The 57,671-nt window shown below is 42.6% G+C and carries 50 protein-coding genes, 1 tRNA gene and 1 pseudogene; 22 read left to right on the top strand and 30 right to left on the bottom strand.

Annotated elements, in window-relative coordinates; translation table 11 throughout:
• Positions 1–113: 113 nt before the first annotated feature.
• The 3 genes from glyS to CXF61_RS03350 form a co-directional block, all read right to left on the bottom strand.
• Entirely contained in the window at positions 114–2,207 is a 2,094-nt protein-coding gene (glyS, locus tag CXF61_RS03360) for a glycine--tRNA ligase subunit beta (RefSeq protein ID WP_165597143.1), read from the bottom strand.
• 9 nt (positions 2,208–2,216) lie between these two features.
• Positions 2,217–3,218, bottom strand: a complete 1,002-nt coding sequence (gene glyQ / locus CXF61_RS03355) for a glycine--tRNA ligase subunit alpha (protein WP_160022458.1) — start codon at positions 3,216–3,218, stop codon at positions 2,217–2,219.
• A gap of 475 nt (positions 3,219–3,693) precedes the next feature.
• The gene (locus CXF61_RS03350; protein ID WP_057761485.1) at positions 3,694–3,906 is read right to left on the bottom strand and encodes a PspC domain-containing protein; all 213 of its coding nucleotides are present in this window, start codon (positions 3,904–3,906) and stop codon (positions 3,694–3,696) included.
• Positions 3,907–4,643: 737 nt separating this feature from the next.
• Between CXF61_RS03350 and nadR the strand changes: the two genes are divergently transcribed.
• The 3 genes from nadR to CXF61_RS03335 all read left to right on the top strand — a co-directional run bounded on the left by nadR (position 4,644) and on the right by CXF61_RS03335 (position 7,217).
• Positions 4,644–5,702, top strand: coding sequence for a multifunctional transcriptional regulator/nicotinamide-nucleotide adenylyltransferase/ribosylnicotinamide kinase NadR (nadR, locus tag CXF61_RS03345; RefSeq protein WP_165597142.1), 1,059 nt, complete (start codon positions 4,644–4,646; stop codon positions 5,700–5,702).
• 126 nt (positions 5,703–5,828) lie between these two features.
• The gene (gene pnuC / locus CXF61_RS03340) at positions 5,829–6,560 is read left to right on the top strand and encodes a nicotinamide riboside transporter PnuC (RefSeq protein ID WP_101205749.1); all 732 of its coding nucleotides are present in this window, start codon (positions 5,829–5,831) and stop codon (positions 6,558–6,560) included.
• A 222-nt stretch (positions 6,561–6,782) separates the two neighbouring features.
• On the top strand, positions 6,783–7,217 hold the full coding sequence (locus CXF61_RS03335) for an Mpo1 family 2-hydroxy fatty acid dioxygenase (protein WP_165597141.1): 435 nt from the start codon (positions 6,783–6,785) through the stop codon (positions 7,215–7,217).
• 174 nt (positions 7,218–7,391) lie between these two features.
• On the opposite strand, the gene CXF61_RS03330 is transcribed toward CXF61_RS03335, so the two are convergent.
• From CXF61_RS03330 to CXF61_RS03320, 3 genes are all read right to left on the bottom strand, one after another.
• Positions 7,392–8,003: a nitroreductase family protein gene (locus CXF61_RS03330; RefSeq protein ID WP_165597140.1), complete on the bottom strand. Its 612-nt coding sequence runs from the start codon at positions 8,001–8,003 to the stop codon at positions 7,392–7,394.
• Between the two features lie 105 nt (positions 8,004–8,108).
• Positions 8,109–8,822: a pirin family protein gene (locus tag CXF61_RS03325; protein ID WP_165597139.1), complete on the bottom strand. Its 714-nt coding sequence runs from the start codon at positions 8,820–8,822 to the stop codon at positions 8,109–8,111.
• Between the two features lie 349 nt (positions 8,823–9,171).
• Entirely contained in the window at positions 9,172–9,549 is a 378-nt protein-coding gene (locus CXF61_RS03320) for a DoxX family protein (RefSeq protein ID WP_165597138.1), read from the bottom strand.
• A gap of 137 nt (positions 9,550–9,686) precedes the next feature.
• Between CXF61_RS03320 and CXF61_RS03315 the strand changes: the two genes are divergently transcribed.
• A complete protein-coding gene (locus tag CXF61_RS03315) occupies positions 9,687–10,592 on the top strand; it encodes a LysR family transcriptional regulator (protein ID WP_165597137.1) in 906 nt (301 codons plus the stop codon).
• Positions 10,593–10,626: 34 nt separating this feature from the next.
• Here CXF61_RS03315 and CXF61_RS03310 read toward each other — a convergent pair whose 3' ends face one another.
• A complete protein-coding gene (locus tag CXF61_RS03310; RefSeq protein WP_165597136.1) occupies positions 10,627–12,033 on the bottom strand; it encodes a Na+/H+ antiporter NhaC family protein in 1,407 nt (468 codons plus the stop codon).
• A gap of 216 nt (positions 12,034–12,249) precedes the next feature.
• Positions 12,250–12,324, bottom strand: a tRNA-Gly gene (locus tag CXF61_RS03305).
• A gap of 529 nt (positions 12,325–12,853) precedes the next feature.
• On the opposite strand from CXF61_RS03305, the gene CXF61_RS03300 reads away from it, so the two are divergent.
• From CXF61_RS03300 to CXF61_RS03285, 4 genes are all read left to right on the top strand, one after another.
• Positions 12,854–13,666, top strand: coding sequence for a M48 family metallopeptidase (locus tag CXF61_RS03300; RefSeq protein ID WP_165597135.1), 813 nt, complete (start codon positions 12,854–12,856; stop codon positions 13,664–13,666).
• Between the two features lie 301 nt (positions 13,667–13,967).
• On the top strand, positions 13,968–14,288 hold the full coding sequence (locus tag CXF61_RS03295; RefSeq protein ID WP_165597134.1) for a BolA family protein: 321 nt from the start codon (positions 13,968–13,970) through the stop codon (positions 14,286–14,288).
• A 74-nt stretch (positions 14,289–14,362) separates the two neighbouring features.
• Positions 14,363–14,722 (top strand): SirB2 family protein, encoded by a 360-nt coding sequence (locus CXF61_RS03290; RefSeq protein WP_165597133.1) that lies wholly within the window; start codon positions 14,363–14,365, stop codon positions 14,720–14,722.
• A 186-nt stretch (positions 14,723–14,908) separates the two neighbouring features.
• The gene (locus CXF61_RS03285; RefSeq protein WP_165597132.1) at positions 14,909–15,304 is read left to right on the top strand and encodes a hypothetical protein; all 396 of its coding nucleotides are present in this window, start codon (positions 14,909–14,911) and stop codon (positions 15,302–15,304) included.
• Positions 15,305–15,494: 190 nt separating this feature from the next.
• Here the strand turns inward: CXF61_RS03285 and trxC are convergent, their stop codons facing one another.
• From trxC to CXF61_RS03270, 3 genes are all read right to left on the bottom strand, one after another.
• Positions 15,495–15,932 (bottom strand): thioredoxin TrxC, encoded by a 438-nt coding sequence (gene trxC, locus CXF61_RS03280; RefSeq protein WP_165597131.1) that lies wholly within the window; start codon positions 15,930–15,932, stop codon positions 15,495–15,497.
• Positions 15,933–16,055: 123 nt separating this feature from the next.
• Positions 16,056–16,676 (bottom strand): class I SAM-dependent methyltransferase, encoded by a 621-nt coding sequence (locus CXF61_RS03275; RefSeq protein ID WP_165597130.1) that lies wholly within the window; start codon positions 16,674–16,676, stop codon positions 16,056–16,058.
• Positions 16,677–16,835: 159 nt separating this feature from the next.
• Positions 16,836–17,708, bottom strand: a complete 873-nt coding sequence (locus tag CXF61_RS03270) for an MBL fold metallo-hydrolase (RefSeq protein WP_165597129.1) — start codon at positions 17,706–17,708, stop codon at positions 16,836–16,838.
• Positions 17,709–18,086: 378 nt separating this feature from the next.
• Here CXF61_RS03270 and CXF61_RS03265 point away from each other — a divergent pair, with 378 nt between their 5' ends.
• From CXF61_RS03265 to CXF61_RS03240, 6 genes are all read left to right on the top strand, one after another.
• A complete protein-coding gene (locus CXF61_RS03265; protein ID WP_057761516.1) occupies positions 18,087–18,374 on the top strand; it encodes an ArsR/SmtB family transcription factor in 288 nt (95 codons plus the stop codon).
• A 46-nt stretch (positions 18,375–18,420) separates the two neighbouring features.
• Positions 18,421–20,124, top strand: coding sequence for a SulP family inorganic anion transporter (locus CXF61_RS03260; protein WP_165597128.1), 1,704 nt, complete (start codon positions 18,421–18,423; stop codon positions 20,122–20,124).
• 246 nt (positions 20,125–20,370) lie between these two features.
• Positions 20,371–20,697, top strand: coding sequence for a protein tyrosine phosphatase family protein (locus tag CXF61_RS03255; protein WP_057761519.1), 327 nt, complete (start codon positions 20,371–20,373; stop codon positions 20,695–20,697).
• A gap of 66 nt (positions 20,698–20,763) precedes the next feature.
• The gene (locus CXF61_RS03250) at positions 20,764–21,096 is read left to right on the top strand and encodes a protein tyrosine phosphatase family protein (RefSeq protein WP_057761521.1); all 333 of its coding nucleotides are present in this window, start codon (positions 20,764–20,766) and stop codon (positions 21,094–21,096) included.
• A 387-nt stretch (positions 21,097–21,483) separates the two neighbouring features.
• Positions 21,484–22,341, top strand: a complete 858-nt coding sequence (locus CXF61_RS03245) for a bile acid:sodium symporter family protein (RefSeq protein ID WP_165597127.1) — start codon at positions 21,484–21,486, stop codon at positions 22,339–22,341.
• A gap of 335 nt (positions 22,342–22,676) precedes the next feature.
• Positions 22,677–23,438, top strand: coding sequence for a glutathione S-transferase family protein (locus CXF61_RS03240; protein ID WP_227526579.1), 762 nt, complete (start codon positions 22,677–22,679; stop codon positions 23,436–23,438).
• 84 nt (positions 23,439–23,522) lie between these two features.
• Here CXF61_RS03240 and CXF61_RS03235 read toward each other — a convergent pair whose 3' ends face one another.
• Together CXF61_RS03235 and ahpF are read right to left on the bottom strand one after the other, a co-directional pair.
• Positions 23,523–24,971 (bottom strand): alanine/glycine:cation symporter family protein, encoded by a 1,449-nt coding sequence (locus CXF61_RS03235; protein ID WP_165597125.1) that lies wholly within the window; start codon positions 24,969–24,971, stop codon positions 23,523–23,525.
• A 259-nt stretch (positions 24,972–25,230) separates the two neighbouring features.
• On the bottom strand, positions 25,231–26,808 hold the full coding sequence (ahpF, locus tag CXF61_RS03230) for an alkyl hydroperoxide reductase subunit F (RefSeq protein ID WP_165597124.1): 1,578 nt from the start codon (positions 26,806–26,808) through the stop codon (positions 25,231–25,233).
• Between the two features lie 439 nt (positions 26,809–27,247).
• On the opposite strand from ahpF, the gene CXF61_RS03225 reads away from it, so the two are divergent.
• On the top strand, positions 27,248–27,496 hold the full coding sequence (locus CXF61_RS03225; RefSeq protein ID WP_057761532.1) for an HP1242/YdcH family protein: 249 nt from the start codon (positions 27,248–27,250) through the stop codon (positions 27,494–27,496).
• A gap of 169 nt (positions 27,497–27,665) precedes the next feature.
• On the opposite strand, the gene ahpC is transcribed toward CXF61_RS03225, so the two are convergent.
• Positions 27,666–28,232 (bottom strand): alkyl hydroperoxide reductase subunit C, encoded by a 567-nt coding sequence (gene ahpC, locus CXF61_RS03220; RefSeq protein ID WP_165597123.1) that lies wholly within the window; start codon positions 28,230–28,232, stop codon positions 27,666–27,668.
• 268 nt (positions 28,233–28,500) lie between these two features.
• Between ahpC and CXF61_RS03215 the strand changes: the two genes are divergently transcribed.
• Both CXF61_RS03215 and CXF61_RS03210 read left to right on the top strand, forming a co-directional pair.
• The gene (locus tag CXF61_RS03215; protein WP_057761536.1) at positions 28,501–29,412 is read left to right on the top strand and encodes a hydrogen peroxide-inducible genes activator; all 912 of its coding nucleotides are present in this window, start codon (positions 28,501–28,503) and stop codon (positions 29,410–29,412) included.
• 39 nt (positions 29,413–29,451) lie between these two features.
• On the top strand, positions 29,452–30,123 hold the full coding sequence (locus CXF61_RS03210; protein ID WP_165597122.1) for an HD domain-containing protein: 672 nt from the start codon (positions 29,452–29,454) through the stop codon (positions 30,121–30,123).
• Here the strand turns inward: CXF61_RS03210 and CXF61_RS03205 are convergent.
• The 7 genes from CXF61_RS03205 to CXF61_RS03175 all read right to left on the bottom strand — a co-directional run bounded on the left by CXF61_RS03205 (position 30,101) and on the right by CXF61_RS03175 (position 38,911).
• Entirely contained in the window at positions 30,101–30,703 is a 603-nt protein-coding gene (locus CXF61_RS03205) for a methyltransferase domain-containing protein (protein WP_165597121.1), read from the bottom strand. The two genes, CXF61_RS03210 and CXF61_RS03205, sit on opposite strands and share 23 nt — an antisense overlap.
• Positions 30,704–30,915: 212 nt before the next feature.
• Positions 30,916–31,449, bottom strand: coding sequence for a M48 family metallopeptidase (locus CXF61_RS03200; protein ID WP_165597147.1), 534 nt, complete (start codon positions 31,447–31,449; stop codon positions 30,916–30,918).
• 216 nt (positions 31,450–31,665) lie between these two features.
• Positions 31,666–33,228, bottom strand: a complete 1,563-nt coding sequence (locus tag CXF61_RS03195; RefSeq protein WP_165597120.1) for a DUF1513 domain-containing protein — start codon at positions 33,226–33,228, stop codon at positions 31,666–31,668.
• Positions 33,229–33,231: 3 nt separating this feature from the next.
• The gene (locus CXF61_RS03190) at positions 33,232–34,383 is read right to left on the bottom strand and encodes an imelysin family protein (protein WP_165597119.1); all 1,152 of its coding nucleotides are present in this window, start codon (positions 34,381–34,383) and stop codon (positions 33,232–33,234) included.
• 111 nt (positions 34,384–34,494) lie between these two features.
• Positions 34,495–36,171 (bottom strand): di-heme oxidoreductase family protein, encoded by a 1,677-nt coding sequence (locus CXF61_RS03185; RefSeq protein WP_413775321.1) that lies wholly within the window; start codon positions 36,169–36,171, stop codon positions 34,495–34,497.
• A 285-nt stretch (positions 36,172–36,456) separates the two neighbouring features.
• Positions 36,457–37,917, bottom strand: a complete 1,461-nt coding sequence (locus CXF61_RS03180) for an imelysin family protein (protein WP_165597118.1) — start codon at positions 37,915–37,917, stop codon at positions 36,457–36,459.
• Positions 37,918–38,254: 337 nt separating this feature from the next.
• On the bottom strand, positions 38,255–38,911 hold the full coding sequence (locus tag CXF61_RS03175; protein WP_057761553.1) for a YiaD family glycine zipper/OmpA-like lipoprotein: 657 nt from the start codon (positions 38,909–38,911) through the stop codon (positions 38,255–38,257).
• 375 nt (positions 38,912–39,286) lie between these two features.
• Here CXF61_RS03175 and CXF61_RS03170 point away from each other — a divergent pair, with 375 nt between their 5' ends.
• The 5 genes from CXF61_RS03170 to minE all read left to right on the top strand — a co-directional run bounded on the left by CXF61_RS03170 (position 39,287) and on the right by minE (position 43,989).
• On the top strand, positions 39,287–40,249 hold the full coding sequence (locus CXF61_RS03170) for an acyltransferase (protein ID WP_165597117.1): 963 nt from the start codon (positions 39,287–39,289) through the stop codon (positions 40,247–40,249).
• 351 nt (positions 40,250–40,600) lie between these two features.
• Positions 40,601–41,698 carry a hypothetical protein gene (locus CXF61_RS03165; RefSeq protein WP_227526578.1) on the top strand — a complete coding sequence of 366 codons (1,098 nt, stop codon included), beginning with the start codon at positions 40,601–40,603 and terminating at the stop codon, positions 41,696–41,698.
• A gap of 71 nt (positions 41,699–41,769) precedes the next feature.
• Positions 41,770–42,594 carry a septum site-determining protein MinC gene (gene minC / locus CXF61_RS03160; RefSeq protein WP_165597116.1) on the top strand — a complete coding sequence of 275 codons (825 nt, stop codon included), beginning with the start codon at positions 41,770–41,772 and terminating at the stop codon, positions 42,592–42,594.
• Positions 42,595–42,883: 289 nt separating this feature from the next.
• Positions 42,884–43,696, top strand: coding sequence for a septum site-determining protein MinD (gene minD, locus CXF61_RS03155; RefSeq protein ID WP_057761560.1), 813 nt, complete (start codon positions 42,884–42,886; stop codon positions 43,694–43,696).
• Positions 43,697–43,698: 2 nt separating this feature from the next.
• Complete coding sequence (gene minE, locus CXF61_RS03150; protein WP_057762631.1) at positions 43,699–43,989, top strand: cell division topological specificity factor MinE; 291 nt, start codon at positions 43,699–43,701, stop codon at positions 43,987–43,989.
• Positions 43,990–44,074: 85 nt separating this feature from the next.
• On the opposite strand, the gene CXF61_RS03145 is transcribed toward minE, so the two are convergent.
• From CXF61_RS03145 to pilG, 9 genes and pseudogenes are all read right to left on the bottom strand, one after another.
• Positions 44,075–44,602: a cytochrome b gene (locus tag CXF61_RS03145; RefSeq protein ID WP_165597115.1), complete on the bottom strand. Its 528-nt coding sequence runs from the start codon at positions 44,600–44,602 to the stop codon at positions 44,075–44,077.
• A gap of 138 nt (positions 44,603–44,740) precedes the next feature.
• The gene (locus tag CXF61_RS03140) at positions 44,741–45,238 is read right to left on the bottom strand and encodes a hypothetical protein (protein WP_165597114.1); all 498 of its coding nucleotides are present in this window, start codon (positions 45,236–45,238) and stop codon (positions 44,741–44,743) included.
• 17 nt (positions 45,239–45,255) lie between these two features.
• Positions 45,256–46,251 carry a chemotaxis protein CheB gene (locus CXF61_RS03135; protein WP_165597113.1) on the bottom strand — a complete coding sequence of 332 codons (996 nt, stop codon included), beginning with the start codon at positions 46,249–46,251 and terminating at the stop codon, positions 45,256–45,258.
• Positions 46,241–53,116: an Hpt domain-containing protein gene (locus CXF61_RS03130; RefSeq protein WP_165597112.1), complete on the bottom strand. Its 6,876-nt coding sequence runs from the start codon at positions 53,114–53,116 to the stop codon at positions 46,241–46,243. The genes CXF61_RS03135 and CXF61_RS03130 overlap by 11 nt, the downstream gene beginning before the upstream one ends.
• Positions 53,117–53,146: 30 nt before the next feature.
• Positions 53,147–54,004 (bottom strand): CheR family methyltransferase, encoded by an 858-nt coding sequence (locus tag CXF61_RS03125; RefSeq protein WP_165597111.1) that lies wholly within the window; start codon positions 54,002–54,004, stop codon positions 53,147–53,149.
• Positions 54,005–54,189: 185 nt separating this feature from the next.
• Positions 54,190–55,476 (bottom strand): annotated as a pseudogene (locus CXF61_RS03120) (methyl-accepting chemotaxis protein); the annotation flags it as partial.
• Between the two features lie 303 nt (positions 55,477–55,779).
• On the bottom strand, positions 55,780–56,310 hold the full coding sequence (locus CXF61_RS03115) for a chemotaxis protein CheW (protein ID WP_160022438.1): 531 nt from the start codon (positions 56,308–56,310) through the stop codon (positions 55,780–55,782).
• 3 nt (positions 56,311–56,313) lie between these two features.
• Positions 56,314–56,676: a response regulator gene (locus CXF61_RS03110; protein ID WP_057761573.1), complete on the bottom strand. Its 363-nt coding sequence runs from the start codon at positions 56,674–56,676 to the stop codon at positions 56,314–56,316.
• A 179-nt stretch (positions 56,677–56,855) separates the two neighbouring features.
• The gene (gene pilG, locus CXF61_RS03105) at positions 56,856–57,233 is read right to left on the bottom strand and encodes a twitching motility response regulator PilG (RefSeq protein ID WP_057761576.1); all 378 of its coding nucleotides are present in this window, start codon (positions 57,231–57,233) and stop codon (positions 56,856–56,858) included.
• Positions 57,234–57,671 lie beyond the last annotated feature (438 nt).

Raw genomic sequence — 57,671 nt, 5'->3', positions numbered from 1 at the left:
TCAGTCAACTGCATAACAAAAAACCTGGCCATGATAAGCCAGGTTTTTTATCAGAAGTAATAGTCAATTTAAAACAACAATCAGGTTAAAGTAACTATCAGGTTTTAGCAGGGTTACAGCTGTAGCTCACTGATATCAGCTACCGTCAAGAACAAGGCACGAACCTGCTTTAGCAATGCCAAGCGATTGTTTTTAAGCGCAGCATCTTCACTGTTGACCATTACTTGATCAAAGAACTGTGTCAACGGCTCATCTAAGCTAGCCAGCGTTTGCAATACTTGCGTATAGTCCGCTTGCTCAAGCAATGGTTGTACCACTGTCTGTGCTTGCTTCACATTCGCATATAAATTTTGCTCAGCAGATTCAGACAGTAGCGCTTCATCGACTGTATCAGCCACGCTCACTTCTGACTTGGCCAATATATTAGCGACACGCTTGTTTGAGTCAGCCAACATCGACGCTTGTGACAGCTCGCTAAATGCTTGCACTGCACGGATACGCTGATCAAAATCAAGCGGCATATGCGGGTTAATCGCTTGCACTGCTTGAATCGTATCGACGCTAACGCCTTGCTCCGTATACATCGCACGGTAGCGCGAGTTTAGGAATGCCATGACTTGGGTAAAAGTATCACCCATTTTGGCAATCTTGCTACCTTCAGCATCACTATAGCCTTTAATCGCTTGCTCAACGAGCGCTACCAGATTAATCGGCAACTGCTTTTCAATCAAAATACGCAAGATACCAATAGCAGAACGACGTAAGCTAAACGGATCCTTTGAACCTGTCGGTGCTTGGTTAATCGCAAAAATACCAACCAATGTATCCAAACGATCAGCCAATGCTAGGCAAATACCAATCAGTGTTTGTGGTAATACATCACCGCTGAATTTCGGCAGATACTGCTCTTCTAAACTGGCAGCGACCGCTTCTGGCTCATTATTTAGGCGCGCATAATACGTACCTGCGATACCTTGTAATTCAGGGTATTCGCCGACGAGCGAGCTGGCCAAATCCGCTTTAGACAAAATGCCCGCACGTACGGTTTCATCAACATTGATATCGTGGCCTTGCTGCTGCATCAACGTGGCGATAAACGCAGCAAGCTTAGCAATACGCTCAGATTTCTCCCAAATCGTCCCCAATTTGTCTTGGAATACGCGATTTTTGAGACTTTCTGTGAGTGCAAATAATGGCTGCTTTTGATCTTGCAAGAAGAAAAACTCTGCATCAGCCAAACGTGGACGCACAACTTTTTCATTACCTTCGATAATCTGGTTAGGATCTTTTGATTCAATATTGGTAATAAAAATGAAATACGGCTGCAATTTGCCAGTTTTATCAGTCAAGCAGAAATACTTTTGATCCGCTTGCATGGTCGAGATAAGCGCTTCTTGCGGTACTTGTAAAAAGCGTGCTTCAAAGCTTGCTCGTAGCGCAATTGGGAAATCAACCAATGCGGTGACTTCGTCTAATAAATCTTGCGGTACGATGGCATCAGAATTGACTTCATCTGCCAAAGCTTTAACTTGGTTTTTAATCAGCATTTGACGCTTATCAAAATCTGCCACCACTTTTAAACCGTCTAGCAATTGCTCATAATCATTGGCATGAGCAATATTGTGATAGTCAGGGCTGTGGAAGCGATGACCACGCGTTTGCGTACCAGTCTGATGACCTTGGATGGTGGCATCGATGACAGTATCATCCTGCATCAATACTGCCCACTGCACTGGACGCACAAACTCGTTGCGGCTAGCACCTGAGCGCATACGTTTGGCTATCGGCAAATTATCTAGCGCGGTCTGGAAAATAGCAGGCAGTAGCTCAGTAGTCGCTTGACCACGAATAGTCTGCTCAAAACCGACATAGTCACCTTTGTCGGTATTAATCGTCGTAAGCTCGCTGGCTTCAATACCCAAACCTTTGGCAAAACCCATCGCCGCACGTGTTGGATTGCCCTCTGCATCGAACGCCGCTTTAATCGCTGGTCCGCGTTTTTGCTCAGTACGATCAGGCTGCTTATCGCTAATACCTTGAATCTGAATGGCCAAACGGCGCGGAGCAGCAAAGGCTTTGATGCTATCAAAGGTGATATCTGCTGCCGTCAATTGATCAGTGACACTGGCTTGTAGCGCATCACGTAATGGTTTTAGGCTCTTTGGAGGTAGCTCTTCACACCCCAGTTCAAATAGAATAGTACTCATGGGATGCTCCTATTTATCGTTAGTAGATTGGTTAGTGTCAGTAGTTTCTTTTGTTATGCCGTCTGCTGCTAAGCTGTCTTTTGACACGTCTTCTTTTGGCAGATACTTATCAAGCGCGGCTTGGCGATGTTCTTCATCAGCCAACGGGAAGCCCAATTTGGCACGAGCTTCGACATAACCAAAGGCAACCTTACGAGCAAGCGTACGCACACGTAGGATAAAACGCTGACGTTCAGTCACTGAAATAGCGCCACGTGCATCAAGCAAGTTAAACGCATGAGATGCTTTTAATACCATCTCATACGCTGGCAATGGCAATCCTGCATCGACCAATTTGTCGGCTTGTTGCTCATAAAAATCAAACATCTCACCCATCATTGGCACATCAGCGTGCTCAAAGTTATAGGTAGACTGCTCGACTTCGTTTTGATGAAAGACATCGCCATACGTGACACGGCCAAACTCACCGTCTGCCCAGACCAAATCATAAACGCTATCAACGCCCTGTACATACATGGCCAAGCGCTCAAGTCCGTAAGTGATTTCGCCAGTGACTGGGAAGCACTCGATACCGCCGACTTGCTGGAAGTACGTGAACTGCGTGACTTCCATACCGTTTAGCCAAATCTCCCAACCAAGTCCCCACGCACCAAGCGTTGGTGATTCCCAGTTGTCCTCTACAAAACGCACATCATGCACCAATGGATCAATACCAATGGCTCGTAGTGAGTCCAAATACAGCTCTTGGATGTTCGGTGGATTTGGCTTTAGCACGACTTGGAACTGATAATAATGCTGCAAACGGTTCGGGTTATCACCGTAGCGCCCGTCAGTGGGACGACGTGATGGCTGAACATAGGCCGCATTCCAGCGCTCAGGACCTAATGAGCGCAAAAACGTCGCGGTATGAAAAGTACCTGCACCGACTTCCATGTCGTAAGGCTGCAATACAACGCAGCCTTTATCGGCCCAATAATTTTGCAAAGTTAAGATTAAATCTTGAAAAGTCATCGGTTGAGAGTCTTTATCTTGTGTCATCGGGGTTATCGCTTGGGATGTCATAGTTTCGGTTTTCATAGTAAAGCCACTGTGAAATGAGTATTATTAAATAAATCTCTGATAGCGCACGCGCGACCTATTCGGCAACGACTCTATCTGCCTGCTCACCTTACTAAAAATTGACTATTTTATCCATATTTACATCAACTAAATTTGCATAGTGGGCACAAAACCTCAGTTGTATAGCGTATTTGCAAGCAAATCATCATAGAAGTCGCACTAATACAATAAATAAAAAAAATACCCAAATGCGCTAGCATTCGGGCAGGAGGAAAATTGTATCTTGGGCATCCTGATTGATCAGGCTTTTTATTTTTGGAGGTCTACTGTTTTTAGCAACTACGTATAACTTAAACTTGACTCTTTAACTGGTTCAAAAAACCTAATTTTAAAAAAGCTAATTTTGAAAACAATTATCAGACTTCTATTATTGATAAGACTGACTGTTTGCTTTTGGCATAATTATCCATAAGATGATATAAATTAAAATGCCTGGTACTGCTGCGCTTAACGATGAGATGATTACGAATAATACTCTCACCCATGTTGGCGACCAACCAGCATATTCTGCAATGCCACCCATCACACCTGCTATCATGCGATTGTTTGGTGAGCGATGTAATTTTGCTAACTTAGCCAAATCAAATACCTCTCTTTTTTCTATTCTTGTTTATTTTTTTATTCTATATTTTTGATTGTCTTACATATTTAGCTAAAACATTATCTTGCTTTGCTAACTTACGAATCAGTATATCAATAATTCAGGATTTATCTGTTGAAGGTATAGCAGTACTTTGTGAGTTTATGCTACTCAAGCTTACCCTAATCTGTCATAGCACCATGCAAGCCCCTGATTTTAAATAGTTATTTCAAAATGTTTCAAAATCATCTTTGTTGCTATAACCTTGCAATCTCGCTTCACGTATCTTGTTATTTTTAATTTAATCAAAGAGATAAGCTTGCTTTACAACGCTAAAATCGAGTGAAACTTTTGATAGTCTGAATAATCTTTTAGCTAACCAACTTTGCTAAGTTAAAAAATTCTCAATTAAAAAACGTGCGATTCCTTGTACGTGCGATATACCTTATTTTTACAATAACCCACCTGCAAATCATCCAAAACCTTTATACCATGCTGATAAGCAACTCAGATTTCAGATATTCTATGATGAAAGTTAGAACACTGCTCAACTGTTATTTAAAAACACCTTTACGAAGAATAGTAGAAGTAAAGAACGTGGTTGGTATTACGATTCTTAATAGGTGTCTACTTTGGATCTTGATAGATGTCTAGTTTGGCTCATTCAACTCAAACAGTATTAGTCGTAGTTTTTGAAATAGACATGGAACACTGAGATTAAAATAATAAGGATAACTATGTACGACACTGGATTGATGATTGGACATTTTGAGCCCCTGCACTTAGGGCAGATGCGCAGCATATTGGATGCAGCAGGACTGGCCAAAACCTTGCATATCGTTATTATGGCGCATCCATCGCCGCATCCAGATTTTACTATTACCTTACAAGACAAAGCGCGTTGGCTACAGATGGCCTGTGCCGATTTACCCTTTATTCATATTCATACTACCCATGAGATCGAGCTACCGCTACACGAACATCTGTATAGTGCCAGTGATGATGTCAGTATCGATGTCGCTGCTAGTAATGCCAAATTACAACGTTTGATGGATGCCTTATCACTATCAACAGAGACTGTATTGTTTATGGCGGAAAACCATCCGCTCACTCGCAATAACATACAAGAGCAGCTGCTTTTGCCAGTCGTTACTACGCCGCTACAGCCGGAATTTGACTCTTATGCCATCGCTCGTAATCCAGTTGCTCATTGGTCAGCACTTCATCCGCAAGCGCGCGTCGACTATACCAAGACTGTCGCTATCGTCGGCGGTGAAAGCTCAGGCAAGACAACGCTGGTACATAAGCTTGCCAATTATTATGGTGCCAGCTTTGCCCTAGAAATGGGGCGTCTGTATGTCGGTACAGATTTGGGTGGTAGCGAGGTTGGATTACAGTACAGTGATTATGGCCCTATTTGTCTCGACCATGCTGAGGCAATCCGTGAAGCTAAAGCCAATGCAACGGCCCCTATCACCATCGTTGATACTGACTTTGTCACTACCCAAGCATTTTGTGAAGAATACGAGGGTCGCACGCATCCTTTTGTGGCTGCTTGTATCGATGAGTTTCGTGTAGACCACACCATCATGTTAGATAACAATACGCCGTGGGTTGATGATGGTATGCGATCTTTGGGTACGCCTGAAGCGCGTGGACGCTTTGAGCAGCGTTTGATAGATATTTTTGCGCGTCACGATATTACGCCGCATATGATCGATCAGCCCGACTATGATGCTCGCTATCAGCAAGCATTATTATTGATTGATCAATATATCTATGGCAAAAAATCATAAACTGTACTGAGCATATTTATAATAATTTATTCACTAGCATATGTTATTCAACTAGCACACGTTATTTAACTAGCACATGGTAGTTAGCACTATATTGATATCAGTATTTACTTTAGGGGAAAAGCGATGCGTATTCAGCTATTGGACAACATCACCGGAAAATGGGCGATGCAATGGATTATCATTTGGTTTATTTGCGGTGTCATTGCCTTATCTGCGGGTTTTTGGCTCACGACAGACCATACCACGCTTGATTGGTTTTATTTAGCAGTCTCGTTCATTGGTTTGGTCTGCGTAGTCTCGCTATCATTCCGCAAAAACGTCATGGGCAATGGCTTTGGTATGGGGGCAACGGCAGGCGAAGTCATCGTACAGGCAACGTCTGGCGCAGTAGGTTTGATGCTTGCTCCACTATTTAACTTTTTTACCCATGTTTACGGTATCTTTTATTGGTCGAAGCATACTGACCCTGATGGCGACATGATACCCAAATCAGCAAGTAAAGCTGTTTGGTTAATCACCGCTGCATTTATTATTATTGGTCTTGCCTTGTTTCCTACAGTAAATGACTTATTAGCAAGCTATGGTTATGCGGTCGTACAGGATGATAGTAGTCTGTTTTTGGGATTTATCTCTTTCTTTTGGATTAACGTCATTGCCTTTGTGCTTTCTATTACTGCTCAGGCAGCTATGATTCTGCGTTATTCATTTAACTGGTGGTTGTGGATTATCGTCAACTTTGTCTGGCTCATTGTGAATCTGATGTCTGGCAACTATATCTTTGCTATTCAAACTATGGTGTATCAAGTAAACGCCTTTATTGGCCTCTATGAATGGCATCGTAGCGAGCAAGGATAATGCGGCTCTTGTAGAAAAACCCCCTTGGAATTTTGAATAAAATCTTGCGGATATAGTGCTAGTAATACAACAGTATCTGACTGTGCCGTCTATCAGATAACATGGTAGACAGGCGCAATTAGTGCTACAACTGATGTTAACAATCATCTTCGCATTGAGTTTAGTAGCAAGTCCATTAGCGAGTATAAGTTACTTATCTTATTTACTAACAGGGAGGTTAGTATGTCTCGTCAACCAAAAATGTCTAAACGTACGCTAGAGCAATGGCTTAGTGAGTACTCTGTCAGTCACCAAAACCTGGTCAATAAAAAAATCCATTGGCTATGTGTGCCAACCATTTTTGTCAGCCTGTTAGGCATGGGCATGTCGCTATCCGTATGGTTTACCTTAGTACTAAGCGCATTGGTATTATTATTCTACATGCGCTTATCTACGCCACTGTTTTTAGCCATGGGGATGTTTATTCTTATTTGTCTGTCAGTGATGGCATCGATGCCATGGGGCTTTAAAGCGTGGGCAGCGGTATTTATCGTTGCATGGATTGGCCAATTCATTGGGCATAAAATCGAAGGCAAAAAACCTTCTTTCTTTAAGGATCTACAGTTTTTATTAATCGGTCCAGCATGGGTGGCTAATAGTTTGATGCAACACAAATAGTTGTCAATCTCTGCGTAATCTCTGTAAGAACGTAGCTTAGCTTTAGGCTACTCAACAACCTCTACAATTCTCACCCTCAACAAAAGAATGTCACCAATAAAAAAGCGCCACTCAGCAATTACTGAGTGGCGCTTTGTTTACGTAAGCTTTTAGGACTGTATAAACTAGCTTACCTTAAGCACCAAACACTTTCATACGCTCTTCGACTGGCTTAAATGCTTTTTCGCCTGCTGGCTGCTCAATCGTTCCAAATACCAATTGTGCATTTAGCGTCCAGTCTTTGTCGATATCCCAAGCGCTAGCTACTTTTTGATCGATTACTGGATTGTAGTGCTGTAAGTTTGCGCCAACATCGATACTGGCTAGTGCCGTCCAGATAACATACTGATGGATGGCGCTGGTTTGACTTGCCCAGATTGGGAAGTTGTCAGCATATAGTGGCGCTGCTTCTTGCATGCCTCTGACGACTGCTTGATCTTCAAAAAACAATACAGTACCAGCACCGTTACGGAAACCATTGACACGCTCTTTGGTCGATTTGAACTTCTCTTCGTCACCAACGATTTCGCGTAATGTATCTTCGGTCATATCCCACAACTTACGATGATCATCACCAAACAATACAACGATACGTGTCGATTGCGAGTTAAACGACGATGGCGTGTGCAAAATAGCATGCTCAACTATTTTTACGATTTCGTCGTTAGCTACTGGCAGTTGGTTGCTTAGTGCATAGATAGAACGACGTTTCTCTGCTAGCTGCTGTAATGTTGTTAAATCTGACATAGTGTTTCTCCATGTTGTTAGTAAAATAGTTGTTAATAAAAATAATTTTTAATATGAGTGATTGTTGGTATGAACATTCTAATTGATAAAGAGCTTTGTTTTTGACTACATAAATAGCGGTACTTCCATCACTAGCACACGGCTAGCTACTGTTGTGTCCATCATAAAGCTCTGAATATCCCAAATGCAAAGGCCGTCACGAGTAGACAGGATTTGGCCATTTATCACGACTTTGCCGCTGAGGACAAATACGTAGACACCGTTGCTAGGATTATTTAACTGGTAAGTTTGCGATACACCTTCGTCAAAACCACCCATGCTAAACCAAGCATCTTGATGAATCCAAACCCCTGCATCATCAGCATTAGGTGATAGCACTTGGCTAAACTCGTTAGGTCGCATGATATCGCCCATATGCACTTGCTGATAACGCGGTGCGACATTCATTTTGTTTGGTATCACCCAAATTTGCAGAAACCTCACAGCCTTTGCATCGTCACCGTTCATTTCACTATGGGTAATGCCTGTACCCGCTGACATCACTTGAATTTCACCAGTTTCTATGATGCCCTCGTTGCCGATACTATCGCCATGAGCGAGCTTGCCGGATAGAGGAATACTAATAATTTCCATGTTACGGTGCGAGTGATTACCAAACCCTTGACCGCCAATGACGAAATCATCATTAATAACGCGTAAGGCACCAAAGCCCATGCGCTCAGGATTATGATAATTGGCAAAGCTAAAGGTATGCCTGCTTTTAAGCCAGCCATGATTGGCATCGCCACGTGAGTCTGCTGCATGATAGATTGTTTTCATAATTCATCCTTAGCTATCAATAGATTAATCCTCTATATACTTCTTATCGATTAATCTATTTAAACAATGGGCTTATTATAATTATTAATTCTACATAGATAAACAACACTAAATGCAATTAACTATTCTTTTTTATAGAACAATCAGAGCGGTTTTAACGTAATATAGATTTTTTACATATATTAGCACAGCTAACTTTATATAAATTACTTTAAGTTATGTTTATATAAAAAACTGTCTGCTGTTGAGATTTTCTGTGAAAATGTTCATGACGCTCTTTATTTGAAAGTACCCATTCATGATTGTTCTTTGTAAGCGTATAAGAGGTAACTCAGCTACTGATTGTTTATCACTTATTGTCTATTGAGTAAGCACCCGCACCATGAGCAAAAATCATCAAAAACCCACCGGCGATCGAAATATTTTTCATAAATGAGATCATCTGTGATTCGTCAGTCCAGAATTGATGAAAAATAATAGCTGACACGATGCTAAACCCGGCGAACAAAAAAGCGATTGGGCGAGCTTTATAACCTAGCAAGATAGCGATACCACCTAGTACCTCAAACGCGATTACCAATGGTAGTAACATACCAGGCACACCTACTGACTCCATATAGCCTTGAGTAGTCGCATAATCTGTGATTTTACCAATGCCTGTAAAGATGAAAATGATTGATAATAATAGACGACCGAGCGGTGCGCTAAATTGCTGTAATTTGTCCATAATGATACTCCAAAAGTGTGTTTAATCATGTCTCTAAGTAGAGAATAGCGCGATTATAGGCGTTGACTAGCATGGGATAAACAGCAATAATCACAAATATAAGTTCTTGGTGTAAGAACAATCATGAGGCATCGATAATGGGTAAATTAGAAGACATGGCGATGTTTGTACGCATTGTTGAGGCAGGTAGTATTACCAAGGCTGCTGAGCAGTTAAATATTGCAAAATCAGCCGTCAGTCGCCGACTTAAAGAATTGGAAGAGCGTTTAGGCAGTCAATTAATTAGCCGTACTACCCGCCAATCTAAATTGACGCAAGCTGGTGAGCAATATTATCAGCAAGTGAATAATATCTTGCGTGCGGTTGACGCTGTCAATGAGCATGCTACTGACGCTCCTATGCGTATTGAAGGTACGCTAAAAATGACAGCGCCGTTGTCCTTTGGACTCATGCATCTGAACGATGTGATTGATAAATACGCCAATAAACATCCCAATCTGAGATTCGATCTGGATTTTTCTGACCGACGTATCGATTTGATTGAAGAAGGCTATGAGTTGGCCATTCGAATCGGAGAGCTACAAGATTCTAGCTATCAAGCAAAAAAGTTGGCATTGATTCGTTGTGTGATTTGCGCCAGTCCCGATTATTTGGCAAGAATGGGCACGCCTGAGACGCTAGACGATTTAGACAACCATGCGCTGTTGCAATACAGTCTCGGTCAAACCAATAGTATAAACTTGGTGGATACTGAAGGCAGAAGTCATCATCGTACGATAGATGCCAAAATCAAAGCCACCAATGGTGAGTTCTTAGTGGATTTGGCAGTCAAAGGGCATGGGATTACCTTTGTGCCGACTTTTATTGCTTATAAACAACTGGCGCTGGGCGAGCTAGTACCTGTCTTCCAACACTATCAATTGCCAACCCTAACCGCTTATGCTGTTTATCCAAAGAATCGTTTTTTGTCGCAGCGTTGTCGTTACTTGATTGATTTTATTGCCGAGCAATTCGGTGATAATCCGTACTGGGATCAATATTAATCAACACTCTTATTATCTCTAACGATATCAATTGCTATTGATTTTGGGTCACCTTCCCCTCTTTAACCCGACTAATCGTCAGCCCCGTAAACCCGAATAGCAGCGTCAATAGCAATGACAAATAACAGAAGAACGCATAAGGTAGATAATCCAATACCGGTACCCCTAACGCCTGACTGATAAACACCCCGCAGACACTCCAAGGCACTAATGGATTAATCACCGTTCCCGCATCCTCAATCGTCCGCGACAGATTCTTCGGATGTAGATGTAAGCGCTCAAACGTCGAACGAAATGCCGTACCTGATAATAGAATACTCAAATACTGCTCACCGATTAGCACGTTAATGCTTAGTGCCGACATCGCTGCCGCAAATATCGCTCGTCCTGAAGTCGTCAATGTGTCCTTAATACCAGATAGCAGTGCAGGCAGAATCCCCAGTGCCGTCAATAGACCACCTAAGCTTAATGCCAGTATCACAATCGCCTGAGTAAAGAACATACTCTGTACACCGCCACGCGACAGCATACCGCCTACCTCACCTAACTCTAATGATTCAGCAGGGGCATAGCCTGCAAACAAATAACCACCTAATTGGCCAAAGCTTGGTGAACTATGGATATAAGTAATGATCAGTGCCGCGGCAATGGTACAGATAATCGTATAAATCGCATTGACCCGAAACAGTGCCAATCCGACTAATACCACAAACGGCAGTACCGAATACCCATGTACCAAACCACTGTCTATCAGCTGACCTTGCAATATAGTCACTTGACTCAGATCAGCACTGGTCGTCTGTCCTGAGAACATCCAAAACAAGATCACCGTCAATATCCATGCAGGGACTGTCGTATACATCATATTGCGAATATGCTCAAACAGATCGATACCGACTACTGAAGACGCAATCGTACAAGTATCAGACAAGGGCGACATCTTATCACCGAAGAACGCACCTGATACTACTGCCCCTGCCGCTATCGCCACATTGGCATCAAAGGCATTACTCATACCAATAAAGGCCACGCCCAAAGTCGCTGCAGTCGTCAAACTACTGCCCAAGGCAATACCAATAATAGAGGTCAAGATAAAGGCAGAAATATAATAGTACTCAGGTGATATGAGCTGAAAGCCTACATACATGAGTGTAGGAATCGCACCAGACATCATCAAAGCCGCAACCATCAGTCCAATAAAGAAGAACAAATAGATGGCACTAATACCGCGCATGACACCTGAGGCCATTTGCGCTTGCATGTCATCAAAGCTGAGACCTTTGTACATACCGATAGCCAGTAGCACACAGATAGCCAATATAAGAGACAGATGAGGCACCCAGCCAAAGCCGATCATGGTGATGCCCATGATACCGATGACGATGGCGGAGATGATAAAGGCGAGCTTGGCACTGATTAATGTGATGGGTTTTGGTGGCATTGGATGCCCTTATGTTGCTATAGGTTTAATTTTCTCAAATATTTAAGTTATGCGTCAATTCTTCAGTATTTATTATGGCTAGACTCTGTCTTGCTTATAGTTAGCTTTAGTTTTTGCTTTCTATGTTTTCGCTATTAGCTGATTTAGCACAGATTTCACACATAAAAAAAAGCCTCACTGTGAAGTGAGGCTTTTTGCGCTTTTTCAAGCCATATTTGGAGCGGGAAAAGAGATTCGAACTCTCGACCCCAACCTTGGCAAGGTTATGCTCTACCACTGAGCTATTCCCGCTTAGTATCAATCCGTAGCGTTGTTAACAACTACTCCGTCTCGATAGGCTGGCTATTTTAGCAAATATTCTGTGGGTGTCAACACCTTTTTTAGAATTTATTTCTAATATTTTTAGCTAAATGCCTTTTTTATCGGATAAACAAACATAAGCAATTGATTTAAAAACAGGAATTAATTTTAATTGAATTAAAAATATCTCACGTTAATTATAGAACTTTAAGCCTAGGCTCTACTTCCTTCAGCTTTATATTGATCATAAGACAATCGATAAAGTAAAAACTCACTATTTTTACTCTAATAAAAAGATATCGCACTTACAATCATACGCTTTATTGTTACTTTTCCTATCTTGGTTTTAGGTGGTTAACATTATTATACTTATGTCTGATTGCAGTTCAGGTAGAATTTTACCATTAGAGTAGATGAGTAAACCCTAATAAGAGGTCAATAAAGCCCCCTTTACAATCTACGACACTGCTTTACCCTTTGTTCGTTTGTAGGTTTTTCCATTTTATAGAGAGGATATTTTATGAAGAAATTATTAACCACGACAGTGATGGCCGCTTCGTTGTCAGCACTGACCTTAACTGGTTGTACCAGCACTACCAGTACTGGCGCGGTTGGTGTTGATCGTCAGCAATTGCTATTAGTGTCTAGTGAGCAAGTATTGGCACTGTCTGCCCAAAGCTATGCCAAAACAATACAAGACGCAAAATCAAAAGGTGTGCTAGATACCAATACTGCTCAGCTAAACCGCTTAAAAAATATTGCCAACCGTTTGGTTGGTCAAGTTGATGTCTACCGCGCAGATGCAGCCAAATGGCAATGGGAAGTACACACCATCAAGTCTAACGATTTAAATGCATTTGTGGTGCCGGGTGGTAAGATTATGTTTTATTCAGGCATCATCGATCGTCTGAACCTCACTGATGATGAGATTGCTGCCATTATGGGTCATGAAATCTCTCATGCATTGCGTGAGCATTCACGTGAGCGTCTATCACGCGAGTATGCAACCCAAACTGGTATCGGTCTGGCTGCCAGTATATTTGGTCTATCACAAGGACAGGCTGAGTTAGCTGGTACTGCGGGTAATTTAGGCTTAAGCCTACCCCACAGTCGCACTCAAGAAAGCGAAGCCGATCAGATCGGTCTTGAGCTGATGGCACGTGCAGGTTATAACCCTCAGGCGGCTGTTACGCTTTGGCAAAAAATGCAAAAAGCAAGCCAGGGTGAGCCACCACAATTCCTTAGCACTCACCCAACGAGCAGCAGCCGTATCGCAGAGTTACAGTCATTGATGCCAAAAGTTACGCCTCTATATCAACAGTCGCGTCGCTAATAAGTAGCTAATTAGCGACTTTTAGGTTTTAGCAGTGCGCATTTAGATATCATAGAAGCAAAGTACAGCCAAAGCGTTGTGCTTTGCTTTTTTAGTTATAGCTAGGACACTGCAGGTTTTATAATTGACAAGCATTGTAGTTGATAAGCACTGTAGTTGATAAGCACTGTAATCGGCAGGGTTTGCAATTGTTCGATTTGGCAATCGCACGCTATCCCGCTTACCGTGTCTGTTATAATGCCGATAAATATTATTTGAAGATTGTCCAATCAAATTGCACAAAATATATTGAAGGATTGTTATGAGTATCACACCTACTGCCGACGCACTTCATGCCGAACTACAGGCGCTTGCGCCGCAGCATATCGAACTGATCAATGAGTCGATGTCTCATGCTGGTTACTTTGAAGGTAAAGAAAGCCACTTTAAGCTCACTATCGTTAGCGATGCATTTGAAGGCAAACGACTGGTCGGGCGTCATCAGCTGATATACGGCTTAGTTACGCCTTTACTTACTTCACAAGGCGGCCAAGTACATGCCCTCGCTATCCATGCCTATACTCCGACAGAATGGCAAGGTCAAAGCCCTGCGAGTCCATTATGTGCTGGTCAAAACAAATAGCCGACTATGTTTGAATCGCAACTACATATTTTAGATTAGCCTATATACTGCAGTTTTAGAGGGAGCAATATTCAATGAAACACCTACATATGCTGATGGCAGCGCTGACTGTTGCGCTATTTTTATATCAAAGCTACTTAGTACTCAGCGCAGACCGCCGCGCACCACGTGTGGTCAAAATAGCCACGCATATTATCTATGCCCTGCTTATCCTGTCAGGTGCGATGATGCTAATGCAATTGATGGGTGCCAATGCTCCTGTACAGTGGGTGTTTGCCAAAATCATCTTACTTATCGCGGCTATTAGCTCAAGTATTAAAGCGTTTAAAGCTGATGCGACACCTGTACAAAGAAAAACAGGCATTCTTATCGCTGCCGTTGCCTATATCGGGATCGTGATACTTGCCTTTGCCAAACCAGCAAACTTATTTTAATAAGCGATTTTTTGTTTTAATAAGCGACTTTCTGTTTTAATAAGCAAACGTTTTAGAAAGCTGTCGATATTTTGATGACATGATGCGAAAATTTTTCATCATCGATGGATTTTGAATATCTTAATTGCGCTATTTTTGCTATCTTAAATAGATATAAATACAATCACTTAGCCTACTGGAGCCATTATGAAAACGTTTACAACAGCGACACTACTAGCTGGCATTTTTGCGCTCTCAGGCTGTGCCTCTACTGGTAACATCACCCCGCAATATGTGCCACCAAACACTTATCAAAATTACGACTGCCAAGCACTTGGCCAAGAGTACAATCGCGTCAACCGCTATGTCGAAGCGACACGCAATGAGCAATCTACCTTATCGGCATCAGGCGTCGGTGTTGGCGTCTCTGCTGGACGCTGGGGTATCTCGCCAAATATCAGCTTTGGTCTAGGCAAGAGCAACAATACCAAAGCACGCGATGCAAAATTATCGCGTCTCTACGGTGAGCGTGATGCAATTGTCCAGTCAGCACGCATTCAGCGTTGCAGTTTTGCCAATGGCATCAAGATTTATGGTGAATAAGCTTAAGCAAGTGCAAGGCTCTCTGAACGACTAAGATAGTGTATGACACCGTAAAATAGTACATGGCATAGCAAAAAAGCCAATATGCAGATCGCATATTGGCTTTTTTATAATAGCTACGGTTTTTTATAAGAAAACATGAGCGCTTGGATAGATAGCTTGGAGAAAAAGTAATCTAGCCTGACTAATACTACGATTGTAAGCTTTGCACCCACTGGATGATTTGATGACTTGGTAGCGCACCTGATTGACGTGCGACCTCTTTACCATTTCTAAAAGCAACCATCGTTGGTAAGCTGCGAATATTGTAAGGAGCAGCTGCCTGCTCGTATTTATCCGTTTGTACCTTGGCGAAGACCACCTGCGGTAATTGATTAGCAGCGCTCTTGAACTCTGGCGCCATCATGATACAAGGCTGACACCAGCTCGCCCAAAAATCCACGATAGTCAGCACATCGTTCTTTTGGATAACCTTATTGGCTGTTTGCGCATTTAGCTCATGCGGACTGGCAGTCAATAATGGCTGACCACATTTACCGCATTTTGGCGCAGCGCTTAATCGTGCAGCAGGTACACGGTTGGTTGCTTGGCAATGTGGGCATACTAGATGAAAACTTTGCTCACTCATTATTTAATTCCTATTCTAATTATTTTATTGTCTTAAATACTGTTCATGAACCATTTTATATAAAAGCTAGTTACGTTGATTGATTACATGAATAATTTTAGCATAGTTAATTGGGCTTATCCTTTATACGATTTGCTGTGCCACACCGCTATACACATAGCTCATTGGTTTTGGGCCGGGCAAATACGCTTCGCTCAATTCATCAATAGCAAATCCACCTTCTCTGATAAGCGCCGGAATATCGCGATCTAAATGACACCCACCTGCTATAGGCTTCCAAAAAGGCGTCAATCGATGCTGCCAACGCTCAACAGAGGAATCTGGCGCTACGCCATGCTCACAAAATAATAATCGACCGCTAGGTTTTAACACACGTGCCATTTCTCGAAGCGCCGCTACTGGGTCATCAATACTGCACAAGGTAAAAGTCATTACAATCGTATCAAACCGATCTGTATCAGCATGGATACCTTGTACATCGACAGCTATCACTTCAACCGGAATGCCAATGTTAGCTGCACGCTCACGAGCCAGCGACTGCATTTGAGCCACTGGATCCACACCGATAATAGAAGAGACTTTATTAGCATCATAAAACTGCAAATTCAAACCGCTGCCAATGCCAATCTCCAACACCTTACCGAGCGCTTGCGGAACAATTTTAGAGCGCGCTTTCATCACATTACCTGTACTACAGGCAATATCTATCATCTTTGGCAACACATAGCGCTCGTAAGGGTTCATTGCTCTCTCCAGTTATTGCCGCACTTAGCGCTTGCAGGTGGTCATACATAGCATCTAAAAATGGACAGTCTACAGGTTAGCATTCTTATAGATATCAATCATACGATACTTACGTAGAGCTGCATCGGGTAATGATTTTCAGTTATTAAACTGTTTAACTTATCCACCGAGGACATTGATCGGAACTTTTAGATAGCGCGTACCATTATCTTCTGGCTCGGGGAAATTTCCTGCATCGATATTGATTTGTACAGCAGGGATGATAAGGCGGGGCATATCTAAAGTCGCATCACGGCGCTCACGCATCTGCACAAACTCCGCTTCGTTTATACTGTCTTTGACATGGATATTTTCTAGTTTTTGTGCGGCTACTGTTGTCGTTGGGCAATGCTGACGACCTTTGCTCGGATAATCATGACACAGATACATGACGGTATCTTCAGGAAGTGCTAGCAGCTTCTGAATAGACTGATAAAGCGTTTTGGCATCGCCACCAGGGAAATCGCAGCGTGCTGTACCGACATCAGGCGCAAACAACGTATCCCCAACGAATACCACTGTTTTCTCATTATCAGCGGCTAGATAGGCCATATCAGCACGCGTATGACCGGGTACATACATCGCAGTGATAGTAATGTTACCAAGCTCTAAGGTCTCGCCTTCGTCTGTCAAAATATCAAACTGGCTGGCATCAGTGCGAAAACTGGTATCAAAGTTGAAAATTTGCTTAAAGATTTTTTGTACTTCGGTGATATGCTGACCGATGACTAATTGTCCGCCAAGGCTTTCTTTTACATGGATGGCCGCTGACAAATGATCTGCATGCGCATGGGTCTCGATAATATACTTGAGCGTCCAATCCTGCTCACGTACAAACTCAATCACTTCATCGACACTACTGGTATTGGTTCGGCCTGATTTAGCATCGAAGTTCAATACAGGATCGACAACGGCGCATAACTTTTGTTCAGTATCAGCAAGTACGTGGGTATAGGTTTCTGTATCGCTATCTAAAAAAGAATGAACTTGCATGGTGGCCTCTTTGATTATTTATACATAAGTTATTTATACATATTTTGGTCATAGGGATTTTTATCTTTAATTAACCCTTAAGTATGATATTCAGTCGTATATAATGCGTTCCTACGACTTATATGATGCCACCAATATAACAACCAACATACAATTTATCAATTTATATAATGTAATTAATGATAACTTGCTATGTGGCGTGATATCATTGATAATCAACTATATATTGCTCAAAAAATCATGGCATTTGTTACCCTCTAATGTAAGGAATTTGTTCTGACTACTTCTATTTCAGCCGAAGGTACACCTACTCGCAGTACTACTGACGATGGGTCATCTGATACTGCAGATTTAGTACCTGCCGATCTTGCCAAGCAAATGCAGCAAGCATCGCTACAAGCCAGCCAACTATTAAAGTCGCTATCGCACCCCGATCGCCTACTTCTTCTCTGCCAATTGACCCAAGGTGAATATTGCGTCGGTGAGCTTGAGGATTTGGTTGGAGTTGGACAGCCGAGCTTATCGCAGCAGTTGGGTATATTGCGTAAAGACGAGCTGGTCGCCACACGCCGCGAAGGTAAGCAAATTTACTATAGTATCGCAAGCGAGGATGCGCTAGCTGTACTCGATCTACTGTATCAACGTTTTTGTGCTAAAGCAGAATAACGCCGCCCTCGCCTAATTATTTGTACTATCTACTGTGGTGATTGATATGTCCTCTATCGTCGCTCGTCTGATTCCAGCTTGGCTGCGTCAATACCAGCTCTCAGCGTTGCCGACCGATCTCGTCGCAGGCATAGTGGTGGGCGTGTTGGTCATACCGCAGAGCCTCGGTTACGCCGTGCTTGCAGGACTGCCGCCTGTCTATGGCCTATATGCAGCGATCGTACCTGTCCTCGTTTATGCGTGGCTCGGCTCTAGCAACGTGCAAGCCGTAGGACCTGTTGCCATTACCGCTATCATGACCGCCAGTGGTCTACTGCCTTATGCTGAACAAGGCACTGAACAGTACGCACTGATGGCCAGCCTATTGGCACTGATGGTAGGTGCACTGCTGTGGATAGCAGGCAGGTTAAAACTTGGCTGGATCATGCAGTTTATCAGTCGCGGGGTGTCTGCAGGATTTGTCAGCGGTGCAGCGGTACTTATATTTGTCAGTCAGCTCAAATATCTGACAGATATTCCAGTCACTGGCAATAGTTTGATTGGGTATTTGACTACCATGCAACGCTATGCCAGCCAGCTGCATCCATTGACCTTAGCTATCGGTATTACCGCATTTGCGCTATTGGTTGCCAATCGCTATGCAAGTGAGTGGATATGGCAGACGTGGCTATCATCATCTTATGCCAAATGGGCAGAGCGCTTATTTCCGCTTATTTTACTTGGTGTCGCTATCGTACTCAGTATGGCACTGCATTGGAGCACACATGGTGTCGCGACTATCGGTAGTATTCCACAAGGGCTGCCGAGCTTTACGTTACCGCATATCTCAGACCTACAAGAGGCGCTGAAGCTATTGCCGACAGCAGGGTTGATGGCACTAATCGTATTTGTATCGAGCAGTTCAGTTGCCAGTACTTATGCTCGCTTGCGTGGCGAGAGCTTTGATGCCAATCGCGAGCTGACTGGACTTGGACTGGCCAATCTGTCTGGTGGACTGTTCCAAAGTTTTGCGGTTGCAGGAGGTTTTTCGCGTACAGCTATCAATGCCGACTCAGGCGCGAAGACACCACTTGCCAGTCTCGTCACCGTACTGGTGATGATTGCCGCGCTCATAGCCTTTAGCAATGCACTTGCCCCACTACCCTATGCACTACTGGGCGCAACCATCATGGCCTCCATCATTGGCCTGATAGATATTGCAACGTTGAAATCTGCATGGCAGCGCGATCGCTTAGATGGTGCTAGCTTTTTGGCCGCGTTCGTCGGTGTGCTGATATTTGGACTAAACACGGGGCTGGTCATTGGTCTCATGGTGTCATTCGCCAGTCTCATCTGGCAGTCGAGTAAGCCACACGTGGCTGTCGTTGGGCAATTGGGCGGTACAGGACATTTTCGTAATATCAATCGCCATGACGTCGTAACTTTTAGCAATTTATTGATGTTGCGTATCGATGAGAGTCTGTTCTTTGGTAATAGTGAATCTGTACATCGACGCATCCTCAATGCCATGCAGCAATATCCCGATGCCAATGAAATCATATTGATTATGGCCGCTGTCAATCACATAGATTTGACCGCTCAAGAAATGCTTTGTACCTTAAATCATGAGTTGGCGTTACAGAATAAGCGCTTACATTTTAGCTTTATCAAAGGCCCTGTGATGGACATCATCGGTCACACCCCATTGATTAGTGAGCTATCAGGGCAGGTCTATCTGAGTACTTTAGATGCTGTCGATGCGTTAAAGTAATCTATAGTTTGACCACAACAAAATCGCTGCGACAGCCATAACACTAGCTTTCACTCAACCTCAATTACTATTGTCGCCTACAACACAATATCGCTATGATAGCGCCTGTGTTATGCTAGACGTACTAAATAGGGAATCAATTAACCTAGAAATTAGCCTAAAAAATGCTGGTTTATAGTCCTTTGATATTCTTGGCCCAACCCTCAATAATAAATATACTTTAACAAATATAACTGAACCTATTTTATGACCGATGATTTAACGATTTATAAGCAAATATACCCAAGCCAGTGCGTTAAAATTGCTGAACTTGGTTATCGCTCAGTGCTTAATATTCGCCCAGATGCCGAGATTGAGACACAGCCTAATAGCTGTGATTTGGCGACTGCTACCGAACAGGCAAACCTAGCGTATCAGCATCTGCCATTTGATGATGAGCGTCTAAGTATGCTGACGGTTGAGCAGTTTGCCGATTTTTATCACTCAATGCCCAAGCCTATATTAATGTTTTGCGGTACTGGGGCACGCGCCAAGCTACTGTATCAAAGCGCGTTGATGCAAGGTCTGTTATAACAACAACCGTCGCTCGAACTCACACGTTTTATAAACCCAACAACACCAATAAAAAAAGGAGCTCTTATGAGCCATGAAGTTAGCTTTACCGGACAAATCACGCCTGACCAAGTGCCTATGATTGCCGAAAATGGTTTCAAAACCATTATCAATAACCGTCCTGATGGTGAAGAGCCAAATCAGCCAACCAGTGCCGAAATCGAAGCAGCAGCCAAAGAAGCTGGTCTTGCTTATAAAGAGATTTCTTTTGCAGGTAATGAGCTAAATCAAACTCACGTCGAAACGTTTGCAGATTTCTTTAATCAAGCTGAGCAGCCAATGCTGATTTTTTGCCGCACGGGTAACCGCTCAAACGGTATCTATGAAGCAGCCAAGCAAATGGATTTACTAGACGACTAGTGCAGCATAAGTAGACTAGAAAGTTAGCGTATTTAGCCCACAGAATCTTGTGGGCTTTTTACTGTGCGTATCATTATGCTCAAAGTGTCATTAGCCACAAACAACTCAATCACTACCTAGTCACTGCCTAATCACCTCCCGATAGCTTCCAACAACCTCGACCAACCTCAATAGTCACGACAAGTGGGTTACTATACGAGCGTAATACCGCTATTATCATTTGATAGGCTTGATCTAGCTTAGTGGTTAAGACACCTCATTAGCTAGACGATTAAATACCTAAACACATGGATTGTGAGCAGCTGCCTGATGACAAGGTTGCCCCGCTGCTATTTACTTTCAAAAAGCCATCTTGATATGGCATTTTAGTTTTACAAGGAATGTTTGATGAATAATACCGCGCTAGCATTACTGCCACTAGCCCTTGCCTACATTATGTTCACCCTCGGAGCAGGACTAAAACTTAGTGATTTCAAGGTCATTGCTAAATATCCAAAAGCGTTCTTTGTTGGCTTAATCAATCAAGTTGTGCTGGTACCGTTGGTTGCGCTAGCAGTCGTGTTAGTGACGGCTCCGCCACCAGCCATTGCTTTTGGGATTATGCTGATTAGTTTTTGTCCCGGCGGCGTCACTAGCAACATGCTAACCTACTATGCCAAAGGAAATATCGCTCTCTCTATCACGTTGACCGGTGTGGTCAGCATACTATCGGTAATTACATTGCCTATCTTAATCACCCTGGCTTTTGATCATTTTATGAAAGATCAGGCAAACTCTATTAGCGCGATAAAGATTGGCCTAGTCATGTTCTTATTGACCACATTGCCCGTATCTCTTGGTATGCTTGCTCGCCACAAATTTACTGACTTTATGGTACGTCGTAGCAGTCTTCTAAACGGCTTGGCCAGCGTGTTTTTTGTACTAATCGTCTTTGCTGCTATTGCCTCCAACTGGCAACTACTACAATCACAGTTCACTCAAATTGGTTTAGAACTTATCTTTATCATTGCTATTTTATTTGCTATTAGCATTTTGATCTCTAGAGTCCTAAAGCTCAGTTGGTTTGATACCAAAACCATCTCGATAGAAACCAGTATCCAAAATAGCACGACGGCTATTACCTTAGCCCCTATCATCATGGGTGTGAGCACACTGCCAGTTATAGCATTGCCTGCTGCTTTGTACGGTGTTCTGATGTATGTCGTTGCATTGCCCGTTATTCTTCTAATCAAAAACAAGAACTGATGATAGCGAATGTAAGAAATAAAAATAGCCCTTCTCAATAAGTGCCCGTCTAAATAAGCGCCCTTCCAAACATTGGATGGGCGTTTTTTTTGAGATATGATTTACATGATGGAAATATGGCTTGGGTTATAGACTGGTCAATACTCAATATTGAGTACATAATAAAATGCGGTGGTGTTCTAAAAAGTATGCTGGCGATAAAAGTCAATACGAAATCTATGCTAAGTTCTCTGATTCTATAAGGCTTTCAAGGCTTCAAAAATTGTTCAAATTTTAATCAGCATACTTTTTGACACACCACCTAAAATGCTACTGTTATCGCTTAATAGGACTCTATGATGCAAAAACCGCTATTAATTATTGGTAATAAAAACTACTCATCGTGGTCGCTACGAGCGTGGCTGTTGCTCAAAGCATTCAATATTGATTTTGATGAGCAGCTTGTTGAGTTGTTTCATCCATCAGCACGTCCAACGCTCGAAGCGCATTCGCCAACGGGTAAAGTGCCTATTTTAGTCTATGGGGAAAAAAATAATAAAGTAACCGTTTGGGACACCTTAGCGATTGCTATGCATGTTAATGAGTACTTTACGGATATTGATATTTGGACAGGCACTGATAAATCTAACGCTGAAAAACAAGATAATAATCAAAGTAGAATAAATAGCGCCTATTGCCAAAGCATCGTGGCTGAGATGCATTCGGGATTGACAGGCATTCGTAACGAGATGCCGATGAATATACGAGCAACGGCTAAGATACAGCCAAGTAGCGCTTGCTTAGCGGATATCGCTCGTATCGAAAACATCTTTGCCGATTGTTTAAAAGGTTGCTCAGCAGACAGTTTCTTATTCGGAGATTTCACAACAGCCGATGTGTTTTTTGCTCCAGTGGTGCTGCGATTACAGACTTATGCTGATGCATCTAATATTACTTTGCAGCCACTGACCAAGCAGTATTGCCAAACTATGCTAAATCATCCGCACATACAGGCGTGGCAACAATCAGCACTGACAGAGACTCGAATTATTGAAGAAGATGAAGCAGGAGAGATACTGTCTGTCGTTGGCGTATTGGCGAATAACCATTCATTTTAGGCATAAATAATATCTTGCATAAAAAAACCACTTCAACTCAGTTAAAGTGGTTTTTTCTTTCATGAGAAATAAAGCCTACAGGTACTACTGTTTTTGATCTAACGCTTCTTTCACTGCTTTTTTACCCCATGCGCTCAAATCGAGATCCAGTTTTTCATACTCTTGCGCATCAAATAGCGGCTCTTTAACCCCTGATTTTAACTGACTTGCAAAGTCGTCAAGTAGACGCTTAGCTCGCGGAAACAACATTATCAAGGCCAATAAGTTTGCTAGCGCTAGCACGCCCATCAACGGATCAGCGAAGAAGAACACTGCGGTTGCTGCAGGAGCCACTGCGCCCAAGAATAATACCGCAATCACAACAACTCGCAAAACCAGAGTCGCCATTTTGATATTCTTTTTGACCAAGAAATTAATGGCATTTTCACCCATATAATAGTTATACATGATAGAGCTTAGGGCAAATAGCAATATCGATATGGTCAGGATATACTGTGCCCAATCCCCAAGCTGGGTCGTGAGCGCTTGCTGTGCCAGTACAATACCATCGACTTCAGCACCTGGTTGATACACGCCGCTCAGTAAAATCATAAATGCGGTGGCACTACATACGATTATCGTATCAATAAACACAGACAGTGACTGCGAGATACCTTGACTAACAGGATGAGTGGCGTAAGCGGTGGCGGCAATATTAGGCGCAGAACCCAAACCTGCCTCATTAGAGAATAAACCACGCTTCATGCCTTGCTCAATCGCCACACCAATACCACCGCCCACGACAGACTCAATGCCAAAAGCATTTTTAACAATCATTACCATCAGTGCAGGCAATTCTGTAAAGTTAAACGCAATAATAATAAGTGCCATACTGATATAGATTAATGCCATAACCGGAATGACAACGTCGGCTACTTTGGCAATGCGCTGAATACCGCCAAAGACAATAAATCCACCCGCAATTACCAGTACTACACCCGTTATCCAGCGATCAATCCCAAAGCTTTCAAGCGCTGAGCCTGCTACCGTGTTGCCTTGGAACGCCACAAACCCGATAGAAAAAGACAGTAGTAGCGAGATCGCATAAATAACAGCAAGCCAGCGATAGTCTTTACCTAACCCATGTAAAATATAGGTCGCAGGGCCACCGCGAAAGTTACCATCATTGTCTCTACGCTTGTAAAGCTGGGCTAAGCTACATTCGACAATGCTGGTCATCATGCCAATTAAGGCCACAACCCACATCCAGAATACCGCTCCCGGCCCCCCTAAAGAGATTGCAACCGCAACACCAGCAATGTTACCGCCGCCTACACGTCCACCGATAGAAACGAGCAACGCCTGACGGGCAGAAATTCCGTCGTCTCCTACTTCATCCGTTTTGAACACACGGAACATACGTTTAAAATATCTAAACTGAGCGAACCTACCTACGATGGTAAACAATAAACCAAAGATAATTAGCATAGGCACGAGCGCCCAGCCCCACGTTAGATCCCCGATTAGGGCGAAAAAAGCTTCAATGTATTCCATGCCTATTTTCCTTATAGTTCATGACGCTATGATAGGTTTTATTGCATACATTATTGCATCAACAACACGAGTTTGTAATGCAAATGTCGAATTTGTAACGTAAATACTGATATTTTCTGAGTGAAAACGCGTTATTGGCTCACGCAAGTGGCTATTTCCTAAATATTAAGGTTTGTTCTATAGAGAAGTATTTATACGCTAACATCAAAAAGCCACCTCAACCGAGGTGGCCTTTTATACTGAAACTAAACTGAACAGCTTACTGCATGACCAAGTATTCAAAGGCTGACAATGCCGCTTTACTACCTTCACCCATCGCAATGTTAATTTGCTTAAATGGTACGGTGGTTACGTCACCACAAGCAAAGATACCTTTACGATCTGTACGGCAGCGCTCATCGATTTCGATCTCACCAAAGCGGTTTAGATCAACGAAGCCTTTGATGAACCCAGTGTTTGGTACTAAACCAATCTGTACAAACACCCCTGATAAATCACGCTCATGAGTCTCACCTGTGCTGCGATCTTGGTAGACGATAGATGATACTTTGCCATCAGTCGCTTTGATCTCTTGCGTCTCTGCACCGGTAATGAACTCGATGTTAGTTTTTTCTTTAGCTTTGTTGATCAGTACTTGGTCAGCTTTTAATTCATCAGCGAACTCGAGTACAGTAACGTGATTAACGATACCTGCCAAATCTAGTGCTGCCTCCACACCCGAGTTACCACCGCCGATCACTGAGATATCTTTACCCTTGAAGAATGGGCCGTCGCAATGCGCACAGAAAGCCACACCTTTACCAATGTTTTCTTCTTCACCTGGTACACCAAGCTTTCTCCACTGAGCACCTGTCGCTAAGATAATACTACGAGTATTAAAAGTCTCACCAGTGTTTAGGTGAATACTGTAGTTCTCTTCTTCAGTCTCGTCGATTTCTTTAACGCTCACATGCTCTTTTAATGTGATGTTGTATTCGGCCAAGTGCTTAACAAAGTTGGTCGATAAATCTGTACCATTGGTTAGCGGCACTGAAATCAAGTTCTCAATGTCTTGCGTGTCTTTTACCTGTCCACCGATACGATCAGCGACCATCGTGACTTTTAAGCCTTTACGCGCTGTATAAATGGCTGCAGCCACACCTGCAGGGCCAGCACCGATGATAGTGACGTCTTGCTGCTCTAATTGCTCAGCATCGTCTTCTACTTCTGACAGTAAATCAGGGAACTGCTCTTGCAATTTTCCAATCAATTTAGCAGTGTCGATTAGACCATTAGCAAATGGCTTACCATTCAAAAATACAGCTGGTACACCTTGAATTTTATTCGCTTCTACTTGCTCTTGGAACAATGCACCGTCGATCATCTCATTACTGATACCATCGTTTAGTAGCGCAAACTGGTTCAATGCCTGAACGACTTCTGGGCAGCTATGGCATGACAATGACACGTAGGTCTGGAACTGTAGCGGCTTATTAAAGCGCTTAACTAGCTTTTGGATACCTTCATCCAACTTTAGCGTATGACCACCCGCTTGCAGAATCGCCAAAATCAATGACGTAAACTCATGACCACCTGGGATACCGCTGAATACGATACCAGTGTCGTTTGATTCGCCATCAATGTGACTGACTACTTTAAAACTAATCGCACTAGGCAAACTATCGTCAGTTGCTTCTGCATCGAAGTTAATTTTATCTGTCGTTCCAGCAATCTTGGTCAAAAAATCTACCAATTCTGCACGTTTTGCATGCGTACCATTACCCAATACAAAAGTAATTGGACGTGTCATGTTTTCGCTATAGCTCTTAACGGCATCTAATAAATTTTGATCTATCATGTTTGTTCCTCATTATGACTGAATATGTAACGGCAACTGTCATGCTACGCGTCTAAATATGAAATAGTTGGCGTCGATAATTTTGTATAAAAGGTTATATATAGTGGGCTCTTGCCCTTTGATGTGTCTATTATCAAGCGTTTAGCCAGTTTCGGCAAGCTGAGAAACTCAAACTTTATGTTTTATAAAACTAATCGTTTATCGCTTTAAACAATTAAATACAAATACACAAACAAATGATAGTGATGGTACATGGTCTATTTTTTCGCTACAATCGAATGGTATGGATAGCAATATGCATTATCAATATCGTGAAGTAACTACCTTTATTACCATTAAACTTTCACCCCTTCCAAAAAAAGTCTCACCATCATAAGCGTCTTAACCATAACGTGCTTACGCCTATTCTAAGCTTGCACTAAATAACAAGGATGACAACATGACAATGACAGACACATGGCAAGATCACAGTGATATTATCGATGAGCTTAAGCAAAAGGACACGCATTTTGCGAGTATCTTTGACGAGCATACGACTCTAGATAGGCAAATTAATAAGCTTGAAAACGATGTGGTCAAGCATGCCAGTCGCGACGAAGAAATCGAACAGATGAAACGACGAAAGCTACAGCTTAAAGACGAGATCTATAAAACCATTGATAAAAATAAAGCACAGTCTCGCGCTTAATATTGCGTCTATACTTAGAGATATGCTGAAAAATAATACTAACAATACCTATGCTTAAGACGTAAAAAGACCCCATCAACTTATGTTAATGGGGTCTTTATTTGTAGCACTGACTTAAATCAGATGTTTAAGATACAGCGCTACTTTTATCTAAGTATAAAATAACTACTTAGATTTTACCAACTAGGTCAAGACTTGGCTTCAATGTGTCACCGCCTTGTTCCCAAGCTGCTGGGCAAACTTCGCCATCGTTTTCGCGAACATATTGTGCTGCTTTCACTTTACGTAGCATGTCTTTTGCACTACGGCCGATACCGCCAGCATGGATTTCAGCGACTTGGATCAAGCCATCAGGATCTATTAAGAATGTACCGCGCTCAGCCAAACCCGCTTCTTCAATCATGACGTTGAAGCCACGAGTGATTTTACCAGTAGGATCGCCGATCATTGGGTATTGTACTTTACCGATAGCTTCTGAAGAATCATGCCATGCTTTGTGCGTGAAATGCGTGTCAGTAGATACTGAGTACACTTCAACACCAAGGCCTTTTAGCTCGTCATAATGAGCGGCCATGTCTTCTAGCTCAGTTGGGCAAACAAACGTGAAATCAGCTGGGTAAAATAGGAAAATCGCCCAGTTGCCTTTTACGTCTTCTGAAGTGATGGTTTTGAACTCACCGTTTACGTATGCATCTGCTGAAAATTCTGGGATTTCTTGATTGATGATAGACGCCATGGTTGGCTCCTCTATAGTTAAGTAAATTGGAAATTAATTATATGGTTTTTTCAATTAGCCCTCTAGCTCTCTGGGCTACCTGACAAACTATACGCGAATTCTATGGTTAATCCAGTTAAAAGTTTTTAATGTGATGTTTTGTTTTATTAAACTTGTTAAACTATTATCTCTACATTTTATCATTGGTGCTCAATTGGTAATTTGCTACCTCATAAAGGTTGACCAAACATAATAAATTGCATTAAAAACCCACTAAAAGAGAGGTTTTATGATTACTTTACGACAACTTGAGTTTGCCCTAGCCGTCGCCAAACATCGTCATTTTAAACGTGCTGCTGAAGATTGCAATATCTCGCAGTCTGCACTAAGTTTGGGTATCGCAGAATTAGAAAAACAGCTAGATACTCAGATTTTTGAGCGCAACAATAAACAGGTATTGATTACCCCTATCGGTCAAGACATCCTCACACGGGCGCAGCGAGTGTTTTCTGAGGTCAGCGATTTGACCACGCGTGCTCATAGCCATCAGACGCCGCTTGCCTATCCCATGACTGTCGGTATCATTCCGACGATTGCACCTTACTTGCTGCCAAAAGTACTACCAGCGCTGCGTGCTCAATATCCAGAGTTCCGTATGACCATCGTCGAACAACAGACAGAGCGGTTGCTTGAGCAAGTACGCTACGGTCATATCGACACCGCTATTATTGCGCTGCCGTATGCGGTAGATGGGCTACACAGTTTTGAGTTCTGGAGTGAAGACTTTTTTGCTGTATTTCCAAAAGATGACATACATGCCAAGCTTGATACCATCAATGCTGATGAACTGGCGACTGCCAATCTCATGTTACTTGGTGAAGGACATTGTCTAACTGACCAGACGCTGTCTGTCTGTCATTTCGACCGTGCACAAATGAAGTCAAGCTTTTCAGATGCCAGTTTAAATACTTTGATTCAAATGGCACTTGCCAATATGGGCACAACGCTAGTGCCTGAAATGGCGCTCGATCAGCTACACCTGCAGAATCAAAATGCCGTCGCCATACCATTGGCTGAAGACGGGCCGCATCGCCATATTGCCTTTGTCACCCGTTTGAACTATGCGCGTGTCGATGATGTTAGCTTGCTTGGCGATGTATTCAATAAAGCATTTAAAGACGCAGTAGCTAATAAAGAATAATCAAACCATTTTTACCACGGTCATAGTGAAAAATGACATATGAAAACTGTCTCAAATAAGCACGATGAGCTTGGCAAGTGCTTTGCACAGCAGTTGTCAGCTATGACCAGCGATATCTCGCCAAAGCAAATAGATAGGCTTTGGCAAGATATCGTGACGCGCTATGGTGAACCACAACGTGCCTATCATACGCTCAATCATATTGAGCAGCTCTTGGTACAGTTTGAGAATATTAAGCACCATCTGTCTGAGCCGCATATCATTGCATTGGCACTGTACTATCATGATGTGGTATACGATCCAAAACGCTCCGACAATGAGTTTCAAAGTGCAGAATTTGCGACAGATGCTTTGAGCCCTTATCTAAACACAGAGCAATGCCAACACATTCACGCTCTCATTATGATGACGGCTAATCATCAGCTAGATACGTTGGTAGACATTGACAAATATAACGATGCGGCATATCTGTTAGATATGGATTTGAGTATCTTGGGTATGCCTTGGCCTACCTACAAGCAGTATGCAAAGGCGATACGTCAAGAATATAAGCATGTCGCCGATGACAGCTACCGTGATGGACGCACTGCAGTATTACAAGGATTACTAGCACATCCCAAACTCTATCTGACTGACCATTATTATAGTCAGTTAGAAACGCAAGCTCGAGATAATATCAAGCACGAGCTTACTTTGCTCGCAGCTTTATAAATAGCTCACTACCCTGCCGCGCTGGATATGAATTATAGCTAGGCTCCATAATCTCGATATCAAAATAACTTTGAAAACGCTGCTGGTACTCTTCCTTGCTGGCGCCGAATGGTGGCCCTTTGCGTCCAAAATCCGTGTCAAATAACAACCCAACCAACTTACCTTGTGGCTTTAATAGCTTTGCCATCTGCTGCACGTATTCATCACGGCGCAATGGATTAATCGCACAAAAAAACGTCTGCTCAAGTATCCAATCAAATTGATACTGCTCAGCTGACAAACTAAAAAAGTCCGCACAGATCAGATGTTCAGAGGGGAAATTAGGATAGCGCTCTGCAAACGTCTCAATCGGTGCAGAGGCAAAGTCAACCAGCGTGACATTGGTAAAGCCTTGCTCATATAAGTAACCCACTTCATAGGCATTGCCTGCACCTGGCACTAGTACCGCCTGATTTTTTGCACTCTCAGGTAACTGGTCGATATAAGCTTTGAGCGGTGGCGATACCTGCCCCATATCCCAACCGATGCTGTTCTTCTCATAACGCTGCTGCCAAAACTCCGCTTGGTTGACGTTTTCCATATGACATCCCTGTATATAAAACCATTGTTTAAACGACACGATTTGTACCGTTATTCCTTATCATATCAGGCTTATTCAGGTGTGTCCCTATTTTAAAAATGATGATAAAAATAGGACTTAATGCTCTGCATAATGAAAGTTACACAGATGATATCGAGGTGCTTACGAGAACTATTTAGCTGATTAGATGGTTAAATAGTTAGATGATACGTTTAGTCCAGCTGTCCTGTCTTGCCCGCTAGGATATTATGCCATTGCTGGTAATCTGGCATCGCTGTCGCAACCGTTTGCCAAAACACACGGCTATGGTTGGCATGATGCAAGTGGCACAGCTCATGAACGATTACGTATTCGGTGCATTCGATAGGATAGGCAGGAAGATAAACCGATAGCCAAATTCGTTTTGCGCGCGTGTTGCAGCTGCCCCAACGTGTGTGCATTTTTTTTAACCGTATTTCATTGGCGTAAGCGCCAACGATTGGCTGCCACTTTTCAAATAGTGCAGGTGCGACTTCGGAGAGTTGTTGCCGATAGTAGGTGATTTTTTCATCAGGACTGAGCGTAAATGATTGCTCTGTACCCCATAACAACACTGAATTATTAGCAGTTGAAGGGTCAGACGGCGTATTTTGTCTACGTCTATATTGTTCTAATACCTGCGGGTGATTTGCAATAGCCCACGGCACCCGCTTAGCAACAGCATGCAACATTTGTAATGCGCTGACATGCATCGGTGCAGAGACCATCAACGTATGAGGCTTTAAGCGAAAATTGATATTTTTAACACGCTTTTTACTGATGTGTAGCTCGATGCCTACCTGTGCAAGCTGCTGTCTGATTGTATCTAAATTGGTATCTAAGCTAATGCTCTACCTCCTTGGCTGACTATTACTGCTATTCTAGTAATAGTCGTTATTAATAGTCATGCCTGTGCGTCTGTCGCTCTTGTTGAACGTTATGGGTCACAATGCTTGCAAATGGTTGTCAAACGACATCATATGCAGTTGACTGTCTTTGATAATCCGCTCATGAGGTTCAACATCGTCTACGTTCAATTTTACTTCTAGTAAAACAGTTACTTTTAGCGCTGTTAACTGCCCTTGACCATCACTGACGATAAATCCTGTTGACTCGGCATGTTTATCAATTTTACTCATTGAAGCACTAGAATTAACTAACACCGAAGCCCCTGCACAATCTGGCAGACTCACGTCATCAATCAGCTCGCGAGTATGCAAATCATAAATCGCCGCACAGCCACCAATCGGTGTGGTCACACACAGTAAGTTACGCTCACTATCCACCGCCACGCTAGCGATATATTGGTGAAAACGTTGCCATTGATTATTTGGCATAGTGAGTGGTGTAAAGCTGGCATCACCACGTTTATGAGTCAGCACTAACGGTACATTGATATGTTTTTCACCTTGGAACTGAATACCAATCATCACTGTGCCGTCATCGTGCATGGCTAAGTGGCGCACACTCATCTGATTATGCTCGGGAGTCACTTGCTCAAGCAGTGTGCCATCATGACGATTCAGATAAACTAGTGATGGTCGCATGGTATCTAGATTTAGCTCTTCGCGTGAGGCCTGCTCGGTTTTGATACCACCATTTGCAATGACGAGCGTTTCGCTATCAGGATGCATAATTAGCTCATGCGGGCCGATACCATATGAGTCAAACTCTGCTACTTTTTTATAAGCATTATTAGCATCATAGATACCAATTTTACCTGCCAAACTCACCGTGTCGTTCTCAGTTACATAGAGCAAGCTGCCATCTAAGCTATAGCAAGCATGACCATAAAAGTGACGGTTTACATCAGCTGTAATCGCATGTTGAACTTGCCCATTTGATGTATTAAGCACCCAGAATCTTTCGCTTGGACGACGACCCATGACGACGACATCACGTCTTTGATCGACACTACTATGCTGAGTTTGAGCTTCAGATACATTGACAGATACAGGCTGAACAACGATGTCGTGGACACGCTCAGGCATAGTTGTCTGCCAAACGATTTGTCTGTCAGCATCAATACCTACCACGCCAAAGTCATGCTCATTTTGGCTTGATGTAGCCTGACCTTTTGGCATGGATGCGACGCCACTGACCCAACTGACTGGTCGTGCCAGCATCGTTGTTGTATGCATGACAGCAAAGTCAGGCGTTTTACTTTTATCATCACTTACAGCATGATAAGCCTGCTTCCAGGTTGCTGCTGCTTGCTCACAAGCATAGCGCAAGCGCAAAAGCTTCGGCGTTAAATCAGGACTAGCTCGTAATACCTGCAACTGCGTACGAATACCATTTACATAATCTTGTAGACTGGCATCTGGATGCTGCTGCTTACGATAACGATGGTGAATACCGACCAGCGCTGCCGTACCAACTGCTGTCAGCACTGAAGTCGTCAAAAGCTCATGAGCTGACGAAGTTCTCCCAGACCGATTAGATCTGTTCATCTGATCATGAGTCTGAACTGCTGACACTGCTGTACTCGCTTCGATAGTAGACATTGTCTAATCGCCATCAGTGCTGTTAAAGCCCACACGGATACCAAGTGCTGGGATTAACTGGCGCTTAATCAGACGAGTGACATCAGTCAGATGATCGTACAACGCTTGTTGATCGTCCTTATTCGCTTCTGATAAATCTTCTGGCATTTGTGCTAATAATGCAGTCGTATCAGCCAATGCGGTCGATAAATTATCCGAAACTTTGTTTTCGTCATTGCTGCCAAGAATAGCCGTCAATACAGGGTCAGTCATGGCTTTATTAATCGTATCTAACTTAGCATTGATGATAGCGCGGCTTTGACCAGCAGTAGCAGCAGGCAGATGACCTTTTGCCTTACCTGTCAGACCGAGTGGCTGATCAATGGCATTAGACTTCATGGTCTCAATCAATGACAGTAGAGAGTTAATCCACTGATTTAGACCTCTATCGCTCTCTGCTGTTTTGTCTATCGCCAATAAATCAGTCGCGTTTTGCTGCCAGTTTTTCTCGATGTCTTTTAGACGCGTACTCAACGCACTACTGGCACTAATCACGTAAGCACACTGACCAACGTCTAAACTGTCATTGGCAAACAAAGCCTCTTCCAACCCTGGCACACCTTGTACGATCGCGCTCTCGCCAGCAAGCTGCTCTGGCGTTAGTTTTGGATTGGCAGCAATCAAATCAGCCACGCCACTATGTACGAGTCCGCGCTCGTCAGGGTAGTAGTTAATGTATAGATTGCTCATGCTAGCAGTCGCAGGACCAAAGTTGACCATCTCAGCACTTGACCATGCTTGTGCCAATACTAGCCACTGTGCACGTAATGCTTGTAGCTCATCGCCACTTACGGGTGCTTGGGTACAGTGCTTCTGCGCCAATTCGTTCAACAGATCGCTTTGCTTGGCTGCATCAGCATACGCGGGAATCACGATATCGTCTGCCACATGCGTCAAATACGTTTTTGCAGTCTCAGGGCTGATATCTACTGCAACGACTTGCTCAGTACTTTCTTTGCTGTTCTCTACTGAGCTGTCAGTAGCTGCACTGTCTTGCACAACTTTTTGGCTGTCTACATCTGCAGCTTTGTTGTCATCGGCAGGTTTGACACAACTGATCAGCAGTCCAGCACTCAATGCAGATAGCGCCATTGCCAAAGCGTGGTTTATTTTCATAGGTTTCTCGGTAATGTTATAGGTAGTAATTTATAGCGTTTTTATACTGATTTTATAATAGCGACTTTATTACAGTGATTTTATTATAGCGACTTTATTACAGTGATTTTATTATAGCGACTTTAGGAACGCATTAAGCTCTGCGCGACCTTGTTTGTCTAACTTTAATACTTGTTGCTTTTGCTTTTCGGCTTCTCCGCCATGCCATAAAACAGCTTCCATCAATGTACGGGCACGGCCATCATGTAAAAACGTCGCTTGAGGATCAACTGTCTGCGCAAGTCCTACGCCCCAAAGTGCTGGCGTACGCCATTCATAAGAGTTGGCTAAAAACTCAACTTGGGCATCTTTTGGTGGTAGCTTACCGGCAATCGTACGATCAGCGAGATCATTGCCCATATCATGCAATAGCAAATCTGTGTAAGGATAAATCACTTGTCCATGCTGCTCAAGATGATCATCGTCGGTTTTTGGCAACTGATATCTTGGCGTATGGCAGCTTTGACAACCCATGTCATAAAAACGCTTTTTGCCAGCTAGCACAAGCTTATCATCTGCATTACGGCGATGCGGCACTGCTAGATTGCGAGTATAAAATTCTACAAATTTCGCGACCTCATCGGTTACTTCAACAGGTGATTTACCATTGCCCTGTTCATCAGCACCTGTCGCTGCATTTAGGCAAGCGGTCTGCGTTGGCATACAGGACTCGTTAGGACGGATGTTGGACGTCAGACCCATGTCTTCGTTAAAGGCACTTTGGTTCTGAGTAATAAGTTTGGTTTGACCCGCTTTCCAGCCAAATCGTCCAAGCGCACGCTTGCCCGTTTGTGGATCCATGACCCAGTTAAACTTACCACTGATATCGCTATCATTACTGTCGTTAGCTTGTTTTTTAATGTCATCTTCAGATATTTGCTCTAGTAGCCCAAGCCCAATCATTGGTAGCGCCACACGCGGTGATACCATCATGTCATCGTCAAAAGCACCATAACCAGGTTTGGTCAAATTAAACGTTGGTGCACGCAGCGTCTCGACATATCCGTCAGCAAAGGTAACTGGTTTATCTGTCCATTGCACCGCAATTCTCGCTTCAGCAGGCACGCCCTGAATACCGCGATCTTGTAGCTGGCCACCATACATAGGATGAGCCACCTTTTCAATTAGCGAATCCTGTAGCTGCTGGCGCTGCTCATCGGTCGTCGCTGGCATAGACAGCCGAATTAACAAACTATCAGCATCATCATCGGCAGTCATCGGCGCATGACCTCGCCCATCTTTGACATGACAAGACTGACAAGCTGCTACATTGAATAGTGCGCCCAGTCCATCACGACTATCAGTACTAGCAGGTGCAACCACCCACGGCTGCTTAAAGAACGCATTACCAATAAAGAACGACCCTTTACGAGAAGCAGCTAGGTTCGATGAAGGCTTTGAGTAGCTTTCAGCACTGCTAATGCTAATACCAGAGTCGCCGCCCTGCTTGATCTCTTGGGGGTCAAAGCTCACCAGTTGCTGCATCGACACGCCCGCCAATGTTTCTATATTTTTGACGTGTTCGGACGACAGCGATTGGCTGTTTTCACTGGTGCTTTCATTACTTGAGGCTTGCTCTGAAGTAACATCAGAAACATCGTCAGAAGTGTCGTCAGAAACGCTATCAGATGGTTGACATGCACTGATAGCCATTGCACTGGCGATAATTAGCGCAAGCTTAGAAGGTATATGTCGTAGGATTTGAGCAGCAAGAGGAGAATCAGAAGGGTTAACATAATTGGCGTTCATAGAAATTAATTGCCTTAGCGCTAGAGTAGAACCATTAAAATTTTGTCATACCATCTCATTATATGTCGTCACAATCATTGCCTGTCGACATATAATGAGGTGGTACACCGGCCAATTGGCTTATTTAATGCTCGTAAAAATGCGTTGCCAACGGTGGCTGACAACGCACGTATTATATCTAATCTAAGTATCCAATAAACAGCGGTTACTGACCTATAACGACTAATAAAACGTCGCAAAGCCAATGAAAGGCTTTTAAATAAGGGCCGCTAGTTTAAATTTTTCTTAAAACTGTGACCCGGCATCTGCATCTAGATTATCGATGCCAACTGCTTTTGCAGCGTTTTCAATACTGGCCGTCAGCTCTTGTAAGCTAGTGATGCCCGCTTCAACCCATCCACGACGGACATTTTGTTCTTCAGCAGAGATACCTTCTTGGCTGGCTTGACCGACAGTTGCAATCATCTGGTCAATCTTGATACCGTCTTTTTCGCCTTTTTCAACGATAACGTTGAACGCGCCTTCTACTTTGTTGAACTCAGCAGCCAACTTATCAGCAGCTTCTGTGTGGCCGTTATCCGTTAGATAATCTTTGATACCGTAGCCGCCCACTGTCTTACCAGCGACTGTTGTATAGCTACCATTAAAGACGTTTTGGATACCGCGTGCATTATTGGCATAGCTCAAATGAGTCAAATCACTAAAGCATTCGTGCTCATCTTCAGTAGAACCAGTAACAAAAGCGACCTGCATACGCTCAGAAGCAAGCTCACCTAATGCTAGGCTACCCATTTGATACATAATTTGGCGCAGACCATTGTCATATTTGCGCGCTATCAAATCACTACGTAAGGTATTTTCAGTATCAGGCTGCCACTGAGCTTCCATCGCGGTCAAATCATCGACCAATAGTTGAGTTGCAGCAGTTAAGAATTCACCACGGCGCTCACAGATACTGGCATCTTCATTGACGGTCTCACCACTAGTACACTGTCCGGCTTCAGTCGCATAGTCAGTGACTGGGCGATTACCTGCGCCTTCTTTTACGCCATTGTTGTCTTGACCCCACAGCATAAATTCAATCGCATGATAGCCAGTCGTTACGTTGGCTTCACTACCACCGATTTCATTCATTTCTGCGAGTAGCTCAGGTGTGATTGTACTGGTATCTTGCTTGATACTACCGACAGTAATGCTGTCGCTATTGATGATGTTCTCTTGGCTGTTATATTCGCCTTCATAATCGTCACCAACATAATCAATCAATGCTTCATCAAGTGGCCAAGCATTGATCTGCCCTTCCCAGCTATCGATGCTGTTGATAGCACGTTTGTCATTGGCAGTCACAAAGCCTTCGTCAAAACGGAAAATCTCAGTTTGTGAATATGGTTGACGTGCTGCTTTATAGGCAGCTTTTGCAGCATCAAGATTTTCTTGTGTTGGAGTGGCTACGTAAGTTTCTACCGCATTTTGTAGCGCTTTAGCCGTGTCCAACGAATCTTTATAAGCGGCGTGTGCCATATTTGCATAACTGATAATCAATCTATCAATATGTGCTTTTTCGGCAGCAGTCATCTCTGAATTATCAGCTGTCTCTGTGTTTGCTACTTCTGTTTGCGTTTCTGTCGCAGCATTGGTGTCTTCATCGGCTTGCTTTGTACAGCCCGACACCATTAACAATCCTGCAAGTGCAACAGCTAAAGTAGTTGGTAAAAGCTTACGGCTCGTTACTGTGGTAATCGTCATACATATCCTCAATAAATATAGCAAAAATTCGTTTTGGTTAAGTAGCCTCAATTATTTTGATAATCAAGCCATGTTACAGCAGGCTATCTTAGCCATGCACATTGACTCTCAGTGCGCACGATAAGACGTTTAATATTGCATTGATAGCAAACACTGACAAATTATAGTGTTATTGATAATCATTATCAATATTTAATTTAATATTAACTATATCTATCAATCATCATTGTTTTATTCAAACTGAAAACACAAAAAAAGAGCCAGCATATTGCTGACTCTTTTTGAAATATATGCGCTCAAATATCTAGCACATATTTAATAGCTATATAGCTATTTATTAGTTTACGCTCTGTGGTGCGTTAACTGTTAGCTCAACACGGCGGTTTTGACCACGGCCATATTCAGTGTTGTTATCTGCGATTGGACGTGACTCACCGTAAGCAACAACGTTTACACGGTTTGAAGCAACACCGCGAGCTGTTAAGTAGTTAGCAACTGAGTAAGCACGATCACGTGACAGACCCATGTTGTAAGATGCTGAACCTTTGCTATCAGTGTGACCAGCGATAGTAATTGTGTTTTGGTTGTACTGGTTCATCGTTGAAGCAAGCTTATCAAGCGTTGGCTTGAATGATGAGCTAAGGGTTGCATCATCAAATGAGAACGTGATGCTACCTGGCATAACCAAATCAATGTTACCAGTGGTTGGATTTTGCTCAACAGTTACGCCTGTGCCAGCCATTTGCTGCTCAAGCTGACGAGCTTGACGCTCCATGTAGTAACCAACGCCTGCACCTAATGCTGCGCCGATAGCCGCATCACGACCAGTTTTGTCGCCGCCTGTTGCTTTTGAAATAGTTGCACCACCTGCTGCACCAACTAGACCACCTAGAGCAGCTTTGTTTAGACGCTGTTGTCCAGTGTTTGGATCTGTTGTACAACCGCTAAGTGCTAGACCTGATGCTACTGCTGCAATCATTAAAGTATTACGCATAATATTTCCTCTTAAGTTTAAAAAATCGTGCTTTTTATAAAGATTGTCCGTTAATCTTTTTTAAGTACTTATCTACATTCCCCATTATTATGGCAACTACAACCTATCTCTGTGTAATATTTTGTCATACCTATGTATGAGAAGTGCAGGTTATATTTCAATGGTTTTATAGGTCAAATCTTCGCGCCTTGCTACCACTAGTCACGTTTACAACCGTACACTACAACATGTTTCTGCTAAAATTATATCGCTGAATTTGTCGGCTTTAAATAGTCATAATTTGAAGCTTTACGTTCATAATATCCCTGACTTGACTAGGACAGATTCAGCGGCATACGGCTTATTATTAATCAGATAGACTGAAAAGGATTGAGCATGCGATTGACATCTACCATTCGAAAAATGCATAAACGTTCGCCTAAATTGGGTAAAGCTGTGTCGCTTGCAACAGCCACTGGTGTCATCGCCGCCAATAGCTTCGGTGGTAGTATTCCTTTATGGCTAATGGGCGTCGGTAAAGTCATTACTGGCGCCTCTATTGCAGACAAAGCCGTCATAAAAATTGCTACTCACTGGATCAGTAGCAACAGTGCCTTGATCGATAACATGTTGCCTCGTAAAGATTGGCGTATCAACCTACCGGACGATATCCATACCAATGGTAAATACCTGCTAGTGAGCAACCACCAATCATGGGTCGATACTAGCATCGTGCAGTATATTGGCGAAAAACGTTTGCCACTTACGCGATTTTTTACCAAGTTTGAGCTGATCTACATCCCTATCGTTGGCCAAGCTTTTTACTTTTTAGATTTTCCAATGATGCGCCGACACTCAAAAGAAGCCATTGCCAAAAACCCTGCGCTAAAAGGCAAAGACATCGAAGAAGCCAAACGTGCCTGCGCCCTACTAAAAGACAAACCTTTTACCTTATTAAATTATTTGGAAGGTACTCGTTTTACCAAAGCCAAACAAGTTCAGCAAAAATCGCCTTATAAGCACTTATTGAAACCTCGTGCAGGCGGATTATCACTGGCCATCAGCGCACTAGGTGAGGATATCGATGGCATACTAGACATGACCATCGTATATCCTGATGGTGTACCAAGCTATGGCGATCTTTGGAAAGGTAATATCAAACGTTTGGGCGTTGATTTGCGCTACATCGATATACCAGATGCATTATTCGAAAGTATCAAGCAAGGTGGCTACGAAAATGATGAAGATATAAAAGCTCAAATGTTCGACTGGGTTGAACAAGTGTGGCGTCAAAAAGATGAACGAATTAGCACTATGTTGGCAGATTTTGAAACCAATTCTAAAACGCAAGATACCTAATGAGGATACTCAGCAGTACTAAACTGGCGGACCGTGAAATCTTATCAAATACCAAGCACAGTCTATGCAAGCGCACTAAGTAGTAAATATCGATAACGAGATAAAAAATTATTGGGCGACAAAGTTACGGGTACAAATGTCACAATAGTCATATCTTACTTATGATGTTTACTGTTAAAACAGCCATGCATCATAAGTAAATTTTAATTAAGGATGGGTTGTTTTTTAGCCTTATTCATTGATAATGTGACTAATCATGAACTTATAGATTTTCGATGTCTACTTTGATAGTAAATGGTAGTAAATATCGAATTCTTACCCATTTTTTGTGCCATTTATTACTTATAAGGTATGACTGTGCCCACCTCTACTACTAGCTCGCCGTTAGCTACCGAATCTGTTTTGAGTCAGCCTCCTTATCCAATAAGTGATGAGCCACCAAAACCGAACCATCCAAAGCCGAGTCGCTTTAAGCTCACTTACGATATTGTCATGATTATTGCCATCAGTATTGATCTGCTATTGATCAGTATCGACGCTATTTTGATGAGCAATTTTAGTAGTAATGCTGCAGAATGGCTAACCATCAGTGAAGCGCTCAATTGGTATCAAACAACCCTACATGATCCTCTACGCACTGCTGGAGGATTTTTTACTATCTTTTTGGTCGTTGAGTTGCTATTGCGTTGGGCGATTGCCATCAAACAAAAAGTCTATTATCGCTGGTTCTTTTTCCCATTCGTTCATTGGTACGAAGTATTAGGCTGTTTTCCGCAGCTACGTGCTTTGCGACTGCTGCGAGCGGTCGTTATTGGACGACGTCTATATCAGCTTGGCTATCAAGTACTGCCGCAGGCGTGGATCAATCGAATCAAGTTCTACATTGACCTACTGTTAGAAGAGCTCTCAGATCGCGTTATTTTGACAGCGATACAAAACTTTCGACAAGAGCTAACCAGTTCAGACACGCATAAATCATTCATTGAGTCGACGATTGCAAAAAATCGAAATGAGATTGAAGCGGCCGTATTGTCTGTGCTGCGTACAGAGCTTGCACCGAAGCTACAAGAACTGACTGCCTCATCAGGTGGGGGCAGTATATTGGCGAGCGAGATGGGTAATGCTATTGAAGAAGGATTGGCCAACACACCTGAGTTGCGCCGCTATCTACGCATGATACCTATCGCGGGCAGCCTTATTGAATCACAGCTACATCACGTCGGGCACAATATCGGTGAGAACGTCGTAAATGCATTAAACAAGCGACTTTTAGACCCTAAGCGCTTGGATATATTAATGATGGAAATTGCTAGCGGTATTGCGCAAATAGATACCAATAATACAGCGCTAGATACCTTAATTTCTAGTATCATTGATGACAGTTTGACTGCGTTTGAAGCGCAAGTAAAAGTGCAGCAATGGAAGCACCAAGATATACTAAATCTATAGTTTAGCTATCTAATAGCATGACGTAATAAGAGACATAATACCGTGACAGAATTATTTTTAAGGGTTTGTATATGACAGTTTCAGCTAACGATAACCAGACTGCACCAGCGCTAGCTTTCTATGGCAAGATGCTGACGTTTTCACGCGTACAGTTTAGTACAAACGATCTAGCAGCTATAGAAGCTCAGCTAACTGAAACGCTCAGCAATAAATCGAGCAATATTCCTATCCTTATTGATAGTGACGTTGAGCAGGATTTATCAGCATTGGTAGAGCTGTTATGGGCATGGGGATTGCAGCCTATTGGCGTGGTGACAGGAGTGCTGGATGCGCAAGCACGTGAGCAACGCTTAGCGATATTTCCAGCAGATGGTAAGCGTATTGAACGTATATTACCAAGTAAAAAAGCCCCCATCCCTACTCAAAAGGCAGTAGAGAACAACAACGCCGAAGTAGTTAATGCTAATAGCGTCGATGATACTTCTACCACGAGCGAACCTGCTACTGAAACGACACTATCTAATATGCCAACCGAGACATTGGTAAGTACCCAGCATATTACTAGCTTAATCTATGATCAAATGCTGCGTTCAGGACAAAGCCTCAATCACGTTGGTGGCGACTTGATTTTGACCAGTAGTATCAATAGTGGTGCTGAAGCGATTACTGACAATAGCTTACATGTATATGGCCGTGCACAAGGACGTTTGGTGGCAGGTGCAACAGGGGATAAAGATGCCCGTATATTTTGCCAAGTCTTTAATCCGTCATTGGTGTCAGTAGCAGGAACTTACTGCTTACGAGACAACTTACCTGAGCATGTCATCGACAAGTCGGTACAAGTAAAATTTGTAGAAGGCGAAGGCTTAGTGTTTACCGTGATGGATGAAGCTTAAGACGCCATTAAAAATAATACACGGTGAAGTGACTTTATAGAAAACTAAGGTAGTTAAGCTGCTCTATTCAACAAGCCAAAAAGCATGACTATGACCCTACCAATACCACGCAAAGAGGCTAATTGAGCGATACATAGGTTGTTTTTCTGCTTTAGTATCGAGCTGCTATAAATTTTTGTTTATTTATGCTAGGCTAGCTTCGAAGATAGTGTATATATGTTAGGTAAATAACATGTAATTTTGCTATTTATATAAAAGATATCCCATTGATTCATAGGAGTGTGCCATTGTGGCGAAGATAGTTGTAATCACTTCAGGTAAAGGCGGTGTGGGTAAAACCACGACAAGTGCTTCTTTTGCCGCTGGTTTGGCATTACGTGGCTATAAAACAGTTGTTATCGACTTTGATGTAGGTCTACGTAATCTAGACTTAATCATGGGTTGCGAAAACAGAATTGTTTATGACTTCGTAGATGTCATCACTGGAAATGCGCGCTTGTCGCAAGCACTTGTCAAAGACAAACAGCTTGAAAACCTGTATATCCTGCCAGCCAGTCAGACGCGTGATAAAGACGCATTGACTGACGAAGGGGTATCAGAGGTAATGGCTGAACTCTCTAAACAGTTTGACTATATCATCTGTGACTCGCCTGCTGGTATTGAGCGCGGTGCACAGCTAGCGATGTACCATGCGGACGAAGCTATTATTGTCACTAACCCTGAGATCTCTTCAGTGCGTGACTCAGATAGAATCATCGGTATTCTGCAAAGTCAGACGAAAAAAGTAGAAGAGAACCAAGGGACTGTTCGCGAGCATTTGATTATCACTCGTTATAATCCTGAACGTGCGGCTGCCAATGAGATGATGGATATTGATACTATCTCGAACGATATCCTAAAAGTTCCACTACTTGGTGTTGTTCCCGAGAGCCATTCAGTGCTCGAAGCGTCCAACCATGGCGAACCAGTTATTCATTATACTGACTCTGTTGCTGGTCAATGTTATGAAGACATTGTCGCCCGTTTCTTGGGTGAAGAGCGTCCACTACGTCATATTGACGTGAAGAAAAAGAGTCTATTACAGCGCTGGTTTGGGGGATAATGATGACTAAGAAAAAAGGATTTTGGAGTAGCCTATTTGGTACTGACGACAACAGTAACGCAGGTAGTGCAAATTTAGCAACTGAGCGTTTAAAAGTTATCGTTGCTAGCGAAAACAGATTAAACAATCGATTAACGGTTGATCGTATCGAAAAAATGAAACGTGAAATCTTAGAAGTTGTGAACAAATACGTTAACGGTGTGCAGATTGATGATGTCAATATTAACCATCGTTCTGAAGACAGCTTAGATGTGTTAGAGATGAATATCAATTTACCTGAGCATAAGAAATAGCATTCTAACAGTACGTATTTCTACAATGAATAAAAAAAGCCCCAAGTTTGATACTTGGGGCTTTTTGATGTTTATCGATTATAGATTATTTCATACGGGCAATGAGATTGTCTTTTTTGACAAACTGATGGTATAGCGCGGCGGCTATATGCAAGACCGTAAAACCAATAATCATTGGCCAGATAATCTCAGTATGCAAGTTATTGTAAAAACGAGCCAAACTTCTATCTGGGGTCACGAATACAGGTATCTGAAAAATACCAAAAATATCGACTGGTCGACCGCCATATACTGCCATCAATAAGCCAACCATTGGCATAGCAATCAGTATGGCATAGAGAGCAAAATGTGACAGCTGAGATACGAGCATTTGCCATTTTGGCATAGCTAACGGTGGTGGCGCCTTAGTAAAAACGCGGTTGATGACTCGAGCAATCATCCAGAATAATAAGCTCACGCCGAACGCTTTATGGTATCCAATAAACATATTGCTATCTAAATTCTCATATAGCAGTATCATTAGCCATGTGACTAACAGTAAGGCTGCACTAATCCAATGAAAAATACGGCTACTAACCGACCACTTTGATATATTCGAGTTGGCATTATTCATGAGTGACTCTACTACCTTTATCAGGAATTATCTCTAATCAGTTTTATAAGCTAGCTAATGCTCTTCAACAGATGAAGTCATTAACGTTACTGGCTTACTATTTATAGAATGGAGAATACCTTAAATAGCGATAAGAATCTAGCTATCCGAATCAATCAGGTGATAGGCAATTTTGTCTAAATCTGGTACTAAGTATAGCTCGTCATCAATCATCACTGTTTGATATAGGTAGGATAAGACGTCATTTTTATCAAAATACTCTTCCCTATCTTCGCCATTGGCAGTACTAAACTGTTCAGGTGTCTCTACATCTTTCACTTCAGAAATTCGTGCTTGCAGCTGACGCAAGTCACCTGCCGTCTGTAAGGCAAAACGGTGATCAGTCGTATTACCTTCCAAAACAATCATTTTGTCTGGGATTTGATCTTGCAGTAACAAATGAAATACAGCCAAATCTTGCTGTTGCCAGTCGTATCTAGAAACCTGCTGCTGGGACTCATCCACACTCAAAATCAGGCTACTCGGAATGATCCAGTCCGGCTGGTTAACTGCTGGAACAATAGTGACGTCAAGCATACCGTTGTTGGTAGTCAACAGACTCACAGCCTCAAACGAATGTTTCAAAATTTGTGTCATAAGTCACTCGCAATAAGTTAATGTGAACGGCTAGCTGCCCTTTCACCAATGTAATCGGTTAGTTTTTTTGCTAAATCGGTAGGGCTACCAACAAAATTGCAACACCCTGAGTCAATGATAGCCTGAGGTTGACTTGGACATGCGCTCAAGCTCGGATCTTGTGCCCATAATTGACTGTTATTGTCTTGGATTAAATCTAGATACTGAGAGCCATCATTACCCATACCTGAAAATATAATATTAATAAGCTCGCTACCATAGACATCACTGGTATTTTTGAGCAGCTGCCCGATTGCAGGCTTATATTCACCATGCCAATCTTGATCCAATAGTATCACGCGACCTGTTGAATCGCAGACAACCTGCTTATCAATAGGTACTATCAGACACTCTCCTGCTCGTAGCCGCTGTGAAGAAGCGATAATCTTACAGCGCCAGTCATTATGACGATTAAGTATGCGGGGCAACGTACCAATCATAGCCTGATTAAAATGATGTGCCAATAAAATACAAATTGGCAGTGTGGCTGGTACGTTATCTAAGAATTCTTTTACCGCGCTAGGACCGCCCGTAGAGGCACCCAAAAATACGACATAATGCCAGTCAGTATCAGCACTCTTGTAAGCTGGAGCATCTACCAATATTGGCAAGTCAAGCAGTTGAGCAAATTTACGCTTTAACTTACGCTGCCATTTTGCATATTCTTGTGATTCGTTTAGATACGGTGCTTGACTGAAGCCCACTAATACTGCTGCTGGTTTGGATGCCACCGTCGCTATTGCCACACTGTCATCATAATCACTGTCTATCAGCCAAATATCGATAGCTGAGTTAGAAAGCGCACCTGTTTCCCGCCACTGTGCTCGTGACACACAGCCGACCAGCGTAAAGCCGAAGCCACGTACCGTATCTGAAAACGCCATGCGCTGGCGATGGTCTTCTGCCACCACCATCACTTTAATATCGTTTCTATTTTTTTTTCGCAGCGCTAAAACACGTGCATTATCCTTCATTAGTCAGGCTGACCCCTTCACCTAGTAATTTTTGCATTTTATCAAGCAGCTCTTTTTCTTGGAATGGTTTACCCATATAGTCATTCACACCAATCTCTAAGGCACGCTCACGATGCTTTTCGCCAGTACGTGACGTTATCATAATAATCGGAATTTGCTTTAGACGACTATTATGTCGGACTTGAGTGGCGACCTCGAAGCCGTCCATACGAGGCATTTCGATATCAAGCAATATCATGTCTGGTGTCATATCTTGCAATATCTCAATTGCGTCAATACCATCTTTAGCGACTGCCACATTGAACCCTTGGCGCTCTAAGAAACGTGAGGTTACTTTACGTACCGTCACGGAGTCATCGACGACTAGAATGGTAGATTTAGACTCTATACGTCCTCTTTTAGCATCAGCAGCTTTCGTAATATTCTTGACCAATTGCGCATTACGCATAAGGGCAATCAAATCTAAGATGAGCATGACCGAGCCATCACCCATAATAGTAGCAGCTGAAACCCCTGGAATATTTGATAACTGTTGGCCTAAAGGTTTGACAACAACTTCTATGCGCGAACCTGCAATCTGATCCACTTGCAAAGCGATATTCTGTCCAGTACGGTTTTTAATAATGATAAGCGGTAAGCTGGTATTGGTATTTACCACCAACTCATTTAACTTATTGCCTGATAAAATTTCATTTAGATAACGTACTCGATACTCAGTGTCTTCAAAATTCAATGTGGCATCATTTGATTGATAGTAGTCATAGAGCTTCTCTGGATTCATTCGAACCACGCGCTCAATCTGTACCAATGGAATCGCATAGTAGCGATCTGCAGCACGAACAACCAACGCGTCAGACACGGCTACCGTCAGTGGTAGACGCATTGTGAAACTTGAGCCTTTACCCAACTCTGAAACGACGGATACCGCTCCACCTAGTTGACGAATTTCACTAATAACAACGTCCATACCAACGCCGCGTCCAGAAATCTGAGTCACTTGCTGACTAGTACTTAATCCAGCGTTGAAAATATATTGCATAATATCAAGGTCTGACAGACTATTATTATCTGCATCAATTAGACCCTGAGAGATGGCTTTACTACGTACTGCTTCAACATCAATACCTCGCCCATCATCTGTTAATTGAATGACGATTTCACTACCTTCACGACGGACCTCAAGGGTGATACGACCACTACGCTCTTTGCCTGACTTCAGACGGGTTGACGTGGTTTCAATACCATGGTCGACAGCATTACGTAACATATGCTCAAGCGGTGACGTAATGCGCTCTAGGATGGTTCTATCCATCTCGTCATCAGCATTAACAATGGTCAGTTCAACAGACTTATTAAGCTCGTTAGCTGTTTGACGTACGATACGTTCAAGACGTGGTGTCAAGCGTGTAAATGGCACCATACGTGAATTCATCAAACCGTCTTGCAGTTCCGTCTGGGTACGAGATAACTGTAGCAGCAGGCTTTCGCTATCACGGGTTTTTTCTAATAATGTATGATTAATATCAACCAAATCTGAGGCCGACTCTGTTAAAGATTTAGACAGCTGATTCAAAGATGAGTATTGATCCATCTCTAGAGGGTCAAAGTCTTCATTATCGATGAGTTCCTCATCTATTTGAGATAGAATCTGTGCTTCTAGCTCGATCTCCATACGACGTAGCTGATCTGCCAAACGTTGTACTGTCGTACCCATCTCTTCAATACTGTTTGTTAGACTACTGATACCCATATCGATACGAGCACGGTTAATCGCTGACTCACCAGATAAATTAATCATGTGCTCAATTAAACCACCCGAGATACGAATCATCTCATTGCTACTAGCGCTCTGATCTTCCTCATGAGTATCTCTAAGCATAGACGGCATTTCACTGATATCTTTTGCAAGATACTGCGAATCTTGGTTTTCTTTGGCAATCAAGATTGCTTCACGCTGGGCTTGTAGAGACTCTTTAGGTATCGTTTTTAGGCTATCAGGGTTTCTACCAAATTGCTCCAACGCTTCAATTAACAGCGTAGGCGTCGGTGGATTAACATGTTGTTGAAGAATAAATACTGCATCAGCCAGCCAGTCATGACTTGCAACCAGCAACTCTAATACTTTTTTGGTGGCTGGACGTCGATTACTGACAAAATCCGTATAGACCGACTCCATCTCGTGCGCCAAATCAGCAATACCAGAGGCAGTGACCATTCGTGCGCCACCCTTTATGGTATGCAAGTCACGTTGGAGCGCTTGTAACGCTGTGGTATTACTCGTATCTTTTAAGAACAAGTGCAGATACTTATTACGATTGGTAAGCTCTTCTGCTTCTTCTAAAAATACCGCTAATATATCAGGATCAGGCAATCCATTGGCCCATGATTGCTTAATCATGCTATCCAGACTTAGGGTACTCAATGCCTCATTATCACTATCAACAACATTGGCAGCAATGCTACGCTCTGTAGGTTCAAAGTGATTTTTTGGTACTGGTATGACTAGATCGACTACCTCTGGTAACGTTTTTGCTTTTTCAAGCTGATGCAACTGTTCAATTAGCTCTGGAGTAAAGAAAGATTTCTTATGACTCACAATATGCATCACTTGTAGTGACATCGTATCTTGCACCATTTGCATGATTTCAAGCCACTGCGCGGTTGGCGCTCTTCGGTTCTCTACAAACGACTCATAGACGCTTTCTGCTTCGTGGGTTAAATCACCAATACTACGGATACCGGCCATCCGTGCACCGCCTTTAATCGTGTGCAAATGACGCTGTAGAACTTTCAGCGCATTGATATTGGTGATATCGGCCCGCCATTTATTGAAGCTTTCATCTAGTGCAGTATCAAGCTCTTGTGCTTCTTCTAAAAATATCTCTAATAGCTCGATATCAGTATCAATGGTTTCGAACTGTAGCTCAGTTGCTGGAACAACTCTAACGGTGAAGCCAACGTCCTCGTTCTCATCCCTTTCTTGATAAATACTCTGTAGATCATCAATGACTTGTTTATCTATTTTTAAGGAGGTACTTCCAGCTAAGGCATCGAACAAGCCAATCAGCTGAGCATGACCTGCATGCAATATCGCTTGAATGTCTTGATTTTGAGCTTTATCGATATTATTACTCAAATAACGATACGCATTACCCAGCTCATCTAAAATCGTGACAAATTTTGGAAATGCTTGCGCCTTTTCCATGAGAGAGGCTATTTGAGAGATTTGCTGCTCTATATAACTTTGAATATGCTCTATTTCAGTATGATTCAACGCATCATCTAGTTCCCACTCAGCATCGAGCAACGTATCAATATTACTGTCTAATAACTCTTCTATCGTCAGTTTCTTATTGGTCATGACAGTAGTGTCATTAGCCACGTATTGCTCACCAAGCATGGCTTGCAATGACGCTATATCATGCTGACTCTGCGACCCATCGTCCTCTGTTGATGCATCATGCTGCTCTACATTTTGCTTATAATTATTCAGATAACCATCTATTAATGTGGCTGACTGGGCTAATGCTGCTAAGTGCTGAGCATTCATACCTATATCTTGTTGTTGTAATGACTCCAAGCTATGCTCGATGGTCGCACTGACTTCGCTGATAGCGGCCAAAGCACTAGAACCCGAAGCGCCGCGCAAAGTATGAAATGCGCGTACGATTTCATCTGTGATTTCTATATGATGCTGTTCTCTATTGTCTTTGACAAACTGTTCGATACAATCAAGCAGCTCTTCTGCTTCATCAATAAATATCTTACAAAATGCTTTTTCTTCCTCAGTTTGAGGGGTAAGGACAACCGCTGCCTCAGCCATTTTTTCATTGACCGAATGAAAGGTCTGCAAGGTAGAGTCTATTGCTTCATTACTGTTGTCATCATAAACATAGCCAGTCTCAGCCGTATCAGACAATGGCGTCTTTTCTTCCATCTCATCTATAGAGCTATCTACTAATTGTGCAAACAACGCAGAATAACTAAATCCATTACCCTGCTGTTTGCTATACGCATCAGCACATGCAATCCATACTGGGACAACAGCTGGATAGTCTTGAGTACCCTGTTCAAATGCTACGAGCATCTTGGGGTAAGCTGCCAGTACATCTGTAATCAACTGACGTATATCAGCTGAGATAGCGACACTGTTATCTAAAACACGGTTAAGCATGTTTTCTATAGACCATGCCAGTTCCGCTGTATAGTTAGCGCCTACCATGCGGCCCGAACCTTTCAAGGTATGGAAACCACGGCGAATATCCTTTAATCCCTCTAGATCGGTCGAATTTTCCTGCCAGCTTTCGTACAACGGCACAATTTCTGCCAATACTTCATTGGCCTCTTCTATAAATATCTCTTTGATATCAGGATCTGCACCGTCGGCATCAGCTGGTAGTTTATTAGTCTCTTTAATAAAAGGTGCAAGATTCTCTGGAATATCCAATGTAGATAGATATTCGTTGGTATTTGCTTCCTTGTTATTCGAGTCAGTAACCAACTCGGTACTATCGTTATTAGAATCGTTATCAGCATCATCGATTTCTAGTAGCGATTTTTCTAATTCTGCATCATCTGACATAAACTCTTTAGGAGCAAGTTCAGCTAGCGTCAGTCCAGTGTTGACCGGCTGCTGGCTCATAAGATTACTACTTTGTAAGATAGCAATAGCAGGATCAAAGCTTGGTGGGCGCTGCGCTGAAAAATCTGCTACCAACGCTGGTAGAATTTTTGTGGTATCAACTACTAGATTCACAACATCATCTGTTACTGGCAATGTTTTATCTAATAAACGATTGAGTAGGTTTTCGATTGACCATGCTATCTCACTGATACTAAAGGCACCAACCATACGACCTGAGCCTTTTAGAGTGTGAAAACCTCTACGTACTTCGGTCAATGGTGTTAGATCTTGTGAGTCTTGCGCCCAGATAGGAAGAAAATCCTCAAGATCAGTGATGATTTCAGTCACTTCTTCGATAAAGATATCGTGGACATCTTCATCTGTTTCAAAGTTATCAGGCTTCACGTGTTCACGAGCCTGCTTTAGTGCATCACTTTCAGTACTATTGGACAGACTCACATTATCTTGTTCAACTACATTTGCATCGTCTATATTGATAACAGGGCTGATCTCGCCACTATCATCGTAACGTACAACATTCGTCGCAGCTGACTCTTGAGCGAACACAGTCTCATTAAGCGTTTCTGGTGAATCGATATCAGTATCAAGAAGCTGTGTTGCTCTGGCCGTATGTTCATTTGCTAAAGTAAGCAGCTGCTGATCAAAGACCTGCTGCGCAAGATAATCAAGTAATAGCTCAATAGACGTTAAGCTCTCAGCCAACGCCTGCACCAAACTCCAGCTCGGGGTAGTAATATTACGAGTAGTTAACTGTGCAAATAGACTACCGATATCATCCATAGTATGACGAATTTCTGGCAATTTCATATCGTCAAAGGCTTGACCAATACTGGTAAAATCAGTAGACGCTGGTAATAACCCAATATCTTGGTGTTGTATATAGTCGTTGAAGTTTTGCTTTATCTCTTCTACTGCAATTCGAAGCTCACGTAGGCCATCATCGGTAGGAATAGAGTCATGTTTACCTTTTAATTCTGTCTCGTTACTATTTATCACTTCAGGCACAGTAGCAAAAGAGGTCGCATCACCAATCTTAAGAGAAATAGTTTGCTCAGTGCTATAAATAGCGTTGTATAACTCTTGCAGCTTGCGTTCAATTTGCCATTGCTCTTGCGCAAAACTTGTTTCTGATACGAGAGACTGTTTTAAATCTGCAAGGATTGATTCCACCTGAGACACATAGTAAGTCCAGCCTCGGTTTTTGAGCTGTTCTCTGATATATTGCAAAGGAGCTACCAAGCTATCTGGCTCATCTAACTTGAAGATAAGCGCATCAAGCTGAGTCAATAATTGCGGTAAAAAACGAGACGCTGTCGTAGTACTTTGAGATACTTTATCCAAAATAGACTGAGTACGTTTGCTACTGTGCGCTAGATAACTCAATTCGACATAGATTGCGGTGGTCAATCTTACAACTATAGTTGAAGGTACTTCATTTGATTGGGCACAAGATTCTATAACTTGATCAAGCTGACCTAATAATGGAGCATAACGCTCAGGAAGTGGTTTCTCGTTTTGGGCCAGATCGCTTAGCAGTAATTCGGTTAAACACCATAGTCTTTGTAAACCACTATCTTGTGTTGTCTGCCTGAGATACTGGCTAGCTTTTTCTAAGGTACTGAGTGCTGACGACTGATTTGTATTAGTGATTAGTAATGCCTGTACTTGTTGACGCCATACGAGTAGCAACTGCTGACACTGTTCACTTGTCAAGCTAGCAGTAGCCTGTTCTGTTGGTACGGCCACTTCAATACTATTGATAATATTTTCGTTATTCGCATGATCATTCGTGTATTCATGCTGAATATCACTAATGTTTACAAGAATATCAGTTTCTATATCTCGTTGAGACAAGGCTTGGGTCAGCTCATCAACCGCCCTACTTATTAGGCCTATATGATAGATTCCTGTACGCGCATACTGATTGATCTCTCGTTGCAACAATCGATGAGAAAACTGACCTATACGACGCTCTTTGACAGAAAAATCATCGTAATTTCGTAATCCTGCGAGTTGACTCAACTTGCTAGCAACATTTGCTAATAAGGGATGCTTAAGTATGATGAGTGCACCACTAACCTGATGATAACTTGATATCAGCTGTTCATGGTCGATGCTAGATTCACCTAATTGCCAACCGTCAGATATCTGTGTTAACTGCTGATTGAATAATGGTAGCAACCACTGAAATGTCACGATGTCATTGGGCTGGTTTTTCATAGGTTTATCCTAACTCGTCTATGCACTAATTTAGGCACTAATTTTTTGCCACACATTAACCTGTGGGTGCGCAATGCGGCGCATATTTGAAGGACGCCAGAACAACGCCTCACCTGGAGCCAATATAATATATCCCTCTAACGCGCACTGCTCTGATAACCGTGCCAAAATATCACGCTGATCAAATTTACGAAAATATAGCAGCATGTTTTGGCAAATAATCACATTCTGAAGATGCGTAGTGGGTGGTTTTTGTTCAATAATATTGTGTACAGAAAAATTGACATATGGCTGCAATACAGGTGCTACTTGCCATTTTTTCTGCATACTATTAGCCGCTTCTGGGTTGCTAGGCTTCAATCTGTTTAATGTACTCTTAGAAGGCAGCGGCTGAACAAACGGCTGACACGATTGCGGGATTAAAGTTTGCTGCCTGTTATCGTATCGCCCCAGCCGTGCGCTTTTAATAGCCTCTTCGCTGATGTCTGTCCCTAATATTTCATAGTCTTGACATCGCTGTGCGGCCAAGCTCATGGCCAGTGACCAAGCTTCTTGTCCACTTGCGCAGCCAACACTCCAAATACGAAACAAACTATCAATGTTGTCCGCTTTATGATGCTGCAATGCATATTCTGTGACAAAGTCGATAGAGGGTCTATGTCGAAAGAAGCGACTCTCATGAATGAGTACTTTATCTAGCAACTGTTGACGAAACCTATCACTTTTCGATAGTTGATACCATAATTGTTGAACGCTCAATCCGTTCGACCTCGCCGTACAGTCGATTGCATTAGCCAGCCACTGTAGCTGTACGTCTGGCAGCACAAATTCAGTCTCTTGCTCTATGTACTTCTGCCATCGCTGCACATCCAAACTGTCGACTTTCATCAAAGTATTACCCAATGTCAGATCAACTGTATTAAGCAGATGGTTTAACTAATTAACACCATCTATGCCAGACAAATCATCTACTATAATTACGGCTTCTTGTTATCACTCTTACAGCAGCAACTTTATTCAATACGCAGCAAAATCAAATGCTGTCGATCTTGTTCTAACAGAATAACTAATCACTAAACGCTTTCTTTCAATGCGCCTTCCGTATCCAACACTTCATAATCTACTAGCTCGTCGTCGTTCGATACCTTAAAGCCTGTTACCGATTCCTGTAGTGCTGCTGCCATTTCACTTAACTCACCAATAGAACGGGCTGTTGCCATCGTTCCAGAAGAAGTCTGTGAAGTAATATCTTGAATGATGTTCATGGTGTGAGAAATATGACCCGCAGACTCAGCCTGTTGTAATGCAGCGTTTGAGATGTTTTGAATCAAGTCAGCCAAGGTGTTAGAAACGCTCTGTACCTCTTCTAGCGCCTCACCTGCATCTTTTGCTAAGCGTGCGCCGCGTACAACTTCAGAAGTTGTTGACTCCATCGACATAACTGCTTCGTTGGTATCAGCCTGAATGGTTTTTACCAATGTTTCAATCTGCTTAGTAGCATTTGCTGAACGCTCAGCCAGACGCTGTACTTCATCAGCAACAACCGCGAAGCCTCGGCCCGCTTCCCCTGCCATCGATGCCTGAATAGCGGCGTTCAATGCCAAAACGTTGGTCTGGTCAGCAATATCATTAATTAGTCCAACGATATCACCAATCTCTTGCGAAGACTCACCAAGACGCTTAATACGTTTTGACGTTTCTTGAATCTGATCACGAATAACGTTCATACCCTCAATAGAGCGTTGTACAACTTCTGCTCCATTGTGAGAAATAGCAACTGAACGCTGGGCAACCGTTGCAGATTCCGCAGCGTTGTTTGAAACCTGATCAATTGAGACAGTCATCTCATTAATAGCGGCTGATACACCAGCAATCTCTTGTGCCTGGTGTTCAGAAGCTTCGGCCAGTTCAACAGCATTCATCTGCGTTTGATCTGAAGACTGCGATACGCGGTCAGCAGTGCTGTTAATAACCAGTACCAGCTGTCGCAATTGGTCAATTGCAAAGTTGACTGAATCAGCAATTGCCCCTGTAAAATCTTCTGATACAGTCGCGTTGACTGTCAAATCACCTTCTGCCAAATCACCCAATTCATCAAGCAGACGTAAAATAGCGATCTGGTTACGTTCGTTTTCTTCTTGGATTTGACGCGCTCGCTCAGACTCAGCTTCTGCTTCTTGGCGACGACGCAAGGTTTCTTTTTCAATAAGCGATCGTTCTGATCCACCACGGTTTTTCAGTAGCTGGTACAAAGCAAACAGAATCCCTAATGCGCCGATTGCAAATACAGCCGCTGGCAAGATAACGGATTGATTGAAACTATCGAAATACTGACTTACCGATGATAGCGAATTAACTAGCCAAATCAGACAAGCCAAACTTAATAGAACAAAAAATCCTAACAATAGCTTCCAAGTACTATCAGCGTCTTTGCCATCTGCTGATGTTTTGGCCATACCAGCTACAGGTTTTTTTATCACATCACTCATCTTGCGTCTTCCTTTCAAACAGTCATCAAAGTCTAATTGTGGCTGACTTTGACAATCGTATTGTTATCTAAACAATGATTAGCAAAGCCTGTATAAATGCTGACATCGAACCCTATTATGTCAGTCGCTATTCCTCTATCGTTACTCAATAGACAGGTATTTTATAAGTAATAGCTATATCGCAGCATCTGAATACTGAGGATCCTGTGCGAGCAAACTTGGCATAAATACATACCAGTCTTGGTCGTTTTTGAAAAACTTGCCATGGTTATAAGGCGCAAACGGCGACTCTGGATCTATGGCTTCTGGACGATACTGTTCTTGTGTGAACTGTTCGATACCAAGTACTTGATCAACCAGCAGTCCTGAAAAGTTATTGTCATAATCAATGACGATAACTTTTCGTTGGCTCATTTGTGTCAAGCGACTAGGGACTTGCAAAAAATGCGACAAATCCGTCAAAGGTAATAGTCGCCCACGAATGTTGGCAATACCTAGCATCCATGGCTTTACTAGAGGTAGGCTAGTATATTCTGGCATAGATAATACCTCTGATACCTGACCCATAGGGGCAACTAAGCGCTGCCCACCAATTTCAAATACCACACCTTGCCAATCAAACTCTTGGCCACCGCGGCGACCGCTTTTGCGCGCGCGTGCCAAATCTGCTAAACGCAGAAGCTCAATAAATCCTCTAGAAGCCACAAGTTACTCCATCACTTTGCGAATCATATTGACCAATCCACTTTCATCAACTGGTTTGTTCATATATTCTTTAGCGCCTTGACGCTTGCCCCAAACTCTATCTGTTTCTTGGTTTTTGGTACTGATCATGATGACAGGGATATGAGCAGTGGTTTTACCGCGGGTAATCTTGCGCGTGGCCTGAAACCCATTCATTTCAGGCATTACCACATCCATCAGGATTACATCTGGTAAATGTTCAGCTGCCATCTGGCAACCCTGCTCACCATTGGTCGCTTCCAACACTTGGAAGTTGTTTTTGGCAAGCATATCGCGAAATTTCGCCATTTCTGATGGCGAGTCGTCAATGACTAAAACGGTAGTCATAGGAGGTTCCTTTATGTTCTAAAATATCTGTGAAGATATATTGATATATGGTTCAGATAAAATGATTAAAAATAGCACTTATAAATCGACTGGTAGCCACTCTTTAATCATAATTATTCAGTATTGAATAATCTGGAGCGATAATATCAATCACTCCCTGTAAGTCTATATTTATTCGATTAACGGTACTGATTAATGGCATCAAAAAGCTCATCTTTACTAAATGGCTTGGTCAGATACTCATCAGAACCCACAATACGACCACGTGCCTTATCAAATAGACCATCTTTAGATGACAACATGATTACCGGTTTATTAGCATAATCAGGGTTATTTTTTATTAGCGCACAAGTCTGATATCCATCTAGACGTGGCATCATAATATCGACAAAAATAATATCTGGATTGTTATCTACAATCTTCGCTAACGCATCGAAACCATCGATAGCGGTCACTACTTCACAGCCCGCTTTTTGTAATAAAGTTTCTGCAGTACGGCGAATGGTTTTTGAATCATCAATTACCATTACTTTTAAACCTTCAAAATTATTTTCCATTCTCATTGTCCTGTAAACGACTATTTGTTCGTAACGCTATCTAGCAATACAAAATTTGCTTGGCTATTTTAAACTTTTATATCATCTATTGTCAGATCGATATAAGTACCTATATTTGCATTGTCTGCGTTGAAATTTGTGATAACAGCGAATCTTCTACAATTGATGCCTAATGACTAATCGCGGTATCAATATAACGTACTATACGCACTTTATTATTATTAATCTTACAAAATCTAGCGTTATTTGAGTGCTTTGAATAAGATAACTTACCCCGCGAATATCTAATAGAAAAGTCAAATATAACAACGATTCCAATTAACTATAAATCCATTTTCTAACATATAAATAGATTGAAATTTGAATTGAAGGTAGCGTTATTATATTTTTGTATTGTATATAACTGGCAATGATATTACTGGATAATTTTCATTTGTA

This window comes from Psychrobacter sp. 4Dc (assembly GCF_002836715.1).
GTDB lineage: Bacteria > Pseudomonadota > Gammaproteobacteria > Pseudomonadales > Moraxellaceae > Psychrobacter.
The sequence above is the reverse complement of the archived record's forward strand: the minus strand, read 5'-3'. Positions and strand labels throughout refer to the sequence as shown.

Bases quoted from the DNA above. Each gene is read 5' to 3' on its own strand.
- minE (WP_057762631.1), top strand. From the start codon at position 43,699: ATGACTAAGAAAAAAGGATTTTGGAGTAGCCTATTTGGTACTGACGAC.
- CXF61_RS03145 (WP_165597115.1), bottom strand. From the start codon at position 44,602: ATGAATAATGCCAACTCGAATATATCAAAGTGGTCGGTTAGTAGCCGT.
- pnuC (WP_101205749.1), top strand. From the start codon at position 5,829: ATGCGTATTCAGCTATTGGACAACATCACCGGAAAATGGGCGATGCAA.
- CXF61_RS03270 (WP_165597129.1), bottom strand. From the start codon at position 17,708: ATGCAAGTTCATTCTTTTTTAGATAGCGATACAGAAACCTATACCCAC.
- CXF61_RS03310 (WP_165597136.1), bottom strand. From the start codon at position 12,033: ATGCCACCAAAACCCATCACATTAATCAGTGCCAAGCTCGCCTTTATC.
- CXF61_RS03185 (WP_413775321.1), bottom strand. From the start codon at position 36,171: ATGAACGCCAATTATGTTAACCCTTCTGATTCTCCTCTTGCTGCTCAA.
- CXF61_RS03285 (WP_165597132.1), top strand. From the start codon at position 14,909: ATGAAAACGTTTACAACAGCGACACTACTAGCTGGCATTTTTGCGCTC.
- minC (WP_165597116.1), top strand. From the start codon at position 41,770: ATGACAGTTTCAGCTAACGATAACCAGACTGCACCAGCGCTAGCTTTC.
- CXF61_RS03170 (WP_165597117.1), top strand. From the start codon at position 39,287: ATGCGATTGACATCTACCATTCGAAAAATGCATAAACGTTCGCCTAAA.
- CXF61_RS03325 (WP_165597139.1), bottom strand. From the start codon at position 8,822: ATGAAAACAATCTATCATGCAGCAGACTCACGTGGCGATGCCAATCAT.
- CXF61_RS03215 (WP_057761536.1), top strand. From the start codon at position 28,501: ATGATTACTTTACGACAACTTGAGTTTGCCCTAGCCGTCGCCAAACAT.
- CXF61_RS03330 (WP_165597140.1), bottom strand. From the start codon at position 8,003: ATGTCAGATTTAACAACATTACAGCAGCTAGCAGAGAAACGTCGTTCT.
- CXF61_RS03260 (WP_165597128.1), top strand. From the start codon at position 18,421: ATGTCCTCTATCGTCGCTCGTCTGATTCCAGCTTGGCTGCGTCAATAC.
- CXF61_RS03140 (WP_165597114.1), bottom strand. From the start codon at position 45,238: ATGACACAAATTTTGAAACATTCGTTTGAGGCTGTGAGTCTGTTGACT.
- trxC (WP_165597131.1), bottom strand. From the start codon at position 15,932: ATGAGTGAGCAAAGTTTTCATCTAGTATGCCCACATTGCCAAGCAACC.
- ahpF (WP_165597124.1), bottom strand. From the start codon at position 26,808: ATGATAGATCAAAATTTATTAGATGCCGTTAAGAGCTATAGCGAAAAC.
- CXF61_RS03225 (WP_057761532.1), top strand. From the start codon at position 27,248: ATGACAATGACAGACACATGGCAAGATCACAGTGATATTATCGATGAG.
- CXF61_RS03125 (WP_165597111.1), bottom strand. From the start codon at position 54,004: ATGAAAGTCGACAGTTTGGATGTGCAGCGATGGCAGAAGTACATAGAG.
- CXF61_RS03315 (WP_165597137.1), top strand. From the start codon at position 9,687: ATGGGTAAATTAGAAGACATGGCGATGTTTGTACGCATTGTTGAGGCA.
- CXF61_RS03190 (WP_165597119.1), bottom strand. From the start codon at position 34,383: ATGAAAATAAACCACGCTTTGGCAATGGCGCTATCTGCATTGAGTGCT.
- CXF61_RS03240 (WP_227526579.1), top strand. From the start codon at position 22,677: ATGATGCAAAAACCGCTATTAATTATTGGTAATAAAAACTACTCATCG.
- CXF61_RS03245 (WP_165597127.1), top strand. From the start codon at position 21,484: ATGAATAATACCGCGCTAGCATTACTGCCACTAGCCCTTGCCTACATT.
- CXF61_RS03235 (WP_165597125.1), bottom strand. From the start codon at position 24,971: ATGGAATACATTGAAGCTTTTTTCGCCCTAATCGGGGATCTAACGTGG.
- CXF61_RS03290 (WP_165597133.1), top strand. From the start codon at position 14,363: ATGAAACACCTACATATGCTGATGGCAGCGCTGACTGTTGCGCTATTT.
- CXF61_RS03335 (WP_165597141.1), top strand. From the start codon at position 6,783: ATGTCTCGTCAACCAAAAATGTCTAAACGTACGCTAGAGCAATGGCTT.
- CXF61_RS03275 (WP_165597130.1), bottom strand. From the start codon at position 16,676: ATGAACCCTTACGAGCGCTATGTGTTGCCAAAGATGATAGATATTGCC.
- CXF61_RS03110 (WP_057761573.1), bottom strand. From the start codon at position 56,676: ATGACTACCGTTTTAGTCATTGACGACTCGCCATCAGAAATGGCGAAA.
- CXF61_RS03175 (WP_057761553.1), bottom strand. From the start codon at position 38,911: ATGCGTAATACTTTAATGATTGCAGCAGTAGCATCAGGTCTAGCACTT.
- CXF61_RS03320 (WP_165597138.1), bottom strand. From the start codon at position 9,549: ATGGACAAATTACAGCAATTTAGCGCACCGCTCGGTCGTCTATTATTA.
- CXF61_RS03265 (WP_057761516.1), top strand. From the start codon at position 18,087: ATGCAGCAAGCATCGCTACAAGCCAGCCAACTATTAAAGTCGCTATCG.
- glyQ (WP_160022458.1), bottom strand. From the start codon at position 3,218: ATGACTTTTCAAGATTTAATCTTAACTTTGCAAAATTATTGGGCCGAT.
- CXF61_RS03180 (WP_165597118.1), bottom strand. From the start codon at position 37,917: ATGACGATTACCACAGTAACGAGCCGTAAGCTTTTACCAACTACTTTA.
- ahpC (WP_165597123.1), bottom strand. From the start codon at position 28,232: ATGGCGTCTATCATCAATCAAGAAATCCCAGAATTTTCAGCAGATGCA.
- CXF61_RS03250 (WP_057761521.1), top strand. From the start codon at position 20,764: ATGAGCCATGAAGTTAGCTTTACCGGACAAATCACGCCTGACCAAGTG.
- CXF61_RS03130 (WP_165597112.1), bottom strand. From the start codon at position 53,116: ATGAAAAACCAGCCCAATGACATCGTGACATTTCAGTGGTTGCTACCA.
- nadR (WP_165597142.1), top strand. From the start codon at position 4,644: ATGTACGACACTGGATTGATGATTGGACATTTTGAGCCCCTGCACTTA.
- CXF61_RS03165 (WP_227526578.1), top strand. From the start codon at position 40,601: ATGACTGTGCCCACCTCTACTACTAGCTCGCCGTTAGCTACCGAATCT.
- pilG (WP_057761576.1), bottom strand. From the start codon at position 57,233: ATGGAAAATAATTTTGAAGGTTTAAAAGTAATGGTAATTGATGATTCA.
- CXF61_RS03200 (WP_165597147.1), bottom strand. From the start codon at position 31,449: ATGGTCTCTGCACCGATGCATGTCAGCGCATTACAAATGTTGCATGCT.
- CXF61_RS03135 (WP_165597113.1), bottom strand. From the start codon at position 46,251: ATGAAGGATAATGCACGTGTTTTAGCGCTGCGAAAAAAAAATAGAAAC.
- CXF61_RS03295 (WP_165597134.1), top strand. From the start codon at position 13,968: ATGAGTATCACACCTACTGCCGACGCACTTCATGCCGAACTACAGGCG.
- CXF61_RS03195 (WP_165597120.1), bottom strand. From the start codon at position 33,228: ATGTCTACTATCGAAGCGAGTACAGCAGTGTCAGCAGTTCAGACTCAT.
- CXF61_RS03255 (WP_057761519.1), top strand. From the start codon at position 20,371: ATGACCGATGATTTAACGATTTATAAGCAAATATACCCAAGCCAGTGC.
- CXF61_RS03205 (WP_165597121.1), bottom strand. From the start codon at position 30,703: ATGGAAAACGTCAACCAAGCGGAGTTTTGGCAGCAGCGTTATGAGAAG.
- CXF61_RS03300 (WP_165597135.1), top strand. From the start codon at position 12,854: ATGAAGAAATTATTAACCACGACAGTGATGGCCGCTTCGTTGTCAGCA.
- glyS (WP_165597143.1), bottom strand. From the start codon at position 2,207: ATGAGTACTATTCTATTTGAACTGGGGTGTGAAGAGCTACCTCCAAAG.
- CXF61_RS03210 (WP_165597122.1), top strand. From the start codon at position 29,452: ATGAAAACTGTCTCAAATAAGCACGATGAGCTTGGCAAGTGCTTTGCA.